Source organism: Silanimonas sp., assembly GCF_027531545.1.
Lineage (GTDB): Bacteria > Pseudomonadota > Gammaproteobacteria > Xanthomonadales > Xanthomonadaceae > Silanimonas.
Genome location: NZ_JAPZSC010000059.1, coordinates 1 through 56374 on the forward strand (window position 1 = coordinate 1; position 56374 = coordinate 56374).

At 68.6% G+C, this 56374-nt stretch carries 53 protein-coding genes, 2 pseudogenes and 1 other annotated feature (1 of these 56 cut by a window edge); of the genes and pseudogenes, 28 read left to right on the top strand and 27 right to left on the bottom strand.

All coding sequences use genetic code 11. The features are described 5' to 3' along the window. Positions 1-322: 322 nt before the first annotated feature. Positions 323-1536: pseudogene (locus O9280_RS16760) on the bottom strand (IS3 family transposase). Continuing rightward, positions 1145-1258 (bottom strand) — a sequence feature (AL1L pseudoknot). It overlaps the preceding pseudogene by 114 nt. 123 nt (positions 1537-1659) lie before the next feature. On the opposite strand from O9280_RS16760, the gene O9280_RS16765 reads away from it, so the two are divergent. From O9280_RS16765 to O9280_RS16775, 3 genes are all read left to right on the top strand, one after another. Beyond that, the gene (locus O9280_RS16765; RefSeq protein WP_298345489.1) at positions 1660-2049 is read left to right on the top strand and encodes a DUF2237 domain-containing protein; all 390 of its coding nucleotides are present in this window, start codon (positions 1660-1662) and stop codon (positions 2047-2049) included. A gap of 59 nt (positions 2050-2108) precedes the next feature. Continuing rightward, a complete protein-coding gene (locus O9280_RS16770; protein ID WP_298345491.1) occupies positions 2109-2945 on the top strand; it encodes an alpha/beta hydrolase in 837 nt (278 codons plus the stop codon). Between the two features lie 75 nt (positions 2946-3020). Next, on the top strand, positions 3021-4826 hold the full coding sequence (locus O9280_RS16775; RefSeq protein ID WP_298345494.1) for a serine hydrolase: 1806 nt from the start codon (positions 3021-3023) through the stop codon (positions 4824-4826). A 19-nt stretch (positions 4827-4845) separates the two neighbouring features. Here the strand turns inward: O9280_RS16775 and O9280_RS16780 are convergent, their stop codons facing one another. Then, positions 4846-5433, bottom strand: coding sequence for an NAD(P)H-dependent oxidoreductase (locus O9280_RS16780; RefSeq protein WP_298345497.1), 588 nt, complete (start codon positions 5431-5433; stop codon positions 4846-4848). 17 nt (positions 5434-5450) lie between these two features. Continuing rightward, the gene (locus tag O9280_RS16785; RefSeq protein WP_298345500.1) at positions 5451-6332 is read right to left on the bottom strand and encodes an SDR family NAD(P)-dependent oxidoreductase; all 882 of its coding nucleotides are present in this window, start codon (positions 6330-6332) and stop codon (positions 5451-5453) included. Between the two features lie 142 nt (positions 6333-6474). Here O9280_RS16785 and O9280_RS16790 point away from each other — a divergent pair, with 142 nt between their 5' ends. Continuing rightward, positions 6475-7413 (top strand): LysR family transcriptional regulator, encoded by a 939-nt coding sequence (locus O9280_RS16790; RefSeq protein ID WP_298345503.1) that lies wholly within the window; start codon positions 6475-6477, stop codon positions 7411-7413. Positions 7414-7432: 19 nt separating this feature from the next. On the opposite strand, the gene O9280_RS16795 is transcribed toward O9280_RS16790, so the two are convergent. From O9280_RS16795 to O9280_RS16820, 6 genes are all read right to left on the bottom strand, one after another. Next, positions 7433-8587 carry an efflux RND transporter periplasmic adaptor subunit gene (locus O9280_RS16795; RefSeq protein ID WP_298345505.1) on the bottom strand — a complete coding sequence of 385 codons (1155 nt, stop codon included), beginning with the start codon at positions 8585-8587 and terminating at the stop codon, positions 7433-7435. A gap of 3 nt (positions 8588-8590) precedes the next feature. Further along, the gene (locus tag O9280_RS16800) at positions 8591-10963 is read right to left on the bottom strand and encodes an ABC transporter permease (RefSeq protein WP_298345508.1); all 2373 of its coding nucleotides are present in this window, start codon (positions 10961-10963) and stop codon (positions 8591-8593) included. Next, complete coding sequence (locus O9280_RS16805; protein ID WP_298345511.1) at positions 10960-11718, bottom strand: ABC transporter ATP-binding protein; 759 nt, start codon at positions 11716-11718, stop codon at positions 10960-10962. Before O9280_RS16805 ends, O9280_RS16800 begins: the two co-directional genes overlap by 4 nt. Positions 11719-11803: 85 nt before the next feature. Further along, positions 11804-12787, bottom strand: coding sequence for a nitroreductase family protein (locus tag O9280_RS16810; RefSeq protein WP_298345513.1), 984 nt, complete (start codon positions 12785-12787; stop codon positions 11804-11806). After that, positions 12784-13137, bottom strand: a complete 354-nt coding sequence (locus O9280_RS16815; RefSeq protein WP_298345516.1) for a host attachment protein — start codon at positions 13135-13137, stop codon at positions 12784-12786. Before O9280_RS16815 ends, O9280_RS16810 begins: the two co-directional genes overlap by 4 nt. A 201-nt stretch (positions 13138-13338) precedes the next feature. Further along, positions 13339-15879 carry a cation-translocating P-type ATPase gene (locus O9280_RS16820; RefSeq protein ID WP_298345519.1) on the bottom strand — a complete coding sequence of 847 codons (2541 nt, stop codon included), beginning with the start codon at positions 15877-15879 and terminating at the stop codon, positions 13339-13341. A 171-nt stretch (positions 15880-16050) separates the two neighbouring features. Between O9280_RS16820 and O9280_RS16825 the strand changes: the two genes are divergently transcribed. Next, entirely contained in the window at positions 16051-16605 is a 555-nt protein-coding gene (locus O9280_RS16825; protein ID WP_298345522.1) for a DUF2058 family protein, read from the top strand. A 36-nt stretch (positions 16606-16641) separates the two neighbouring features. On the opposite strand, the gene O9280_RS16830 is transcribed toward O9280_RS16825, so the two are convergent. From O9280_RS16830 to O9280_RS16845, 4 genes are all read right to left on the bottom strand, one after another. Beyond that, entirely contained in the window at positions 16642-17286 is a 645-nt protein-coding gene (locus O9280_RS16830) for a response regulator transcription factor (RefSeq protein ID WP_298345525.1), read from the bottom strand. A gap of 61 nt (positions 17287-17347) precedes the next feature. Further along, positions 17348-17752 carry a hypothetical protein gene (locus O9280_RS16835; RefSeq protein ID WP_298345528.1) on the bottom strand — a complete coding sequence of 135 codons (405 nt, stop codon included), beginning with the start codon at positions 17750-17752 and terminating at the stop codon, positions 17348-17350. Between the two features lie 208 nt (positions 17753-17960). After that, positions 17961-19868, bottom strand: coding sequence for a patatin-like phospholipase family protein (locus O9280_RS16840; protein WP_298345532.1), 1908 nt, complete (start codon positions 19866-19868; stop codon positions 17961-17963). 43 nt (positions 19869-19911) lie between these two features. Beyond that, positions 19912-22044: an alkaline phosphatase D family protein gene (locus O9280_RS16845; protein WP_298345535.1), complete on the bottom strand. Its 2133-nt coding sequence runs from the start codon at positions 22042-22044 to the stop codon at positions 19912-19914. A 142-nt stretch (positions 22045-22186) separates the two neighbouring features. On the opposite strand from O9280_RS16845, the gene O9280_RS16850 reads away from it, so the two are divergent. The 3 genes from O9280_RS16850 to O9280_RS16860 all read left to right on the top strand — a co-directional run bounded on the left by O9280_RS16850 (position 22187) and on the right by O9280_RS16860 (position 26009). Next, complete coding sequence (locus tag O9280_RS16850; RefSeq protein WP_298345538.1) at positions 22187-24571, top strand: TonB-dependent receptor; 2385 nt, start codon at positions 22187-22189, stop codon at positions 24569-24571. 132 nt (positions 24572-24703) lie between these two features. Then, entirely contained in the window at positions 24704-25579 is an 876-nt protein-coding gene (locus O9280_RS16855) for an alpha/beta hydrolase (RefSeq protein WP_298345541.1), read from the top strand. 58 nt (positions 25580-25637) lie between these two features. Next, the gene (locus O9280_RS16860; protein WP_298345544.1) at positions 25638-26009 is read left to right on the top strand and encodes a 6-carboxytetrahydropterin synthase; all 372 of its coding nucleotides are present in this window, start codon (positions 25638-25640) and stop codon (positions 26007-26009) included. Here the strand turns inward: O9280_RS16860 and bioD are convergent. Further along, positions 25997-26686, bottom strand: a complete 690-nt coding sequence (gene bioD / locus O9280_RS16865) for a dethiobiotin synthase (protein WP_298345547.1) — start codon at positions 26684-26686, stop codon at positions 25997-25999. The two genes, O9280_RS16860 and bioD, sit on opposite strands and share 13 nt — an antisense overlap. 116 nt (positions 26687-26802) lie before the next feature. Between bioD and O9280_RS16870 the strand changes: the two genes are divergently transcribed. From O9280_RS16870 to O9280_RS16885, 4 genes are all read left to right on the top strand, one after another. Beyond that, entirely contained in the window at positions 26803-27288 is a 486-nt protein-coding gene (locus tag O9280_RS16870; protein WP_298345550.1) for a GAF domain-containing protein, read from the top strand. Between the two features lie 5 nt (positions 27289-27293). Next, positions 27294-27692, top strand: coding sequence for a TfoX/Sxy family protein (locus O9280_RS16875; protein ID WP_298345553.1), 399 nt, complete (start codon positions 27294-27296; stop codon positions 27690-27692). A gap of 73 nt (positions 27693-27765) precedes the next feature. Continuing rightward, a complete protein-coding gene (locus O9280_RS16880; RefSeq protein WP_298345555.1) occupies positions 27766-27984 on the top strand; it encodes a hypothetical protein in 219 nt (72 codons plus the stop codon). A gap of 243 nt (positions 27985-28227) precedes the next feature. Continuing rightward, on the top strand, positions 28228-28422 hold the full coding sequence (locus tag O9280_RS16885) for a hypothetical protein (RefSeq protein ID WP_298345558.1): 195 nt from the start codon (positions 28228-28230) through the stop codon (positions 28420-28422). A gap of 10 nt (positions 28423-28432) precedes the next feature. Here the strand turns inward: O9280_RS16885 and O9280_RS16890 are convergent, their stop codons facing one another. Beyond that, complete coding sequence (locus tag O9280_RS16890; RefSeq protein ID WP_298345561.1) at positions 28433-29011, bottom strand: TIGR00730 family Rossman fold protein; 579 nt, start codon at positions 29009-29011, stop codon at positions 28433-28435. Between the two features lie 206 nt (positions 29012-29217). Here O9280_RS16890 and O9280_RS16895 point away from each other — a divergent pair, with 206 nt between their 5' ends. After that, a complete protein-coding gene (locus tag O9280_RS16895) occupies positions 29218-29616 on the top strand; it encodes an HU family DNA-binding protein (RefSeq protein WP_298345564.1) in 399 nt (132 codons plus the stop codon). A gap of 89 nt (positions 29617-29705) precedes the next feature. Here the strand turns inward: O9280_RS16895 and O9280_RS16900 are convergent, their stop codons facing one another. Together O9280_RS16900 and O9280_RS16905 are read right to left on the bottom strand one after the other, a co-directional pair. Beyond that, positions 29706-30320, bottom strand: a complete 615-nt coding sequence (locus O9280_RS16900) for a DUF2238 domain-containing protein (protein WP_298345568.1) — start codon at positions 30318-30320, stop codon at positions 29706-29708. 243 nt (positions 30321-30563) lie between these two features. Continuing rightward, positions 30564-31484: a LysR family transcriptional regulator gene (locus tag O9280_RS16905; RefSeq protein WP_298345571.1), complete on the bottom strand. Its 921-nt coding sequence runs from the start codon at positions 31482-31484 to the stop codon at positions 30564-30566. Between the two features lie 118 nt (positions 31485-31602). On the opposite strand from O9280_RS16905, the gene O9280_RS16910 reads away from it, so the two are divergent. The 8 genes and pseudogenes from O9280_RS16910 to O9280_RS16945 all read left to right on the top strand — a co-directional run bounded on the left by O9280_RS16910 (position 31603) and on the right by O9280_RS16945 (position 38031). Beyond that, on the top strand, positions 31603-32457 hold the full coding sequence (locus O9280_RS16910) for a type 1 glutamine amidotransferase domain-containing protein (protein ID WP_298345574.1): 855 nt from the start codon (positions 31603-31605) through the stop codon (positions 32455-32457). Between the two features lie 48 nt (positions 32458-32505). Further along, positions 32506-33663 carry an iron-containing alcohol dehydrogenase gene (locus O9280_RS16915; protein WP_298345577.1) on the top strand — a complete coding sequence of 386 codons (1158 nt, stop codon included), beginning with the start codon at positions 32506-32508 and terminating at the stop codon, positions 33661-33663. Between the two features lie 35 nt (positions 33664-33698). Further along, positions 33699-34391 carry a type 1 glutamine amidotransferase domain-containing protein gene (locus tag O9280_RS16920; RefSeq protein ID WP_298345580.1) on the top strand — a complete coding sequence of 231 codons (693 nt, stop codon included), beginning with the start codon at positions 33699-33701 and terminating at the stop codon, positions 34389-34391. Further along, complete coding sequence (locus O9280_RS16925; protein ID WP_298345583.1) at positions 34388-34888, top strand: DNA starvation/stationary phase protection protein; 501 nt, start codon at positions 34388-34390, stop codon at positions 34886-34888. Before O9280_RS16920 ends, O9280_RS16925 begins: the two co-directional genes overlap by 4 nt. A 9-nt stretch (positions 34889-34897) precedes the next feature. Next, on the top strand, positions 34898-36004 hold the full coding sequence (locus O9280_RS16930; RefSeq protein ID WP_298345586.1) for an NADH:flavin oxidoreductase/NADH oxidase: 1107 nt from the start codon (positions 34898-34900) through the stop codon (positions 36002-36004). A 15-nt stretch (positions 36005-36019) separates the two neighbouring features. Next, positions 36020-36241, top strand: a pseudogene (locus O9280_RS16935) (antibiotic biosynthesis monooxygenase); the annotation flags it as partial. A gap of 186 nt (positions 36242-36427) precedes the next feature. Then, a complete protein-coding gene (locus tag O9280_RS16940) occupies positions 36428-36832 on the top strand; it encodes a VOC family protein (protein ID WP_298345645.1) in 405 nt (134 codons plus the stop codon). Positions 36833-36861: 29 nt separating this feature from the next. Beyond that, positions 36862-38031 carry an L-dopachrome tautomerase-related protein gene (locus tag O9280_RS16945; RefSeq protein WP_298345588.1) on the top strand — a complete coding sequence of 390 codons (1170 nt, stop codon included), beginning with the start codon at positions 36862-36864 and terminating at the stop codon, positions 38029-38031. Between the two features lie 132 nt (positions 38032-38163). Here O9280_RS16945 and glmS read toward each other — a convergent pair whose 3' ends face one another. Continuing rightward, positions 38164-39990: a glutamine--fructose-6-phosphate transaminase (isomerizing) gene (gene glmS / locus O9280_RS16950; RefSeq protein WP_298345591.1), complete on the bottom strand. Its 1827-nt coding sequence runs from the start codon at positions 39988-39990 to the stop codon at positions 38164-38166. A 233-nt stretch (positions 39991-40223) separates the two neighbouring features. On the opposite strand from glmS, the gene O9280_RS16955 reads away from it, so the two are divergent. The 6 genes from O9280_RS16955 (at position 40224) to O9280_RS16980 (ending at position 47491) form a co-directional block, all read left to right on the top strand. Then, positions 40224-41477, top strand: a complete 1254-nt coding sequence (locus O9280_RS16955; protein ID WP_298345594.1) for an efflux RND transporter periplasmic adaptor subunit — start codon at positions 40224-40226, stop codon at positions 41475-41477. A gap of 61 nt (positions 41478-41538) precedes the next feature. Next, the gene (locus O9280_RS16960; protein WP_298345598.1) at positions 41539-42222 is read left to right on the top strand and encodes an ABC transporter ATP-binding protein; all 684 of its coding nucleotides are present in this window, start codon (positions 41539-41541) and stop codon (positions 42220-42222) included. A 13-nt stretch (positions 42223-42235) separates the two neighbouring features. After that, on the top strand, positions 42236-43543 hold the full coding sequence (locus O9280_RS16965) for an ABC transporter permease (RefSeq protein WP_298345601.1): 1308 nt from the start codon (positions 42236-42238) through the stop codon (positions 43541-43543). A gap of 8 nt (positions 43544-43551) precedes the next feature. Beyond that, on the top strand, positions 43552-44769 hold the full coding sequence (locus O9280_RS16970; RefSeq protein WP_298345604.1) for an FtsX-like permease family protein: 1218 nt from the start codon (positions 43552-43554) through the stop codon (positions 44767-44769). 9 nt (positions 44770-44778) lie between these two features. Beyond that, a complete protein-coding gene (locus O9280_RS16975) occupies positions 44779-46149 on the top strand; it encodes a sigma-54 dependent transcriptional regulator (protein ID WP_298345607.1) in 1371 nt (456 codons plus the stop codon). 31 nt (positions 46150-46180) lie between these two features. Further along, on the top strand, positions 46181-47491 hold the full coding sequence (locus O9280_RS16980) for an ATP-binding protein (RefSeq protein ID WP_298345610.1): 1311 nt from the start codon (positions 46181-46183) through the stop codon (positions 47489-47491). Here the strand turns inward: O9280_RS16980 and glmU are convergent, their stop codons facing one another. After that, entirely contained in the window at positions 47492-48859 is a 1368-nt protein-coding gene (gene glmU, locus O9280_RS16985) for a bifunctional UDP-N-acetylglucosamine diphosphorylase/glucosamine-1-phosphate N-acetyltransferase GlmU (protein ID WP_298345613.1), read from the bottom strand. Between the two features lie 131 nt (positions 48860-48990). Between glmU and O9280_RS16990 the strand changes: the two genes are divergently transcribed. Beyond that, positions 48991-49698, top strand: a complete 708-nt coding sequence (locus O9280_RS16990; RefSeq protein WP_298345617.1) for a hypothetical protein — start codon at positions 48991-48993, stop codon at positions 49696-49698. A gap of 89 nt (positions 49699-49787) precedes the next feature. Here the strand turns inward: O9280_RS16990 and O9280_RS16995 are convergent, their stop codons facing one another. From O9280_RS16995 to atpB, 8 genes are all read right to left on the bottom strand, one after another. Continuing rightward, the gene (locus tag O9280_RS16995; RefSeq protein WP_298345620.1) at positions 49788-50213 is read right to left on the bottom strand and encodes a F0F1 ATP synthase subunit epsilon; all 426 of its coding nucleotides are present in this window, start codon (positions 50211-50213) and stop codon (positions 49788-49790) included. A 27-nt stretch (positions 50214-50240) separates the two neighbouring features. After that, a complete protein-coding gene (gene atpD / locus O9280_RS17000; RefSeq protein WP_298345623.1) occupies positions 50241-51644 on the bottom strand; it encodes a F0F1 ATP synthase subunit beta in 1404 nt (467 codons plus the stop codon). Positions 51645-51684: 40 nt separating this feature from the next. After that, a complete protein-coding gene (gene atpG / locus O9280_RS17005; protein WP_298345626.1) occupies positions 51685-52548 on the bottom strand; it encodes a F0F1 ATP synthase subunit gamma in 864 nt (287 codons plus the stop codon). Positions 52549-52601: 53 nt separating this feature from the next. Next, on the bottom strand, positions 52602-54146 hold the full coding sequence (gene atpA, locus O9280_RS17010; protein ID WP_298345629.1) for a F0F1 ATP synthase subunit alpha: 1545 nt from the start codon (positions 54144-54146) through the stop codon (positions 52602-52604). Between the two features lie 48 nt (positions 54147-54194). Beyond that, positions 54195-54722, bottom strand: coding sequence for a F0F1 ATP synthase subunit delta (locus tag O9280_RS17015; protein ID WP_298345632.1), 528 nt, complete (start codon positions 54720-54722; stop codon positions 54195-54197). A 10-nt stretch (positions 54723-54732) separates the two neighbouring features. Then, complete coding sequence (locus O9280_RS17020; protein ID WP_298345635.1) at positions 54733-55203, bottom strand: F0F1 ATP synthase subunit B; 471 nt, start codon at positions 55201-55203, stop codon at positions 54733-54735. 107 nt (positions 55204-55310) lie between these two features. Continuing rightward, entirely contained in the window at positions 55311-55589 is a 279-nt protein-coding gene (gene atpE, locus O9280_RS17025) for a F0F1 ATP synthase subunit C (protein ID WP_297877542.1), read from the bottom strand. A gap of 76 nt (positions 55590-55665) precedes the next feature. Continuing rightward, a protein-coding gene (gene atpB / locus O9280_RS17030) for a F0F1 ATP synthase subunit A (RefSeq protein ID WP_298345639.1) crosses the window boundary here: on the bottom strand, positions 55666-56374 show its 3' portion. 89 nt of this gene lie beyond the right edge of the window; 709 of the gene's 798 nt are visible here — the last part of the coding sequence; its start codon lies off the right edge, out of view — the gene reads right to left on this strand; the stop codon is at positions 55666-55668.

Consider the following 56374-nt stretch of genomic DNA (forward strand, 5'->3'; position numbering starts at 1 on the left):
ATGACGATCCAAGTCGGCGTTCCAATTGGAAGGTTTGTCTTACTTGATTCAGTCACCTTTGAAGCGCGCTTTATAGGACGGGGTTGACACGGAATTTTCGCCATTGCTCACACGGCGATCATCACTAGAGTGAGTTCGACGCCCCCCCCCCCCGCCGATCTCGAGTAGTTCCCACGCCCCCCTCCGACGCCCCCCTCGATCTTGAGTAGGCGGGCGACTCACAAACTGCATGCCGGGGAACCGCTGCTAAGGGTCGTGACCTGAGACACACAATCGTCAGGCCTGAACCGCCCCGGCTTTTCCGGAGGCTGTTTTCATTGAGTCACGCCGCTTTGGCGTAACTGCTGGTTTCGGCGTAGAACGCCGCTTCTGCTTCCGCCGGGGGAATGTAGCCGATCGGCCCCAGCAGTCGCTTTGTGTTGTACCACTGCACCCAATCGGCGACCGCCCATTCGACGTCCTCGCGGCCCCGCCAGGTCCGCCGGTAGATCACCTCGGTCTTGAACAGGCCGATCACCGTCTCGGCCAGCGCGTTGTCGTAGGAGTGGCCCACGCTGCCCACCGAGGGCTCGATCCCGGCGTCCAACAGGCGGTCGGTGTAGCGGATCAACACATATTGGCTGCCGCGATCGCTGTGGTGCACTAGCTTCTCCCCCGGTCGACGGCTCCACACCGCCTGCTCCAGCGCGTCCAGCACGAACTGCGTCTGCGCCGAGCCCGACACCCGCCAGCCGACGATCCGCCGCGCGAAGACGTCGATGACGAAGGCCGCGTAGACGAAGCCCTGCCACGTGGCGATATACGTGAAGTCCGAGACCCACAGCGCATTCGGCCGATCGGCCTTGAACTGGCGGTTGACCTTGTCCAGCGGCTTCTCCTCGACCTCGGCGATGGGCCGCCAACGCTTCGGATCGCCGCGCCGAACGCCCTTCAGACCGGCCCGCCGCATCAGCCGCTCGACCGTGCAGCGGGCCGCCGCCACCCCCTCGCGGTGAAGCTACTTCCAGACCTTGTCCGCGCCGTACACCGACTTGTTCTCGCGCCAGACGCGTTCGATCGTCGCCGACAGCGCCTCGTCACGATGCCAGCGGGCCGGCCGCGTCTCCGGCGCGGCCTCGCGGGCCTTGTCCAGGTGGTAGGTCGAAGGGGCGATCTTCAGTTCCCTGCAGATCGGCTCGATCCCCAGTCCGCGATGCGCGTCGATGAACGCGATCACCGTTTGGCGCGGCGGTCGAGCTCCGCCTGGGCAAAAAACGCCGACGCCTTGCGCAGGATCTCGTTCGCCTGCCGCAGCTCGCGGTTCTCCTTCTCGAGCTGCTTCAGCCGCGCCTTGTCGTCGGTCGTCGGACCCGGCCGCAAGCCCTGGTTGCGCTCGGCCTGCCGCACCCAGATCCGCAGGGTCTCGGGCTGGCAGCCAATCTTCGCCGCCACCGCACCGATCGCCGCCCACTGCGACGAATACTCGGACTGGTGCTCCAGCACCATCCGAACCGCCCGCTCACGCACCTCGGGTGCGTACCTCGCCAATCTGTTCATGCTCCAATCCTCTCAAGGTTCGGAGCCTCCGAGAAAGCCGGGGCGGTTCAATGTGTCGACTGCGGTGCTAATTGAGCCTAGATGGATGCATACGAGATCGCCGTTCAGTAGACACTGCGCCCCATGACTCAGTCCCGACGTCCCCTCAACGTCCTCGGTACCCCGCTCGAGGACTGCAGCCACGACCCGAAGACCGGCTGGTTCCGCGACGGCTGCTGCCGCACCGACGAGAATGACCGCGGCAGCCACACGGTCTGTGCCAAGCTCACCGCGGAGTTCCTCGAGTTCTCGGTGCGCGCCGGCAACGATCTCGTGACGCCGCGGCCCGAGTTCGGCTTCCCCGGCCTGAAGCCCGGCGATTCGTGGTGCGTCTGCGCCTCGCGCTGGATGCAGGCCTTCGAAGCCGGTGTCGCGCCGCCGATCCGTCTCGAAGCGACGCACGAGAAGGCCATGCAGATCGTCCCGCTGGCCGCGCTGCGCTACCACGCGATCGAAGACGACGCGGCGGACTGAGCCCGCACGGGACCGGCAGCCCCGTGGGGCCATACCGACGATGCATGACAGGAGGCCCGATGGCCACGACGACGGACGGTTTCCTCACCAGCAACGATGGCACGCGACTGTTCTTTCGGCGCCATACAGCGACGACACCCGGGGCGCGGGTGCTGGTGATCCACGGCTTCGCCGAGCACAGCGGCCGCTACCTCGAACTGCTCGACGCGCTGGCCGACGCGGGCTTCGACGCGCTCGCGTTCGATCTGCGCGGGCATGGGCGTTCGGAGGGGCGTCGGGCGCACCTCCGTCGCTTCGAGGACTATCTGGATGACACCCGCGCCGCCTTCTCGGCTCTCACGGCGGGCACGGACGGCACCGCGCTGGTGTTCGGCCATTCGATGGGCGGGCTGATCGCCACGCATTTCGCCGCCTCGGTACCCCAGCGCTGCCGCGCCTTGGCGCTCAGCAGCCCGATGTTCGCCCGCGCGCTCGCGGTGAACCCGCTGAAGCTGCTGGCCGCGCACGTTCTGGGCCGACTGCTGCCTGTGTTCTCGATGCCCAGCGGCATCACCGGCGCGCATCTGACGAGTGATCCGGACGAGATCGCACTTCACGATGCCGACCCGCTGATCCTCCACCAGGCGCGCGCAGGCTGGTTCATCGCGCTCGAAACGGCGATGGCGGCAGCACCCGCGGCCGTGGCCCGCCTGACGATGCCGCTCTACCTGATGCACGGCGAGGCCGACCCACTGACCGCCTTCGACGCGAGCCGTGCGCTGTTCCCCTTGGCGCCCAGCACCGATAAGACCTTCGTGGCCCTGCCCGGCATGCGCCACGAGACCCTGCACGAAATCGGTCGGGAGAAAGTGCGGTCCGACCTCGTGGCCTGGCTGGCGGCGCACGCGGCCCCCTGATCCCCGCGGCAGGCGGTCAACCGAAGGCGCCTCCGCGCGTTTGCCGCCTCAAACCGTCTGAAGAGGCACCTCGCCATGGGCATCACACGCACCCTCCTCCCGCGGGTCCAGCACGGGCTGGCGCTGCTCGGCACGCTGGCCGCCGGCATGCTCTGGGCCGCCCCGCCCCCGACCGCCGACCAGATCGCCGCCGCGCGCGCCTACCACGAGTCGGCGGGGGGCCAGGGGCTCGTCATCCTGCACGACGGCCAACTGATCCATGAGTCGTATGCCAACGGCGGCAACGCGAACACGCAGGTGCTGCTGGCCAGCGGCACGAAGGGCTTCACCGGCCTATTCGGGGCCATGGCCGCCGAGGACGGGCTGTACCGGCTGGACGACCCGGTGGCCGAGGTGGTGCCCGAGTGGAGCAGCGATCCCCGGCGCTCGCGCATCACCTGGCGCCACCTGCTCACGATGACGAGCGGCCTTGATGACGTGAAGGAGCAGAGCAGCTGGGAAAGCTTCCTGCAGGCCAAGGCCGTCGCCGACCCGGGCACGCTCTTCGATTACGGCAGCGCGCCGAACGTGTTCGGCGCTGCCCTGCAGCGCAAGCTCGGCAGTGAGAAGGTGGCGGACTACATGCAGCGTCGCCTGTTCGGTCCACTGGGCATCCAGGTGAGCTGGCGCGGCAATTTCAGCGACGGCAACCCGCAGCTCAGCGGCGGCGCCTACGTGCGGACGCGCGAATGGGCCAACCTCGGCGAAATGGTGCGGCTTGGCGGGCGCTGGAAAGGCCAAACCCTGATTTCGCAGGACCGGCTCGAACAGGCGTTGACGGGAACGACGCCCAACCCCGCCTATGGCCTGTATTGGTGGCTGAATCGCGAGGTCCCCGATTCGCTCGCACAAACGGCACCGCAGTTCGAACGCCACATCCTCGGCCTGATCGAAGCCGCGTTCCTTCCCGACGACTTCGCCATGGCGGCCGGCGCCTACGAGCAACGGCTGTACGTCATTCCTTCACTTCAACTGGTGGTCGCGCGCAACGGGCCGAAGTCGGCGGGCGGTCGCTTCGACGACGTGGCCTTCCTGTCACGTCTCCTGCCGCCCGTGCCGCCGCGCAACCACACGGCTTTGTACTGGGCTCCGCTCGAGCCGGGCTGGACGCTGGCCGTCTCCCATGTCGGCGAACAGGTGTTCCCGGTCTGGATGACCTACGGCGAAGACGGCAGTCCGGAGTGGTTTTCCCTCGAGTCGCTGAAGCCCGACGCACAGGGCGTGCTCCGGGGGGACATCGTGCGCTGGACGGGCAGCCCCTTCGCGCCCGGCACCGGGCCCGTACCGCCCCAGCGGACCCCTGCAGTCCTCGGCACGGTGACGCTTCTCTTCGCGAGCAACGGCGATCTCGAGTTCGGCGTGAAGTTGGGCAGCGAGCCCGTCCGCACGCGCAAGCTGGTGCCCTTCGCGATCGATGCCAAGCCCCCCACCTGCGTGTTCACCGTCGGCTCCCGTGCTGGCTCGGGCAACCTCAGCGGCCTGTGGTGGAACCCCGAGGCCCCGGGTTGGGGCGTGAACGTGGTGCACCAAGGCAGCCGCATGTTCCTCGCCGGCTACACCTACGACGGCGACGGCACGCCCGGCTGGTCCGTGGTGCTGCTCGAGCGCCAAGCCGATGGCAGCTACCGGGGCGACATGGGGCGGCCGGTGGCCGGCACGCCGTTCAATCGAACGGAAGGACTCGCCGTGACCAACTTCCCTCTGCCCCTGGTCGGCACCATGACGCTGCGGCCCGAGAACGGCGAGCGGGTCACCCTGGAGATCGATGCGGCCGGTGTGCTCACGAGCACGCCGATCCGGCGGTTCTCCGGCGCCCTGCCCCAGACGGAGTGCACGGACTGAGCGCGAGCGCGGACGTTCCCTAAAGCACGACGCTCGTCTCTTCCATCCGTCTCAGCAGGCGGGCCAGTCGCACCCCGGGGTCCAACTCCGGGTCGAGGAGGTGCCGCAGCAGCGCGTCGGCCGACGCCTCCAGCGCGTCGTCGGCGAGCTCTACCGCGCCATGCAGCACGTAGGCGGGCAGGAAGGTCATGCCCAGCAGGTTGGCCGTCTGCTGCAGGGGCTTCAGCAGTTCGCTCATCGCATAGTGGTTGTAGCCCCCCGCCTGGTAGGACGTCGCCGGCCCGCCCGTCGAGATGGCGGAGACCCATGCCTTGCCCCTCAGGGCGTGCCCCCCGGGCCCATAGGCCCAGCCGTAGGTCAACACATCGTCCAGCCACTTCTTCATCAGCGGCGGCGTGGAGTACCACAAGAACGGATGCTGGAAGACGATGCGGTCATGCGTGAGGAGCAGCGACTTTTCATGTTCGACGTCGATCCGCCAGTCGGGATAGCGCTCGTACACGCGATGGACGGTCACTTCGGGCCGCTCGGCCAGCGCACTCGCCCATCGCCGGTTGACGCGCGAGGCGGCGAGGTTGGGATGGAAGACATTGACGAGGATCTTCATTGGCGGCTCCGGGTCGCTCAGGTTCTGGGGTTGCGGTCGAGCAGCGCCCCGATCCCCATGCCGTCGTACAGGCCGCGGTGGAGGGATTCGAGCTGCTGGTTGTAGGGGGCGATGGCGTTGGTCATGCCGAGGAAGTCCACCGGCGTGCGGAAAGGGCGCTGGCCTGCCGGACGGTCGACCAGATCCGCGATCGCCTCGGCGACGCACCGGGGGTCCTGCGCCGGCGTGGCGTCCACCATGGCGATGAAGCCCTTGAGCGCGAGTTCCCGCTGGCGGGCGAACTCGCCATAGGCCGCTTCTCGACCGGCATCGGACGGGGGCATCAGGTGGCTGCTGAACGCCGTGTTGAAGCCGCCGGGCTCGACGATGACGCTGTCGATGCCCACCGGCGCGAGTTCGACCCGGTAGTTCTCGGCCAGTGCCTCGAGCGCCCACTTGCTCGCGTTGTAAGGGCCGTAGAAGGGCATGACCACGCGACCCAGCAGGCTCGACACGTGGATCAGCAGGCCCGATCGCTGGGCGTGCATCGTCGGCAACGCGGCCCGGTTGACCCGGGCGACGCCGAACACGTTGATATCGAAGAGCCGCTGCCAGTCGGCGCTGGTGAACGCCTCCTGCAGGCCATGCACGCCGACGCCGGCGTTGTTGACCACGACATCGAGGCGGCCGCCCAGGGCGTGCACCGCCTGGCGGACACCCCGCTCGACGCTGTCATCGTCGCTGACGTCCATCTCGACGACCGTCGCGCCTTCGGCCTCGAGGGCTTTCGCCTGCGTGGCATTGCGTCCGGCCGGATCGCGAACGGTCGCGACCACGCGATGGCCGCGCGCCAACAGGGCGGTGGTGGCGAGACGACCGAATCCGCCCGAGGCGCCGGTCAACAGGATGGTTTGCTTCATGGAAACTCTCCGTGGGTGGGTGCCCGATCGCCGGCGGCGAAGGGCCTGTTGCCACGGTAAGGCCCGCACCATTCCTGATTAATCGGGGGAAAATGGAATTACTATTCGCACGATACGAATAATCAATCCGGGAGCGGCGCGCATGGACCTGATCAAGGCGATGCAGACCTTCGCCAAGGTGGCCGAACTCGGCAGCTTCTCGCGGGCCGCCGAGGCTCTGGACCTGCCCAACGCGACGGTGTCCCAACGGGTGTCGCAGCTGGAGGAGCACCTCGGCGTCAAGCTGCTTGTCCGGACGACACGACGCGTCTCCCTCAGCGACGAGGGCACGGCGTATCTCGACTGGTCGCAGCGACTCCTCGGCGAGATCACCGAGGTCGAGGACCGGCTGCGCGGACGCGTCGGATCGCCTCGCGGACGCATCCGGGTGGACGTCCCGGCCTCGGCCGGACGGCACGTCATCGCACCGGCACTGCCCGGCTTCCTGGAGCGCTACCCCGGCATCACCGTGGAATTGGGCAGCAGCGACCGGCCCGTCGACCTGATCCTCGAGAGCGTCGACTGCGTCATCCGCGGCGGCAACGTGCTGGATGAATCGCTGGTGGCGCGGAAGCTCGGAGAGTTTCCGGTCATCACCTGCGCCTCGCCGGCCTATCTCGGCCGATTCGGCACCCCCGCATCACCTCAGGCTCTGGAGGGGCACCGGGCCGTCAACTTCTTCTCGGCGAAGACCGGGAAGGCGATGCCCCTGGATTTCACGATCGACGGCCGCGTCGAGGAGACCCCGCTGCCCCACCGCGTGGGCACCAACGATGCCGACACCTACCGCGCCTTGGTCGTCGAGGGGCTGGGGATCGGCCAGTTCCCGAGCAGCGGCGTCGTCTTGGATGCACTCGCCGATGGACGCCTCGTGCGCATCCTCGAGGCCTGGGACCCGGAGCCCTTCCCGCTGTTCGTGATGTATCCCCGCAACCGGCATCTGAGTGCGCGCGTCCGTGCCTTCGTCGACTGGGCGATCGCGCTCTATGCCGAGGTGTTCCGGGGCGGTCCGCCGTCGGCGTCGGTCGTCGCCGGGCGATGAGGGAAAGAGGACCCGGGCCTCAATCCCGCGCGACGTCCCGCGGCGACACGCGCAGGCCTTCGGCGAGTTGGCGGTCCGGCGCCGCGACGATCACGTCGCCCGCGGCGAGCCCGGAGCGCACCTCGCGCCAGCGGCCATCGGTGAGGCCGACGGTCACCGGCACGGCGTTCACTCGCCCGGCGTCGATGCGCCATGCGCGCCATCCTTCGCCATCGCGCACCAGCGATTCCACCGGCACGCGCACCACGCCTTCCACGCGAGCAATCTCGACACGGGCCTCCACCTGGAAGCCGTGCCCGGCACCGGGCATCGGCTCGGCCGGGTCCAGCCAGACGTCGACGCGACGCTCCTCGACGCCGAGGGCGGATACCTTCAGGCGTCCGCTTGGGGCGATGCGCCGCACCCGCGCCGGCACCGCTGCGCCGCCCCAGCCTTCGATCCAGGCCGGCGCGCCTTCGCGCATCAGGGCGGCGTCCTGCGAGAGGAACTCCGCCACGACTTCGAGCGCGTCGGGACGCCCGACCTCCATCAAGGCCTCGCCAACCAGCACGGGCTTCGCGCTCTCGACCTGGCGTGCCAGCACGCGGCCCTCGATCGGCGACAGCACCGCGACCGCCGCGCTCCCGCCCGCCTGCGACTCGGCGAGTTCGGCTTCGATGCGGGCCACACCGGCATCGGCCGCCGCACGCTCGGCCTCGGCCTCGCGTCGCATCAACTGCGCGGCCCGGTGCGTCTGCTCGGACACCAGGCGCTGCGCCCACAGCCGGGCCGTGCGTTCGGCCTCGTCCGCCGCGAGTTGCGCATGGGCGCCGGCACGATCGCGCGTGGACCGCGCCTGCCGCAGGGCGGCTTCGAGGCTGGCGCGCGTGCGCCCATCGAGCGGCGTGCTCGACGCCGGATCGATCCAGGCCAGCACCGCGTCCTGGGCGACGGGATCGCCGACGTCCAGCGTGATGCGACGAAGCCGCCCGGCCACCGGCGCGGTGATCACGTAGGGCTCGCGGACGCGGGTCTCGCCGAGGTCCACCACGCTGCTCGCCAGATCGCCGCGCGCGACCGTGACGGCCTCGACGGGCAGCGCCCGTGGCCACCACCACGCGAGCACCAGAAGAACAACGACGGCCGCCGTTGCGAGAGCCAGCCACCGGGTACGTTGGCGAAGGGGATTCGGCACGGCTTACTCCCGGGATTTCAGCGATTCGACGAGATCGATGCGATCTATGCCCCGACGCACGACCAGCAGGGCCGCCAGCACGGACGCGACGACGATGAGCGCCGCGCGGGCATCGGCGGCGGCATCGTGGATGTCGGGGAAGGTGAACAGGTCGGTGCCCATCGCGGCGAGGAAGGCGTTCGCCGCATGCTGCCCCAGCCACACGCCGAGCGGCAGGGCGACCACGGTGAGCACGAGCACTTCGACCACCAGCAGGGCCGACACCTCGACCGGCGTGAAGCCGAGCACCTTCAGCGTGGCGAGATCGCGCCGCTGCTCGGCCAGCGTCACCGAGGCGGTGGCGTAGGCGATGCCGGCGGCCATGACGATGGCGAAGGCGGCGAACAGGGCGTCCATGGTTCCCGCGCCCTCGTCGAAGATGCGCCGCATCGAGGCCTCGGCCAAGCCGACGTAAGAGACGCCCGCGAGCCCCGGTGTGCGGTTCACCGCGGCGTTGAACGCGGGCAGCGCGGCCGGATCGAGCCGCGCGTTGGCACCCGACACGCGCCCCGGCTCGCCGGCGAGGCGCTGCAGGGCGGCGAGGTCGAGGTAGGCACCCATGCCACTGGCGACGGTCACGACGGCGACGACCGGCAGGTCGACGGTGCGCCGCAACCCCTCCGTGAAGCGCACCGCGACACGATCCCCGGGCACCACCGCCAGCGCGCGGGCGAGGCCCGCCGTCACCACCAAGCCATCGTCGCGCAGGGCCTGCGCGCGTCCGTCCACGTCGACGAGTCGCTCCAGCCGCCCATCGGCGGGCAGGCCAGTGAGGACCTCCTCGACGCGGCGACCGTGCGCGCTGAACTCGACGCTGGCATAGCGGAAGGCCTCCACCTCGGACACGCCGGGCAGCCGCGACAGGGCGAGAACGTCCGCCCGGCCCTGCGGTTCGATCAGCGTGAGGGCGACGTCCTGCCGCTTGGATTCCGAAAAGGTCAGCGAGAGCAGGCGGTCGATGGCCAGCGGGAAGCGGCTCGACACCACGAGCAGCATGACCGCGCAAGCGAGCCCGGCCACCGTCGTCAGCGAGCGGCGCGGGGCGCCCGTGAGCCGCCGCAGCACGATCCGCGCGGGCACTTCGAGCTGGTGGTACAGGCGCTCCAGGCCGCCGGCCGCGGCCCGATAGCGCGGCGGCGGCGGCGGCGCGAGGGCCTGCGCCGGCGGCAGCAGGATCACGCGACGCAGCGGGGCCGCGGTACCGATCGCCGCGGCGACGAAGGCGGTGGCGATCGACAGCGCGATGGCGGCGGCATCGTGGCGGAACGGCAGCGCGGGAAGTCGGTAGATCTCGAGGTAGAGATCCGCCATCCAGCGGCCGATCCCGGTGCCCAGCACGAGCCCACCGGCAAGGCCCATCAGCACGAGAACGAGAGGAAAGCCGGCGTAGCGCCAGCCCACTTCGCCCGCGTGGTAGCCGAAGGCCTTCATCAGGCCGATGTTCGAGCGCTCGGCGTCGATCAACCGGCCGAGGATGATCGCGAGCAGGAAGGCGGCGACGGCGAGGAAGATCGGCGGCAGGATCTTCGCCATCGTCGCCAATTGCTGCACCTCCTGATCGAGGAATCGGGCCGAGGGGATGCGATCGCGGCCCTGCGCCCGCTGCGCGCCATACCGCGCCAGCAGGCCGTCGAGCGCCTCCGCCACCGGCGCCACCGCCTGCCCGGGCGCCAGCCGCAGGACGAGGTCGTTGAAGGCCCCGGCCATCTGCGCGGCCTGCTCCAGCGCGCGCTGCGGCATCCACAGCACGGCGAAGCGATCGGGCTGCGGGAACAGCTCGCCGGGCGGGCTGACGAAGACGAACTCCGGCGAATTGGCGATGCCGACGATGATGACCTCGGCGCGCTGGCCGCGCAGCAGCAAGGGCAGGCGCGATCCGGGCTGCAGGCCGCGGGCGGTGGCGAAGGCCTCGTTCACCAGCACTTCGTCGCTGCGCGCAGCAACGGGCCACCGCCCGGCCACGAGCCAGGGCTGGTTCACCGCTTCCTCGCCGTCCGGCGCCAGCGACACTACGCGGGCACTGACCGGCGGCTCGGCCACGCCCAGCTCGATGATGGCGCCAGCCACCACGCGTGCCGACAAGGCCTGCACGCCGGGAAGCGCGGCGACGCGTGCCGCCAGGGGGCGCGGGGCGCGCACCAGGGCCACTTGGAGGTCGGCCAACCGGTTGTCGGCGTAGTAGGCGTCCCGCGCGTCGATGAGCGAATGCCGAACGCCAAGCGAGGCGACCATCAAACCGACGCCGATCGCCAGCACCACCACCACGGTGAACCCCTGCGCGCGCGTCCGCCACAGGTCGCGCCAGAGCTTGCGGCGGAGCGGCGAGGCGGTCTTCACCAGTGCAGCTCCGCGGGCGACACGCGGCGCTCGTTGCGGATCACTTCGCGGATGGCGCCGTCGGCGAAGTGGATGACCCGGTCGGCGACGCGGGCGATGTCGGCGTTGTGCGTCACCATCATCAGCAGCGTGCCGGTGCTGCGGTTCGCCGCCACCAGGGCCTCGAGCGTGGTGATGCCGGTGCGCAGGTCGAGCGCGCCGGTGGGCTCGTCGCAGAGCAGCACGCGCGGGCGCTTCGCCAGGGCGCGGGCGATGGCCACCCGCTGCTGCTCGCCGCCGGAGAGTTCGGACGGGAAGTGCGTTGCCCGCGCCGACAGGCCGACGAGCGCCAGCGCTTCGGCGGGCGGCATCGGATCGCGCGCGATGTCGGTCGCGAGCTGGACGTTCTCCTCGGCCGTCAGGCTGGGGATCAGGTTGTAGAACTGGAAGATGAAGCCCACGGCGTCGCGGCGGTAAGCCGTCAGCGCCCGATCACTCTTCGCCGCGAGCGAATCGCCTTCGAAACAGACGTCGCCGGCCGTCGGCCGGTCGAGCCCGCCGAGGATGTTCAGCAGCGTCGACTTGCCGGAGCCGGACGGGCCGAGCAGCACGACGATCTCGCCCTGCATCAGCTCGAGATCGACGCCGCGCAACGCGTGCACGGCGCCGGGGCCGGCGCCGAACACGCGCTCGAGGCCGCGGACGCTCAGGGCCGCCGGCGCGGGCGAGGGGACCTCGTGTTCGCCGCCCGTGTGCGGCGCTCCGGACTCTGGCATGCCCTCCTCCTCGTCCACCCGCGACCCGTCTACCGGGGCACTCCCGTCCATGGGGCCAGCATGGCACCGATGCCCATGGCCGTCCTCAGGCGACGGCGGATTCGATCACCGCATCGATCGGGCGCCGGGGCGTCGGGGCCACGGGCCCGGCCGGATGGCCCCAGCGCAGCAGCACCTGCGGATGGCCGGGCGTGCCGAGTGCTTCACGCAGGCGTTGGCGCAAGGCCGGCACCTCGATGGGCTGGTTCAGGTAGGACGCCTGCAAGCCCCGGCGACAACCTTCGAGGAGGGCCCGCTGCAGCGCCTGACCGGCATGCAGCCAAGCGCGCGGGTCGTCTTCCTCGGTGGCCAGCACGGTCAAGGACGGCGATCCGAGGAGCAGCTGCTGGTCCTTCGCCGCCAGGCCATCGCCCATGTCGAAGGTGCGCACGACGGCCTGCGCGACCGGCGCCGCGAGCGCAGGGACGGCCAGACCATCCCCGTCGCGGCGCGGATGCATCCACATCGCCAGTTCGCGACGCCAGCGCGGGTCGTTCCACAGGTGGTGATCGCCTTCGGCGACGAGTTCACCGGCCAGCTTCCGCTGATCGCCGTCGAGCACCCGCAGGTCGCCGCCCTCGAGGGCGGCCGCGGCGCCGAGGGCCGCCATCGTCTCGTCGGGCACGGCTTGGGGATCGAAGGCCTTGCGATAGGTGCATCGCGCCAGGAGGTGCGCGGCGAGGTCCGCGAGACCCGGCTCGACCACACCGCGCCCGACGACCACGCGCGCGAGAACGTCGTGATCCGCGGGGTCCGGCAGGAGCCGGACGTCCGCGGCGAGACCCTTCGCGGCCGCCGCGACCCGCAGGGCCATCAGGGCCGCCCCGCAGCTGATGACGAGTTCCCGGTCGAAAGGATCGTTCACCGGCAGCGCGCGGGTGCGGTCCGCCAGCAGGTCGATCGACGCCGGCGCCAGCCGGAATCGCCATGGCTGGGTGTTGTGGCTCGAAGGCGCATACACGGCCAACGCGACCAGATCGCGCAGCGTGTCCAAGGTGAGAACGGGATCGGCCACGAGGCGCGCGCTCACGTGCGGGGGATCGGCGGGACCGCCTGACGAATGGCCACGGGGGACGCACTGCACAGGTCCTCGTCGACCTCCGCCACCGCGAGGCGCAGCACCTGCGCGGCGAGCGCGGCGGCGAACCGGTGGGCCACCTTGTCCTCGGGGGTCGTGTGCGGCTCGATGGCATGCCGGCCGTGCCCCATGCGGTCATGGGTGCTCGGCGACCGCTCCTCGCCCAGCTCCCAACCCGAGAGGCGGCCGTCCGAGCTGGGAGAGTCCACGATCTCGAGGAAACCCGCCTCCGCATCGCTCGGATCGAAGGAAAAGAACCAAGCCTTGGCCCGGTCGGCGACGACCACCCAAGTAGCAGCCATGGGACACTCCGTGGAAAGGCGACAGGACCCCATTACACGCCCGTGACGCGCCCCGGCGCTTGACCCGGATCAAGCCGCACGCGGCCCCGACGTCGGACAACGACGGTCGTTCCCTTCCGTGCGCGAGGTCCGACATGAACGCGCTGCCCTTCCTCGACCGCGAGTCGGTCGCGCTGCTGGCGCGCCGCTGAGGGGCGGGACTCAGCCGCCGAGCGCCCGCCGCATCGGGGGCCAGCCCTTCAGCGGCTCGAACAAGGCTGCGGCGCCGAGACCGACCCCGAGCGCCACGAGGGTGGCGGGCATCCCCGGAGCTGCGAAACCGAACAACGCCGCGGCCGTCGGCCAAAGCACGCAGGTGGCGACGATGGCGCCCGCCACCGCCATGACGATCCAGTAGGCCCGGTGGCCGGCTTCGAACAAGCGCGGCAGCGCCGCACCGCGAGCACCGTTGATGCGCACCAGCGCGAAGTTGCCCGCGGTCAGCGCGATGAAGGCCAGGGTGCGCGCTTCATCCTCCGCCACGCCTTTGGCCACCGCCCCGATGTGCAGGCCGATGACGCCGGCAAGAAGGAGAAGACCCTGCACGGCGCCCAGGAGCAGTTGCGGAACACCAAGCAGCGGTTCCGCCGCCAGACGCGGCGGACGCGCCATCAGGTCGCGTTCGCCCGGCTCGCTCTCGAAGGCGATGGCGCAGATGGGGTCGACCACCATCTGGATCAGCACCACGTGCATGGGTAGCAGCAGCGGCGACCAGCCAAGCAGTACCGGAAGCAGGGCCAATCCAGCAATCGGCACGTGGATCGCCACGATGTAGAGCAGCACCTTGCGCAGGTTGTCGAAGATGCGCCGCCCCATGCGCACGCCGTCGACGATGTGGCCGATGTCGTCTTCGAGCAAGGAGATCGCCGCCGCCTCGCGCGCCACGTCCGTGCCACTGCGGGCCATTGCGAGGCCGATATGCGCAGCCTTCAGGGCGGGCGCGTCATTGACGCCGTCACCGGTCATCGCAACGACCTCGCCACGCCGCTTGAACGCTTCGACCAGGCGCAATTTCTGCTCGGGGCGGATGCGCGCGAACACCGAGACGCGCGCCACGGCGGCGTCGAGCGCCGGATCATCGAGTGCCGCAAGCTCGGTGCCGGACAGCGCACCGGCGGCCGTCTCGATGCCGGCCTGGGCCGCGATGGCGAGCGCCGTGCCGGGGAAATCGCCGGTGATCATCACCACGCGGATGCCGGCCGAGCGCGCCTCGGCGATCGCTTGCGGTGCGGACGGCCGCAGCGGGTCCTGGAAGCCCACGAGGCCATCGAAGATGAAGGCCACGCTCCGCGGATCGTCGGGTGCCGATTCGAAAGGCCCGGCATGCGCCACGGCGAGCACGCGCAATCCGCCTGCCGCGAGCCGGGCCACGTCGGCCAGCATCGCGGACGTGGCCGCGGCGTCGAGCCCGCACAGACCCGCGATGGTCTCCGGCGCGCCCTTGGTCGCCACGATGATGCCGCCCTCGTCACGCACCCACGCCTGCGAGTAGGCGAGCAACGCCGCGCTCAAACCGTACTGCCGCGCCAACGGCCAGTCGGCATGAAGGTGCTCGGTGTCGGCCAGCGTCGCATCACCGGCGTGGCGCACCGCACGGTCCATCGGGTCGACCGCGTCCGGGCGGCTGGCCAACACCGCGTGTTCGAGCAGCCGATGCACGTGCTCAGGCACCTCGCGCGTTGACGCATCGATCCACGCCTCGCCCTCGGGTGAGAGCAAGGCACGCACGCGCATCCGGTTCTCGGTCAAGGTGCCGGTCTTGTCGACACACAGCACGCTGGCAGCGCCCAGCGTCTCGATGACCGCTGGACGCCGCGCGAGGATGCGCATCTGGGCGAGGCGCCACGCGCCGAAGGCCATGAATACCGCGAAGGCCATCGGGAACTCTTCCGGCAGCAAGGCCATCGCCACGGCGATGCCGGAGAGCGCGCCCTCCATCCATTCGCCGCGCCGCAGGCCGTAGAGCACGAACACCGCCACGCTGACGACGCCCGCCATCAGCCCCAGCACGCGGACCAGCCGGCCCATCGACTGCTGCAGCAAGGTCTTCTCGACCACGATGCCCGCGAGCGACGCGCCGATCCGACCGGCCTGCGTGCCGAGCCCCGTGCACACGACCTCCGCGAGACCGTGCCCGGAGACCACCAGCGTGCCCGCGAACACCCCCGCGCCGCCCTCGCCACCGGGCAGGCCGGGATCCGCCACGCCCATGGGTGCGACCTGTTTGGCGACGGGCACCGACTCGCCGGTGAGCAGGGATTCGTCGACGCGCAGCGCGCTGCCCTCGCGCAGCACGGCGTCGGCAGGAATGCGCTCGCCCTCGCCCACGAGGATCCAGTCGCCGGGCACCAGGTCGGCCGCGGGGATGGCCTGCACCCGGCCGTCGCGCCGAACCCTCGCCACCGGGGCGGCCATCGCCCGCAGGGCCTCGAGCGCCCGCTCGCTGCGGACTTCCTGCACGACGACGAGGCCCACCGAAAGCGCGGCGAACAAGCCCAACAGCGCGCCCTCGGCCGCATCGCCGAGCACCACGTAGAGCGCGGCTGCGAGCACCAGCAGCAGGAACATCGGCTCCCGCAACACCTCGAGGAGCAAGGCGCCCGCCCGCTTCCTCGCGGGCTCGGGCAGGCGGTTCGGACCGAAGCGACGGAGGCGCTCGCGCGCCTCTTCGCTGCTCAGGCCACCGCTTTGCGTGGGGGACACGGGAGGAGGCATGGGCCCTCGCAGGGGGACGCGCCCCGACGGGAGCATGCACGAAGCCTGATCCCATCGCGCTGCCGCGGCTTGATCGCCGTCAACGCCCCCACGTTCGCCGACGGCACCAACCGTCGGCGGTATCCTTGCCGCCCCGAAACCCTTACCGCCCGTCGCCCCATGGCCAAGCTCAACGCCCTGCAGGAACAGCTGCTCAAGGCCGGACTCGCGAAGAAGTCGAAGGCCGCCGAGGCCGCGCGCGAGCAGGAGAAGGCCCGTCGCGGCGAGGCGCCTTCCGCCGCCGCCGAGATCCAGCGCGAAGCGGAGCGCGCCCGCGAGGAGAAAATCGAACGCGACCGCGCGCTGGCCGCGGCCCAGAAGGCCGAGGCGCAGGCCAAGGCGCTGCGCGCGCAGGCCCGGCAGATCACCCTCGACAAGCGCGTGGTGGTGAAGGGCGACATCGAGTACCGCTACCCGATCGACGGCGCCATCCGCAGCCTGCTCGTCGATGAGGCCACGCGCCGCCAGCTCGCCAACGGGCAACTGGTGATCGTGCGCTTCGACGAGGGCGTGGCGCTGTTGCCGCGAATCGCCGCGGAGAAGGTGCGCGAGCGCGCCCCCGATCTGATCGTGCTCGACAACCGCAGCGCGGCCGACACCGCGCCCACCGCGGGCAGCAGCGAGGACGACGCCTACTACGCCCAGTTCACGGTGCCGGACGATCTGATCTGGTGACACGCCGCCTCGGGCCTCCCCGAGGAAACCGCGGCTTCAGTGCAGGGTTTCGCGCCCCTCGTCCGCCGCACGCAGTCGGTACTCGACCGCGCAGCGCATCAGGGAACCCGCGGTATGCAGTTCGAGCTTCGCCATCAGGTGGTGGCGATGCGTCTCCACCGTCTTGATGCTGAGGCCCAATCGATCAGCGACCTGCTTGTTCATCAAGCCCTCGCCCAAGGCCACCAGGACCTCCGACTCGCGTGCGGTCAACAGGGCGAACCGGGCGCTCTGCCGCTCCCGTTCCTCGCGGCGACGGTGCTCCTGCTCGGCCACGGCGGCGGCTTCGCCGACTTCGCGGGCATAGGCTTCGAGGTCGACCGGCTTGGTCAACACGGTGAGCATGCCCTGCTGCATCGCTTCGACCACATGGGGCAGGTCGACGACGCCGGACAGCATCAGCGCCGGGCCGTCGAAGCCTACTCGCCTCGCCAGACGCAGCGCGGCGATGCCGTCGGTGCCGGGCATCGAGTAGTCGATCGACAGCACCTGTGGGCGGCTTCGCCCCACTTCCGCGAACGCGATCAGGAAGGCGTCGGCACCGGACGCGCCTCGGGCGTCCAGTCCGAACGCCTTCAGCACGTCGACGAGCAGAGTACGAAGGTGGTCGTCATCGTCGACCACCCACACGATCACCGGCATGCGCGCCTCCCGATCCCTGGTCCCCACGCCCAAGGCTACCCTACCGCTGCGCGAGCGATCTTCATGGACGGGCCTCGGTGGCGAACCGGCGCGGAACCGGCATCTCTCGCCCGGCGATGCCTACGGCGATATCGCCGAGGTTGGCGAGCGTGTACTCCAACTGCGCTTCGATGTCGGCAAGGCTGGCACGCAACTCATTGCCGTTCCAACGGCTGGCGACGGATTCGATGCGGCTGTACGCATGGCCCAGCGCCAAAGCACCGACGGTGAAGCACGAAGCCTTCAGGCGTCGGGCGCACCGGGCCGCCTCCTCGAAGTGGCCTTGCGAGGCCTCGCGGCACAGTGCCTCGTGTTGCCATCGGCACACGGCCTGGAACATGAGGTAGAAGCGGCGCAACTGCCGGGGATCGTCCCCGGTCAGGGCTTCCAGCGTACTGGCGTCGAAATCGGGGCAGCGGATGCTCATGGCGTCCTCGTCGATCGGGGCCGGCGGCCCGGATGTGATGACGGTAAGGCGCGACCCTCCTCCCGGCGCATCTGCAACGACTTCTGTTTGGATCCTGGACGGGCGTCACGGACGCGCGTTTGCATTCGGAAAAACGGCGCGCTGGCCTGCGAACGTGGTCACGTTTGCTGATCGGGCTTTTCCCGAATCACGAAACGCATTGCGCGGACTAGTCTCGATCTCCCGGCCGAGAACGCTTGAAGTCCTCGCGCGTCGCAAGCACGGCGCGTGCGTGGTCGAGCCCGATCGCGCCCACGCGATCGAACGCACGCCACTGCAGCAGGCCAACATCCGACACATCGGGTTGGAACGCGAGGTCGACGAGCTCGCGCATGCGCTTCTGGTGCGAGGTGCTGGCCATCAACGCGACGTTGACCACCGTCGTCCCGAGGCTCGGGAAATCCTTGTAGCGCCGTCCGTCGCGACGACGGAACAGACGGTCGAGCAGGAACGCCCAAGGCGACGGCACGTCGGCGTGGTCGAGCGCGCGGTAGGCGTCCTGGCTCAGGTCCACGCCGATCACCCGCGCCGCGCCCGCCGCGCGCATCAGGTCGACGGGGTAGTTGTTGAAGGTGCCGCCATCGACGAGCAACTCGCCGTCGCGCAGCACCGGCGGCAGCGCGGCCGGGATCGACACGCTGGCGCGCAGCGCCTCCGACAGGCGGCCGCGCCGCAGCACGTCGGCGCGCTGCCGCGAGCAGTTCGACGCCACGCAGAAGAACGGCCTCCACAGGTCCTCGATGTCCGCTGCGCCGTCGAACGCCTCGGCGACGGCGTCGTCGATGACGCGCTTCAGGCGTCGGCCACGCAGCAGCGACATCACCGGCACCCAGTTCACGTCGCCGGTCGGGTTACGGCGGAACGCCTCGCCGGCCAGCGCACGCATGCGCGAAGCCGGCAGGCCGGTGGCGGCGTAGAAGCCCATCACCGCGCCGATGCTGGTGCCGCCGACGACATCCCATTCGATGCCCTGCTCTTCGAGCGCCTGCATCACGCCCACGTGGGCGAAGCCGCGCGCTCCACCGCCGGCCAGCACGAGGCCGATGGCGCGGCCCGCGACGATGCGCGCAACACGCCGCCAATCACCGGGATGCCCACGCCGCAGGTGCAGGTGCGACAGGCCATCGACCGCGAGGTGCGGGCGCGCCGCCAACCAGGCCGCGGTATCGCGGGGCCGTCGCCGGTCGTCGGGATGCACCAGCCACAGCGACTGGTGCGCGGCGATGCGCCGCGCGTCGCCAACGAGGTGGGCGAGCTCCACGCCCTGCGGCGCGGGGTCGGCATCGGCATCGGTCGCCAGCAACACCAGGTCGGCCTGCCGAAGGCACAGGCGCGTCCAGGCGGTGTCGGCCGCATCGGCCACGAACACCTGCAGCGCATGCGCGGCTTCCTGCTGGTCGAGCCAGTCGAGCAGGCGTCGATGCTCGCCGAGCGCCTCGGCTTCCACGGACTCGATATCCAGGCCGAGTGCCGCTTCCACGCTGCGGCGATCGTGCAGGGCGAACGCGCCGGCCGACGTCTCGTCCGCCGACAGCGCGGAGAGCTCGGCGTGCAGGCGCGACGCGAGGGCATCGCCGTCGAGTGCCGCCTGCAAAGGCAGCACGCAGACGTTGATGAAGCCCTGTCGCCGCGCACCGCCACGCTTCCTCGACAGGCGTTCGATCAGCTTGCGCGCGAGCGGCAGCCCGGCACGTGGCCAGCGCTGCAAGACGTCGATGAAGTCGACCCCATCGAGCCGCACCAGCACGCTGTCGCGCAGCGCGCGCACGGTGGCAGTGCGCGGCGCGCCGGTGATCACCCCCATTTCGCCGATCGGTTCGCCGCGGCCGATTTCGCCGAGCACCGCATCCGCACCCCGGCTGGCGACGAGCCGCCCCGAGAGCACGAGATAGAGCGCATCGGAAGGCTCACCCTCGCGCATCAGGACCGTGCCACCCGCCAGCTCGAGCGTGGTGAGCCGCGGCTGGAGGCTGGCGAAAAGGCCCGGCTCGAGCTCGCCAAACACCTCGGCGAGGGTATCCTCGAGCAGGCGCTGGTGGAAGCCGGCGGCGTCCGATGGCGGTGCGGGCGTGGGCATCGCCGCATGGTAGGCGATGCCGGCCCCGCGCCGTCACGACGGCTCAGTCCGGATCGGCCACCAGCGTCAGCGACCCGTCCTCGCGACGCACGCGGAAGCGGCGTTCATGCCGCGCCGTCGCCAGGGCCAGCGGATCCGCGTAGTGGCGCTCGGCGACTCGCTCCGCCTCCAGCTCGAGATAGCGGACCCGCAATTCGTCGCGACCGATCGCCAGCAGCATCGCGCCGTTGCGCCGTGTCTGCGCATAACGCAGGCCGCCATAGCCGGCGAGCAGGAGGGCGTCGAGGTTCGCGGCGAGGCGAGCCCCCGCCTCGCGCGTCGCGGCGTCGCCACCGGCATTGCGTTCGAGGATGGCGCCGAGGCTCTTCGACGACACCGCCGGCGTCGTGAACTCGACGACACGCGGGCGGTGCTGGCTGGCGAAGCTGGCGTGGATATCGCCACTGAGCAGGACCGCACCCTCGCCGTCGAAGTGGTCGAGCCAGGCGTCGCGCTCCACGGGAAAGCCATCCCAGTGGTCGACGTTGAGCAGCACCTCGTGCGCCCAGCCGGCGGGGGCCTGGATCTCGGGCCGGCGCAGGTCGAGGCGCAACGGGGTGAAGGACACCGAACTGGCGACAAGGCGCCAGCGCGCATCGCGGTGGCGCTCGGCGGCGCCGGCCAGCCACGCGGCCTGCGGGGCGCCCAATGCGCTGCCGAGCGGACCGCCGACGCCGGCGGCACGCAAGCGGGCCAACAGGCCGAAGCCCTCGGCCAGCACGAAATAGCGGCTGCCGACAGGATCGAACAATCGCGACTTGCCCACCCCGGCCCAGCTCAGGCCGCGCGGCAGGTCGGGGGTTTCGGGGATGGCGCCCGCATCGAGGGAGAACGGCGCGGCCGCGTCGTGGCGGGCGAGGATGGCGTTGACCACCGGCAAGGCCATCGGCGCGGCGAGAACGGCATCGACCCTCGCCCGGACGTCCGCCTTCGCGAGGCCCTCGGCGGCATAGGCTTTGTGCAGCGCGCGGGCCAAGGGCCGGCGCCAGCGCCGGTACTCGGGCGTGTTGATGTCGATGTAGGGCTGAAGCCGCGAACGCCACCCGTCAAAGGATTCGCCGATGCGCGGAAGGGCGTCCTGCAGCGTCGGCTCGTCGAACACCATGGCGCCGGGGAACGCATCTTCGGGAACGAGGTGGTCGGGACGGGCACTGCGGTAGTCGGTCATGCACAGCGACGCTCGACGGCCGAAACGGAACTCGCGCCAAATGCGCGTCGCGGGGTGCAGCGCGCCAGCGTCCACGGCCGCGCCTTCGAACGCGCCGCCGACATCGACCGGCATGTACTCGAACCACGCCTGCTCCGACGCCCGCCGCCGCGCCGCATCGCGTTCGTCCTGGCGGCCGTCGTGGAAGGTCGCCACGTCCTGCCAGGCGTCGTCGGCGAACTCATGGTCGTCCCAGATGGCGATCAGCGGCGCCTTCGCCAGCAAGGCCTGCAGCACCGGGTCCGTGCGGTATTCGCGGTGCAGCTGGCGGTAGTTGTCGAGGCTGCGCGCCGACTGGAACCCGCCATCGCCGAGCGTCAGCGCGCCCGCCGCGTCGTCGAACACCACCCGCCGCCCGTCGCCGCTCTGGAAGGACGGATCGCCCGTGGTCTCGTAGATGAAGTCGCCGAGATGCACGATGGCATCGAGCGGCTCCTCCAGCAGCGGCAGCAGCGTGTTGTACCAGCGGCCGTTGTAGTCCTGGCAGCTGAGCACGGCGAGGCGCAGGTCGCGCTCCTCGTCATCGCCCGGGAGGGTGAGGGTGCGGCCCACGGGCGACGCGGCCGCGGGCTCGCCCTCGATGACGAAGCGGTAATGCCAGGCGGTGCCGGGATCGAGATCATCGACGCGGACCTTCAGGCAGCCATCGGTCTCGGCGCCCACGGCGAACGGGCGCTCGACGCGAAGGCGTTCGAAGCCCGCGTCCTCGGCAACCTGCAGCACGACCTCGCGGCCCCATGCCGACGGCGCGAGGCGTGTCCACAGGACCACGCTGCGCGCCGACGGGTCGCCGGAAGCGACCGCCTGCGGGAACAGGGATGCATCGATGGGCAGCGTGGCCGCGAAGCGGCGGGCATGCAGCGGCAACACCACGGCGGCGGCGGTCACGGAAAGCAGGCGCAGCACGGCGCGGCGGCTGATGGGGGGCATCGGGTGGCCAACAGAGGGGGGAAGGCAGCCGGCTATTCCAGCCCCCGCATCTTTCAGGACCGTGACCGGTTGTCGCTTTTAACGGCATTGCAACGCCGCGCGACGACGCTGGCGCCTCCAACACCCCATGGAGTTCCCCTCGATGCGTCGCGCCACCCTGCTCGCCTCGGCGATCCACGCCGCCCTCGTCCTCGTCGCCGCCCCCGCGTTCGCCCAGGACGCCCCCGCCGCCGGGGCCGCCAGCGTCGACGCCACGATGATCGACACCATCGTGGTGACGGCGCAGAAGCGCGAGCAGCAGGTTCAGGATGTGCCGATCGCGATCAGCGCCTACTCGGGCGAGTTCCTCGAGGGCTTCGGCATCACCGGCATGGACGACATCGGCAACCTCGTGCCCGGCCTCGAAGTGCAGGAGCAGAGCCCGAACAACCCCGGCTTCGTGATCCGCGGCATCACCTCGGACAGCGGCGCCTCGTTCTCGCCGCCGCGCGTCTCCGTGTTTCAGGACGGCATCGCCATCTCGCGCGCCCGCGGCGCCGTGGTGCAGCCCTTCGACCTCGAGCGCGTCGAGGTGCTGCGCGGTCCGCAGGGCACGCTGTTCGGCCGCGGTGCGCAGGTCGGCGCGGTGCACCTGGTGCAGAAGAAGGCCTTCCAGGGCTACGAGAGCGGCTTCACCGTCGGCCTGGGCAGCGACGCTTGGCGCCGCGCCAGCGGCTACGCGAACGCCCCGCTGTCGGAATCGCTGGCGATGCGCCTCGCGGTCTACCACGAGAAGAACGAGGGCTTCGTCGAGAACCTCTCGGGCGGCCACCTCAACGGCAAGGACACCAGCGCGCTGCGCCTGTCCTTCGGCCTCGACCTCGGTGACACGAACCGCGTCGATGTGATCTTCAACCACCAGGTCGACACCCCGCCGGGCACTGCCTTCCGCACCAATGTGCTGCGGACGCGCGCGGGCAGCCGCGACCTGTTCGATGGCACCGCCGACCTCAACCGCGGCGAGCAGCTCGGCCTCGACCGCCACGTCACCGGCTTCACCGTGCTGGGCCAGTTCGCCATCAACGAGTCGTGGAGCCTCTCGACGATCAGCGGCTGGCGCGAGTTCGCTTCGCTGGAAGAGTTCGACGCCGACGGCTCGCAGCTCAACGCGCTGGAATTCGCCGAGGACGCCGAGGGCGAGCAGTGGAGCCACGAGTTCCGCTTCAACTACGACAACGGCGGCGCCTTCCGCGGCTTCGGCGGCGTCAGCTGGTTCAAGGAGGAGGGCTTCCAGCGCGTTCCGTTCAGCACCGACGAGCGCCAGCTCGGCGCCCTGCTGTCGCCGGCCCTGCGCGCGGGTGTGGCCGGCGCGACCGGCGGGTTGATCCAGCTGCCCGTGGTGAGCCCGCTGAACCCCAACCTCACCCCCTTTCTTGGCTACACCAGCTTCCCGGCGCTGGGCATCCCGGGCATTCCGCTCGGCACGCTGCTGCCGCTGCGCGCCAGCCATCGGGAGGAGTACACGAACTTCGGCGAGGTCGATGCCATGGACGTGTTCGCCGACGGGACCTGGTCGGTGACCGACCGCTTCGACCTGACGCTCGGCCTGCGCGGCACGCGAGAAGACGTGCGCTCGGGCTACGAAGCCCTGACCTTCGGCGGCCTCTCGCCGCTCGGCCAGGTGCTGCCGGCGGCGCCGACCAACGTCGCCATCCCGAACATCCTGTTCCGCCCGGTCACGCGCCGCTACGCCGAGGACACCTACTCGTCGGCCGTGGGTCGCGTCGTGGCCGCCTACCGCTTCAGCGACACGCTCAACGGCTACGCCAGCGTTTCGCGCGGCCGTCGCCCGGACGTCATCGAGTTCCCGACCGGCGGCAACGGCACGCCGAACTTCATCCCGGCCGAAGTGGTGTTGAGCTACGAGATCGGCCTGAAGGGCACGGCCTTCAGCGAAGCGCTGACCTACGACGTGGCGGTGTTCGATTACGACTACAGCGATTTCCAGGCCAGCGTGCTGAACCCGAACGGCATCGGCACGATCACCGCGAACGGCGGCAACGCCAGCGCCACCGGCGCCGAGCTCTCGCTGATCCTGCGCGCCAGCGAGGGCCTGCAGGGCTTCTTCACCTACGGCTACGTGGACGCCAGCTTCGACGAGCGCGACGACGCCGGCCGCCGCCAGTCGCTCGCCGGCAACCGCTTCCGCCTCACGCCGGAGCACTCGGCCTCGGCTGGCCTCGACTGGCGCTTCGGCGTGGGCGACGGCCTCGAAGCCTATGTGCGCCCGAGCTGGAACTGGCGCTCGCAGGTGTTCTTCGAGGACCAGAACCAGCGCGGCATCGAGCAGGCCGGATACGGCCTGGTCGACGTCCGCGTCGGCGTGGCGTTCGGCGATGGCCGCTGGGACCTCGGCGCTTTCGTGAAGAACGCCGGTGACCGCGAGTACCTGATCGACGCCGGCAACACCGGCCTCAACTTCGGCCTGCCGACGTTCATTGTTGGGTCGCCACGGACGTGGGGCGTGGAGCTGACCGGCCGCTTCTGATCCACGAGCCTCGATACGCTCTTTGCAGGTCCCACGACGTCCGCCCCGCTCCCCGGGGCGGATTTCGTTTGGGCTGGCCGAGGGCCTCGGCCGACGCCATAGTGCGCGCCAGCCCAACGCAAGCCATCGCCCTTGGATCTCGAACGCTGGCAGCACGCCGACCCGGAACACGGCCTCACCCTGCGCGGCTGGCACACGCCACCCCGCGGTCTGCCGCTGCTGCATGTGCTGCACGGCAACGGCCTGTGCGCGCGCACCTACACGCCGATGCTCGCGCCTTTGGTCGAGCGCTTCGACCTTTGGCTCTGTGATTCCCAAGGCCACGGCGACAGTGACGCCGGCGAGCGCTTCCTCGGCTGGAACGCCAACGCGGCGATGGTTGCTCGCGCCTTCCGAGCCCATCACCCGAACCCGCGCGTGCCGGTGTTCGCCGTGGGCCACAGCTTCGGCGGGGTGACCACCGCCCTGATGGCCGCGGCCGATCCCTCGTTGTTCCAACGCCTCGTCCTGCTCGATCCGGTGATCTACACCCCGCTGGTGGCAGCCAGCGTCGCCCTGCTCGAACGCACCGGGCTGCAGGGCCTCCTGCCGCTCGTGCGCGCCACGCGTCGTCGACGCACGCGCTGGCCGTCGCGCGACGACGCCTTCGCCCGCTTCCGCGGCCGCGGTGTGTTCGCCGACTGGCAGGACGACGCCCTGCGCGCCTACGTCGAGCACGGCCTCCGCGAGGACGGTGAGGGCGTCACCCTCAAGTGCCCGACGAGCATCGAGGCCACGATCTTCAGCTCCGGTCCCGTCGGTCTGTGGCGGCAACTCGACCGGCTCGCCACGCCGACCCTGCTCATCCATGGGGACCGCACGCTGCCCTTCGTCGGCCCGTCCGCGCGCCGACTGGCGGCCCGCCACCCGCACGTGCGGGTCGAGCCGGTCGCCGGCTCGCACTGCTTCATGCTGGCCGAACCCGAAGCCACCGCCGGCCGCGTGGCGGCCTACCTCGGGAAGGGCTGAGCGGCGGCCCCCCGGGCGCCCCGTGGCAGAATGCGCGCCTGCCCCACCCGCCATTCCCATGCCCACCGAGCTCAGCCAAGCCTTCTACTTCGAAGCCGCGCACACGCTGCGCCGCTACGTCGAGGGCGAGATCGAATCGAGCAAGCGGATCCACGGCCACACGTACCACGCCGAGATCACGCTGCGCGGTGACCCCGACCGCGAGACCGGCATGGTGATGGACCTCGGCTTCGTGCGCCGCGAGCTGGCAGCGTTGCGCGAACGCCTCGACCACCGATTCCTCGATGAAGTGGAGGGCATCGGCCCGGCCACGCTCGAGAACCTCTGCGCCTTCATCGCCCGCGAGCTGCAGCCGTCGATGCCGCTGCTGGTCCGCGTGTCGGTGTTCCGCCCGGCGTCGGGCGACCGCGCGACGCTTCAGCTCGGCTGAGGAAAGCCCTCGGGCAAGACGAGGTGCGCCGTGAGCGTCGCCGGGTCCACACCCGGCGAGTGCGGCAGGCGTCCGAAGCACGGCACCGGCAGCGCGGCCTTCAGGGCGTCGAAGTAGTCGTCGGGGAAGAGCATCGTCGGCTCGACATCGGAAGCGATCCAGCCCAGCACGCGGAAGCCCCGCGCGTGCACCGCCTCGACGGTCATCCGCGCGTGGTTGATGCATCCCAGCTTCAAGCCGACCACGACCAGCACCGGCAAGCCCAGCGCGCGCGGCAGGTCGCACTGGTCGATCACCGCGTTCACCGGCGCGAGGAAACCGCCGACGCCTTCCACCAGCACCACGTCGGCCTGGGCCTTCAACTGCGCGAACGCCGCTTCGATCGGCGGCAGGGTCACCTCGACGCCATCGAGGCGCGCGGCGATCTCCGGAGCCGTCGGCTCGCGCAATGACCAAGGATTCACCAGCACATAGTCGGGGCGCGGATCGCTGGCCGCCTGAAGCGCGAGGGCGTCCTCATTGCGCAGGCCTTCCGGCGTTTCGTCACTGCCGCTGGCGATGGGCTTCATGCCCACGGCGCGCAGTCCGCGCTGGCGCAAGGCGTGCAGGAGGACGGTGCTGGTGAAGGTCTTGCCGGCGCCGGTGTCGGTGCCGGTCACGAAGAAGGCGGTCGTCATCCCGCCATTGTTGGCGAATCCGCCGTGAAGGCCGCGCTTGCCTTCGTCGCCGGGCGTCCCCATCGTTGCCCTCCCCGGCCGCGGAACGCGGCCCGCTGAACCGGATTCCAGAGCGCATGTCCTTCACCTCCGTCGCCCTCGAGGGCAGCAAAGCCGAGCAGTACGCCCAACTCGTCGACCAGGCCCGCGGCCTGATGCACGGCGAGCCCAACCGCACCGCCAACGCGGCGAACCTGTCCTCGCTCGTCTTCCACGCCCTGCCCGACCTCAACTGGGTGGGCTTCTACTTCTTCGACGGCAAGGAGCTCGTGGTCGGGCCCTTCCAGGGCTTGCCGGCCTGCGTGCGCATCGCCATCGGCAAGGGGGTCTGCGGCACGGCCGCGGCCACGCGCCAGACGCAGCTCGTCCCCGATGTGGAAGCCTTCCCGGGCCACATCGCCTGCGATTCGGCCTCGCGCTCGGAAGTGGTGGTGCCCTTGTTCAAGGGCGACACGCTGGTGGGCGTGTTCGACATCGACAGCCCGGTGCTCGACCGCTTCGACGCCGACGACCAGCGCGGGCTGGAAGCGCTCGCCGCCGCCTTCCTCGACACCCTGGCCTGATCGCGATGGCCACGCCGCCCAAGCTGCGCAATATCGGCCCGAAGTCGGCCGCGCAATTGCGGCAGGTCGGCGTTCGCACGATCGACGACCTGCGCGCCGTGGGCAGCCTCGAGGCCTTCGTCAAGCTCAAGCGCGCGGGCTTCAAGCCCTCGCTCAACCTGCTTTACTCGCTCGAAGGCGCGCTGCTCGACTGCCATTGGCAGCAGGTGCCCGACGAACGCCGCAGCGAACTGATCCTCGCCGCCGATGCCGCGAGCGCGGCGCTGCCGAAGACACAGCCGCGCTGGTTCAGTGGCGGCAATGCACCGGCGAGCGTCGTGGCCGGAGGCGACGGCGACGGTGAACCGAATGCCGACGCGGACGAGAGCCCAGCGGACGACGGCGGTGGCGACAGCGGCGACTGAGATCCGCCGTCCGGCTGCCCCGGATCGGGACGGCACGTTGGTGCTCGCGATCACGCCGAGCCATGGTGAACCCGTGACCGTGCCGATCGAGGTGGCCTCCGGCACGCGCGAGAACAGGGTCGCGAAGCGCGTCGTCGACGTGCTGCGCGAGGCCATCGGTGCCGACTACAAGATCGAGCGCGACGACGGCGAGGATGTGCTGGTGAAGCGTCGCCTCGGCCGCGATCGCTTCAACGTCACCGTCGTCAGCAACGCCATCCGCGGGGTGCGACTCAACCTCGACCAGGAGTGATCGGCACGGGGCTTGCCGTCGCGCTCGGATTGGCGACGATGACAGCCCCAGCCATCACGGACTCCTCGCCATGCCCTGGACCCTCGGACTGCTGATCGCTTTCAGCTTCTCCAGCGCCGGTGACCGCTTCGAGACGCGCCGGCACTCGCGGGTTCGCTGGCAGCCACCGAAGCGCAGCAGGCGCGCATCTGAGCGGCCGTCAACGCGGCACTCGAGCAGAAGGGCCAACCGGCCCTCGTAGCGATGCTCGCGACCTTCCTCGCGGGCCACGGCCGCGGCCTGAGCGGCCGGCGCAGTCCGTTGCATACCGTGGTCTTCGTCCTCGTCATCAGCGGGACGATCTACAGCATCGTCGAGCTGGAGTACCCGCGCCTCGGCTTCGTGACGATCAAGGATGCGGACGTCGTGTTGGCCGAGGTGCGCGGGATGATGCGCTGAGCCGCGGTGCTCAGCGCACGACGGCGTAATCGCGCGCGTTCTCGCTCCAACGCGGCGTCTCGCGGATGCGCGGCAGCACCTCGTCGACGCGCTCCACCATCGACCACATGGCGGCATGCTCGGGGTTCATGAAGCGCTCGTCGATGACCTTCCGCATGAAGGCCTGCAACCCTTCGTAGAAGCCGTTGACGCTGAGCAGCACGATCGGATTGAAGTAGAGGCCGAGGCGCTTCAGGGTGATGGCCTCGAACAACTCCTCGAGCGTGCCGCAGCCCCCGGGAAGGGCGATCACCGCATCGCTGCCGGTCAGCAGCCGATGCTTGCGCTCGCGCATGTCCTCGACGAGCTCCAGCGTCGTGACGCCCGGGTGGCCCCATTCCAGGTCGACCATGAACTTCGGGATGATGCCGATGACCTCGCCACCCTCGGCGATGGCGCCATCGGCGAGTGCGCCCATCAGGCCCTGGCCGCCGCCGCCGTACACCGTGGTGCAGCCGGCCCGGGCCAGCGTGGCGCCGAGTTCGCGGGCCGCGGCGAGGTAGACGGGATCGACTTTGCCGCTCGAGGCGGCGTAGACACAGATGCGCATGGCGGTATGGCAACAGGCCGATTCGCGCGCGTCAACGGCTGCAGACGGGGGCATTCGGCGGCCGGCGCAAAAAAAAGTGCGGTTTTTTTCGCGCGGGGGCTCACTTTTTGCGGCGTTTCAGGCGAGGATTGGCAAGTCCGAGCCGACCTGCGGGTCGCCGGGCCGGTCCCATTGCCGATCCACGGAACCTCACGAGAACCCATCACATGGCAACGAAGAAAGCAGTCAAGAAAGCTCCGGCCAAGAAGGCCGCCCCGAAGAAGGCCGCCAAGGCCGCCCCGGCAGCGCCGAAGGCCATCAAGGACACGCTGAACAAGACCGGCCTCGTCGCGCACATCGCCGAAGCCGCTGGCGTCGCCGCCAAGGACGTCCGTGGCGTGCTCGCCGCGCTCGAAGGCGCCATCGTCGGTTCGCTCAACAAGAAGGGCGCCGGCCAGTTCGTGCTGCCGGGCCTGCTGAAGATCACCTCGGTGAGCGTGCCGGCCAAGCCGAAGCGCAAGGGCATCAACCCGTTCACCAAGGAAGAGCAGTGGTTCGCCGCCAAGCCGGCCTCGACCAAGGTCAAGGTGCGTCCGCTGCGCAAGCTGAAGGCCGCTGCGGAGTAATCCCGCGCGCGCCGCGGCTCGGCGCCGATCGCGGCGCAGTCGCCAGAAAGCCGAACGGCCGGTCCCTCGCGGGGCCGGCCGTTCTCGTTTCAGCAGGTTCGAGGAGGGGCTTCCCACCCGGCCCGCTGGAAGGACAACGCGGTTGCGGCGATCACGCTGCCGAGCAAGGCCAGCGCCATGTCCTTCTGCGCGTCCCAGACGTCACCCTGGGTGCCGAGGAAGGCCATGCGCAGGTCGCCACCGAACACCAGGGCCGCGCCCCACTCGATCAGTTCGTAGAGCAGGGAATGCGAGGTGACGAAGCCCACGGCCAGCAGCCATCGCCAGAGGCGCGTGGTGGGCGCCCGCGCATCGACGATGTCGAAGACCGCCGGAGTGGCGAGCAGGCCGTAGAGGAAGTGCACGAGCCGGTCGTAGTGATTCCGTTCGACGCCGAACGCTGCCCCGGGCGAGAACCCGAGCCACGCCTCGCACCAGTCATCGATCGGCACCTCCGAATAGGTGTGGTGCGATCCAATGGCATGGAACACGAAGAAGACGAACAGCGCGATGTAGCTGCTGTCCCGCAGGCGCAGGCGCGAGGACGCCCACACCAGCAGCGGGATCGCGACGAAGACCAGCACGTTCTCCAGCCACCAGTCCGCACGGTGCTTCGGGGCGACGGCCAGGGCACCCCAGATGAGCCCGTAAACGGCGAGGAGCACCGCCGGAACGGTGCGCGTCGATGCAGGGGAAGGATGATTGGCCAAGAGAAGATCCGCCGATCGTGAGGTGGATGACCAGGCTCGTCAGAAGCCGGGTGGCAAGGAGCTATAGAACGATGTTCTTGGTTTTCTGACGCCGGGCTAGAAGCATCCCCGCCCGCTGGCCATTTGAATGCCGAGAAGCAGGCCTGTCCAGAATCAAGCGCTTTATCGTTTTGGGAGCGAGTTCAACAATGCCGGGCGCTATCGCCCCCTTCGGATGGCATCGGCGAGATAGTCTGCGAGCACCCTGACCCGCGCAGAGAGGTGGCGGTTCTGCGGATACAGCACGTGGAAGGAGCGCGAGCGGCCACCGGCACCTTGCAGCACTTCCACCAGCTGTCCGTTGCGCACCGCTTCCCTCGCCACGAAGTGGTAGATCTGAAATAGCCCCCCTCCCGCGATGGCCCACCCGACGCCGGCCAGCACATCCTCATGCACGCGCTGTCGGCTCTTGAAGGTGAGGTCGATGTCTTCGCCCGCCGCATTGCGGAAGATCCAAGGCATGGGTCTGCCCGTGCTGGGCAGTACGAACTGAATGAGATCGTGCGTTGCGAGGTCCTCCAGCGTGCGCGGCTTGCCCTTGCGTCGCAGGTAGTCGGGCGCGCCGAATACGCCGACGCTCGCCTCTTCCAGCTTGCGCGCCACGAGGCGTGAATCCCGCGGCTCGCCCAGGCGTATCGCCAGGTCGTAGCCGTCCTCCACGAAGTCGATGTTCCTGTTGGAGACGTTGAGCTCGACTTCCACGCCCGGATAAGCCGCCATGAAACCGGGCAACAAGGGCACAATTCGGTGGTGGCCGTAGAGCGTGCCCACGCTGACGCGAACCAGCCCCTTCGGCTCGCTTTGCTGGCCAGTGATGGCGCGCTCCGCCTCCGCAATCTGCTCCAACGCTTGCTGACACTCCGCGCGGTAAAGCTCGCCGTCGCTGGTCAAGCGCACGCTGCGGGTGGTGCGAGTGAAAAGCCTTACCCCGAGCCGCGCTTCCAGTCGGCTGATCGAGCGGCTCACCGAGGCCGGCGTGACGCCCAGCATCTCGGCGGCCGCGGTGAAGCTGCCCATCTCGGCCGCCTTGCAGAACAGCTCGATGCTGCCGAGTTGTACGGGGTCGAACTGCCGGGCCATTTATTCACCGATGTAAGTAAAGAAGTTCCTATGATCCAGTTTATCGGCACAAATGGACTCAATGAAGTCGCCGCCCAAGGGCAAAACGCCCCTTCACCCGAGTCTGCTTTCCCTCTGAATGACCATGAAAAACCTCTTCAAAAAGGCCCTCCTTTCCGCCGCCGCATTGGGCCTATCCACACTGTCCTGGGCAGCGCCGGCGCCCAAAGGCGAAGTCCTCGTGGTGCTGTCCAGCGAGACGGCCTTGCCGTTGCGTGATGGAAAGACCTTTCCCTCCGGCTACTACCTCAACGAGTTCGGCGTGCCTGCCGATGCACTGCAGCGCGCCGGCTACCGGCTGACGGTCGTCACGCCGCGCGGGAACCGGCCGCAGGCCGACCAGCGCTCGGTCGATCCCCAGTACTTCCGGGGCGACGCGCGGGAGATGGAGCGAATCGCTGGCGTGGTGGAACAACTCACCCAGGCCGACCAGATCAAATCGCTACCCGAGGTACTTGAGTCAGGGCTCGATCGTTATGCGGCCGTGTTCATCCCCGGCGGCCACGCGCCCATGATCGATCTGGCCAACAATCCGCTGGTCGGCCACGTGCTTCGCCACTTCAATGCGAATGGCAAGCCCACCGCCGCGATCTGCCATGGCCCTATCACTCTGTTGGCCGCCCAGGACGATCCGCAGGGCTACGAGCGCAGCTTGGGCAATGCCGACGCGGGCCGCGCCCAGAATTGGATCTACAGCGGCTATCGCATGACCATCTTCGCGGATGCGGAAGAGGCGGCCTTCGAGGCATCGCTCAACGGCGACAGACTGCGCTATTACCCGGCACGCGCCATGGCAACCGCCGGTGGCGACCTGCGGTTCGCAAAGGCTTGGGAGCCCCACGTTGTCGTGGACCGCGAACTCATCACTGGACAGAACCCCTTCTCCGACCACGCACTGGCCCAAGCGCTGATCGCGGCGTTGGCTGAGCGCTGAAACCCCGCATTCCGCCAACAACGCCGCCCACACGTCGAGCTTTTCACCATGCAGAACTTCAGCTTCCACAACCCCACCGCCATCCACTTCGGCACCGGGGCGATCGCGCAACTGAGTCAGCGCGTGCCGATCAACGCGCGCGTACTGGTGCTTTACGGGGGCAGCAGCGCCGAACGCAACGGGACCTTGGCCGAGGTGCGCGAGGCGCTTCACGGTTACCAGTTCCAAGAGTTCGGCGGCATCGAGCCCAATCCCAGCTACGAAACCTTGATGCGAGCGGTCGAGCAGGTGCGCTCGGAAGACCTCGACTTCCTGCTGGCCGTGGGCGGCGGCTCGGTCATCGACGGAACCAAGTTCGTGGCCGCCGCCGTGCCCTATACGCAAGACCCTTGGCACATCTTGGAAACGGGCGGCGCCGAGGTGAGGCAGGCACTGCCCTTTGGCTGCGTGCTGACGCTGCCGGCTACCGGTTCGGAAATGAATGCCGGCTCCGTGATCACCCGACGCGCCACCCAGGCTAAGCGCGTGTTCCACAGCGCCCATGTCTTCCCTCGCTTCAGCATCCTTGACCCGTCCAAGATGGATACGTTGCCGGCCCGCCAACTCGCCAACGGGGTGGCGGACGCCTTCACCCATGTCATTGAGCAATACCTGACCTACCCGGTCCAGGCACATGTGCAGGACCGATTGGCTGAAGCCCTCCTGCAAACGCTGGTGGACGTCGGACCCCAAGTGCTGGCCGCCGAGAATGACGCCGCAGCGCGGGCCAGCCTGATGTGGACCGCCACGCTGGCCCTCAATGGCCTCATCGGTGCGGGCGTGCCGCAGGACTGGTCGACCCACATGATCGGTCATGAACTCACGGCGCTGCACGACATTGACCACGCCCGAACCCTGGCCGTAGTGCTGCCCGCCAATCTCAAAGTGCGCCGCAGTGCCAAGCGCGAGAAGTTGCTGCAGTACGCCGAACGCGTGTGGCATCTGCGCGAGGGCACCGAAGAGGCCCGCATCGATGCGGCCATCCAGCGCACTGAGGACTTCTTCGAGTGCCTGGGCATCCCCACCCGGCTATCGGCCTACGCGCTGGGAGCCGAAGCGGTGGAACCCATCGTCAAGCAACTCGAGGCCCATGGCCTGACCACCCTGGGCGAGCGGCGCGACGTCACGCTGGCGCTGAGCCGCCAGATCCTGCAGGCCGCGCTCTGACGCCGGTCGCATCACACCTTTCCAAAGGAAATTCCATGACTTCCCGCATCCTGATGATCGTCACCTCCAATGCCCGCATGGGCGACACCGGCAAGCCGACGGGCTTGTGGGCCGAAGAGTTGGCGGTGCCCTACTACGCGCTGGCCGATGCCGGCGTCGAGGTCACGCTGGCCTCGCCGGCTGGCGGTCCCGCACCCATTGATCCGGGCAGCCTGAAGCCCGTCGGGCAGAACGACCCGGTCGTCGAGCGCTTCCTCGCTGATGAAGCCCTGCAAGCCCGGATTGCCGCCACCTCCAGGGCCTCGGAGTTCGACGGCGCCAGCTTTGATGCCGTGTTCTTCCCGGGCGGCCACGGCACCATGTGGGACCTGCCCGTAGACGCCGGCGTGACACGTGCCGTCGAGCGCGCCTTCGCAGCCCACAAGCTGATCGCCTCGGTCTGCCACGGCGCGGCAGGCCTTGTCACGGCCAAGCGACCCGATGGGCAGCCCATCGTGAAGGACCTGCGAGTCAACTCCTTCACCGACGCCGAAGAAGTAGCCGTGGGCCTCGAAAAGGTGGTTCCTTTCATGCTGGAAACGCGCCTGCGCGAACTCGGTGGCCACTTCGAGGGTTCGGCCAACTGGCAAGCCTTCGCCATCCGCGACGGCCAGTTGATCACCGGGCAGAACCCGCAGTCGTCGCACCTGGTGGCACAACAGCTGCTCAACGCGCTAAAGACCGCATGAGCATGAAGGGCGCCACCCCAATCCACAGCGTGCAGATCGGCATCAGCGAGCACGACCGCGTCGCCATCGCAGTGGGCTTGTCACACCTTCTCGCGGACACGTACACGCTGTACCTGACCACCCACAACTTCCACTGGAACGTAACGGGACCCATGTTCATCAGCTTGCATGGGATGTTCCAGACCCAGTACTCGGAGCTGTGGAGCGCCGTCGACCCCATCGCAGAGCGGATTCGCGCGCTTGGGGCCAAGGCGCCCGGCAGCTACGCGCAGTTCCAGACACTGACGTCGGTACCCGATGTGCCGAGCCAACCCCCCACAGCACTCGAGATGGTTCGCATCCTCATGCAAGGCCATGAGACGGCGGCCCGCACCGCGCGCGGCCTTTTCTCCGTGGTCGAACAAGCGGGCGACCAACCGAGCGCAGACCTTCTGACTCAGCGCATGGACAACCACGAGAAGAACGCCTGGATGTTGCGCAGCCTTCTGGAAACCTGACCAATTGACATGGCATCCCTCTTCGAACCCCTGCGCTTGAAAGACGCGGTCCTGCGCAACCGCATCGGTGTGCCTCCGATGTGTCAGTACATGGCCCAAGACGGTCTGGCCAACGACTGGCACCACGCGCACTACACCGCGCTGGCGCGCGGCGGAGCCGGACTGATCACCGTCGAGGCGACCGCGGTGTCGCCCGAGGGCCGGATCACACCAGCCTGCCTTGGCTTGTGGAACGACGCCCAGGCCGAACCGCTGGCACAGATCGCACAGTCGATCCGGAACGCCGGCGCGGCTCCCGGTATCCAGATTGGACACGCCGGCAGGAAGGCTTCCGCCCACCGCCCTTGGGAAGGCGACGACCACATCCCCGAGGGCGATGCCACCGGCTGGCAACCGATCTCGCCCTCAGCCCTCGCCTTCGGCGGCCAACTGGGCCGGGTGCCGCGTCCCATGAGCCTCGATGACATCCAGCGCGTACAGCAGGATTTCATCGCCGCGGCCAGCCGGGCGCGGGATGCCGGATTCGAGTGGCTTGAACTGCACTTCGCTCACGGCTACTTGGGCCAGAGCTTCTTCTCCACGCATTCAAATGCGCGTACCGATGCCTACGGGGGCAGCCTTGAGAACCGCGGCCGCTTCCTCGTCGACACGCTGCGCGCAGTGCGCCGCATTTGGCCCGAGCGACTTCCGCTGACGGCCCGCTTTGGGGTCATCGAGTACGACGGCGACGACGAGCGCACGCTGGCCGACTCGATATCGCTGACTCGCCGGTTCAAGGCGGAAGGCCTGGACCTTCTGAGCGTCAGCGTCGGCTTCTCCGCACCAGACGTTCAGGTGCCCTGGGGCCCAGGCTTCCTCGGCCCGGTCGCGGCTCGTGTACGCAGAGAAACAGGCATCCCGGTGTCCTCGGCTTGGGGCTTCGAGAACCCCGCGGTGGCGGAGGCCGCCATCGCCAAGGGGCAACTCGACGTCGCCCTTGTAGGGCGTGCGCACCTCGCCAATCCGCATTGGCCCTATGCCGCGGCGCGAGCGTTGGGCATCGACCATGCGGCACGTGTCCTTCCTGCGCCTTACGCGCATTGGCTCGAACGTTACCAACCCCGCCTTGCCGATTGATCGGTTGCCTCCGTCATGACCATCCATGTCTTTGCCACGTTGCGCGCTTTGCCCGGATTCGAACACGAGCTTCACGACGCGCTCCGAGCACTCGCAGCGGCCAGCCGAGGCGAAACAGGCAACGAACGCTATGAACTGTTCCTCGAGGAGGGCCAAGCAGGAGTGTTCCACCTCATCGAGGCCTATCGCGACGACGATGCCCTGGCCGAGCATCGAAAGACGGTGCACTACACGGCCTACCGCGAGCGAACCCGCAAATGGTTGATCGCGCCGCCAACAGTCCGGATCCTCCGAGAGGAAGGAATTGAGGAAGGGGCGCCTCTCGCAAGCGCAGGCTTCGCTCCAATTGCCGCCGAAGCGGGCGCTGCGATCCCGCCGGCGCGTGCCGTGAAAAACGGTGCCAATCCGCGATCCGGCCTTTCGATGCTCCCGCTGTTGCGGATCGACCACGTAGCGATCATCTGCAGCAACTTGGAGGCGTCGCGGGCGTTCTACGCCGACATCCTCGGGTTTCCGGTCGTGTCGGAACTCGACCGACCGAGCCGCCAATCCAGAAAGCTCGATCTCCTAGTGCCCGGCGGCGGCAGGCTGGAGTTGTTCTCGTTCCCCGAGACGCCCCCGCGGCCGTCATACCCGGAGGCCTGTGGCCTTCGCCATCTCGCATTCGCCGTCGCCGACATCGACGCAGCCATTGCTTGGCTTGCTCGGCATGGTGTCGACGTCGAAGTGCTCCGAATCGACGAAGGAACGGGAACGCGATTTACGTTCTTCGCCGATCCCGACGGACTGCCTCTGGAGCTTCACGAACGGACAGAGGCCGCTTTTTGAAATCCTTTAATCCTCCAAGAGTCCTCGACATGCATCTAAAGCAGCAACTCATTCTTCCAAGCCTCATCGCACTCATGTTCGCGCCCACCGTCGCGCTGGCACAGGACGACGGCGAGCTTCCCAGCGCCCGAACGATCGGAAACATCGAGGCTGTCGCCACCTTCCATGACGCCATGCCGACGGGCGTCACCGTGTCCGAGGGCGGCCGGATATTCGTCAACTTCCCGCGCTGGGGCGACGACGTGCCGTTCACCGTGGCAGAACTTCGCGACGGACGCGCGGTCGCCTATCCGAACGCATCGATCAATCATGGCGACACAACCCAACCCGAAAAGACCTTCCTCAGCGTCCAGAGCGTCGTGGCCGATGGACGCGGCCGCCTGTGGATCCTCGACACCGCAGCACCAAACTTCTCTGCGCCGGTGCGACGCGGTGCCAAGCTGGTCGCCATCGACCTCGCAAGCAACCGAATCGAACGCACGTACATTTTCCCCGAGAACGTCATCGACGAGACAACATACGTCAATGACATGCGGTTCGACTTCAGAGTCGGCAAGCAGGGCGTTGCCTACGTGACCGATTCCTCGCCAACCGGGACGGGCGGCATCATCGTGCTCGACCTGGACAGCGGGCAGGCGATCAAGCGGCTCGTCGGCCATCACTCCACGTCGGCGGATCGGTCGTTCACGCCCATCGTCGAGGGCCAGCGACTCATGAACCGCGCCCCCGACGGCACAGCGACACCGTTCACAATCGCGTCCGATGGGATTGCGCTCTCACCGGACGGAAAAACGCTCTACTTCTCGCCGTTGTCCAGCCGGCGCCTCTACAGCGTTCCGACAGAGCTCCTGCGCAATGCCTCGATCGATGACGCCACGCTCGCCAAAGCCGTCGAGGACCTTGGCGACAAAGGGGCATCCGACGGGCTCGAATCAGATGCACTCGGCAACGTCTATGCCGGCGACTACGAACACAATGCGATCCACCGCCGAACCCCCGCAGGACAATGGTCGACGCTTGCCGCGGATCCACGCATCCTCTGGCCGGACACTCTTTCGGTCGGACCGGATGGTTTCCTGTACTTCACTGCGAATCAACTGCATCGCCAAGCAGGATTCAACGGAGGCGAAGACAAACGGCACAAGCCCTACGTTCTCTTCCGTACTCGCGTGGATGCCTTGCCGGCACCTACCCGTTAGTGGGACCGATCGGCGCAAGCGGGGCTAGGCAAGGCGCTCGCCCGTCGCCGGGGCGGCGCCTCCTCGAGCAGGGTTCTTGCCTTCAACCGCCTTCGTTCATCAACGACCTTTCGGCTTCGGACCTCCCGGACACTACTCCACCGTCACTGACTTCGCGAGGTTGCGCGGCTTGTCCACATCGGTGCCGCGCGCCAGCGCGGTGTGGTAAGCCAGCATCTGCACCGGGATCGCGTGCACGACCGGCGAAAGCGGCCCGACGTGGCGCGGCGTGCGGATCACATGGACGCCGTCCTCCTCGCCGAATTGGCTGTCGGCGTCGGCGAAGACGAACATCTCGCCGCCGCGGGCGCGCACTTCATGGATGTTCGACTTCACCTTCTCGAGCAACGCGTCGTTCGGCGCAATCACCACCACCGGCATCTCGGCGTCGACCAGCGCCAGCGGGCCGTGCTTCAGCTCACCGGCCGCGTAAGCCTCGGCGTGGATGTAGGTGATTTCCTTGAGCTTGAGCGCGCCTTCCAGCGCGATCGGGAAGTGCAGGCCACGACCGAGGAACAGCGCGTGGTCCTTGGTGGCGAACGCTTCCGCCCACGCCGCGATCTGCGGCTCGAGGTTGAGCGCATGCTGCACGCTGCCCGGCAGGTGGCGCAGGGCGTCGACGTACCCCGCTTCCGCCGAGGCATCGAGGCGGCCGCGGGCCTTGGCGATCACCAGCGCGAGCGCGAACAGCGCCACCAGCTGGGTGGTGAAGGCCTTCGTCGAGGCCACGCCGATCTCGGCGCCGGCGCGGGTGAGGAACTGCATCGCCGACATGCGCGGCAGCGCGCTCTCGGCCACGTTGCAGATCGAGAGCGTGCGGTGGTGGCCTTCGCCGATGGCGTACTTCAGGGCCTCGAAGGTGTCGAGCGTCTCGCCCGACTGCGAAATGGTGACGACGAGGTTGCCCGGATTCGGCACGATCGGGCGGTAGCGGTACTCGCTGGCGATGTCGACGGCGCAAGGCACGCCGGCGATCGCTTCGATCCAGTAGCGCGCCACGAGGCCCGAGTAGTAGCTGGTGCCGCACGCGAGGATCTGCACGCCGGTGACGCCGTCCATAAGCACGGCGCCACGCGGCCCGAACAGCGCCGGGACGAAACCGGTTTCGAGGATCGGCTCGAGCGTGTCGGCGATGGCGCGCGGCTGCTCGTGGATCTCCTTCTGCATGAAGTGGCGGTACGGGCCCAGCTCCAGTGAGGCCAACGAGACGCCGGACACCTGCTCCTTGCGCTGCACAGCGGAGCCTTCGGAGTTGAACACGCGCACGCCGTCGCGCTTCACTTCCGCCACGTCGCCTTCGTCGAGGTAGATCACGCGGCGCGTCTGTGCGACGACGGCGGACACATCCGAAGCGACGAAGGCCTCGCCCTGGCCCACGCCGATCAGCAGCGGGCAGCCCATGCGCGCGGCGACCAGGCGCGAGGGATCGGACTTGGCGATGATCGCCAGCGCGTAGGCGCCGCGCAGCTCCTTCACCGCGGCCTGCGTGGCCGCGAGCAGGTCGCCGCTGGCGCGCAGGTGGTGGCGGATGAGATGCGCGACCACTTCTGTGTCGGTCTGCGAGGTGAACACGTAGCCCAGCGCCTTCAGGCGCTCGCGCTGCTCCTCGTGGTTCTCGATGATGCCGTTGTGCACCAGCGCGAGTTCGCCGTCGCTGATGTGCGGGTGGGCATTGGCTTCGGTCACGCCACCGTGCGTGGCCCAACGCGTGTGGCCGATGCCGATGTGCGCGGCCAGCCCTTCGGCGGCGGCGGCGGCTTCCATCTCGGCCACGCGGCCGGTGCGGCGCACGCGCTTCAGTTCGCCGTCCAGCACGGCCACGCCGGCCGAGTCGTAGCCGCGGTACTCGAGACGCTTCAATCCATCGACCAGCACCGGCACGACATCACGACCGGCGATCGCTCCAACGATTCCGCACATTGAGTAGCGCTCCACAGAAATCCGAAGGCGCACAGTGTAGCGGCCGTGAAGGCAGCGGCATGGCGCGACGACGGTGGAATTCTGTCCACGCGCAGGCGCCCCCAACCTTCCGCGGACACCGGCCGGACGGCCGCGGACACCCCATGAGCACCGCAAAGCACTGATTTATCGAATAATTGTGCTTGGCACGCGGCGTGCTAAGGAAGAGCCATTCCCTCACGACGTCCGCGCCGATGATCCCCGACACGTCCGCCCAAGACCGTACCGTCGCCGCGCCGAAGCGCCGCCTGCCGTGGCCCGCCATCGGCGCCACCGTCGGACTCGTGGCGGTGCTGGTGGCGGTTTGGGCCTGGGCCGGCGCCGGCCGCTCGGTGAGCGCCGACCGCCTGCGTATCGCCACGGTCGAGCGCGGCTTGCTGGTGCGCGACGCGCAGGTCAACGGCCGGGTGGTGGCGTCGGTGAGCCCGACGCTGTACGCGCCGGCGGCGTCGACGGTGAACCTGAGGACGCGCGCCGGCGCCACCGTGAGGAAGGGCGATGTGCTGGCCACGCTCGACTCGCCGGAGCTTCGCGCCGAGCGCGACCGCGAGCTCGCGACGCTGCGCGGCTTCGAGGCCGACGTGGCACGCCAGCGCATCCTCGCGCAGAAAGCGCGACTGCTCGCCGCGCGCACCGCCGACGAGGGACGCCTCGCCCTGCAGACGGCCCAGCGCGACGCCGAGCGCACGGCCCGAGCCTGCGAGCTGCAGGCCATCCCCCGCGCCGACTGCCTGCGCTATGCCGATGCGGTGGAAGCGGCGCAGGTGCGCGCTCGCCACAGCGAGGCCGATGCCGGTCTCGAAGGGCAGAACGCCGCGTTGGAATTGAAGAGCCGCGAGGAGGCCTTGGCCCGCCAGCGCGCCGTGGTCGCCGACCTCGAGCGCCGCGTCAGTGACCTCGATCTGCGCTCCCCGGTCAACGGCATCGTCGGCAGCATCGCCGTCGCCGATCGCGCGGTCGTCCCCGCGAATGCGCCGCTGATGACCGTGGTCGATCTCTCGCAACTCGAAGTGGAACTCGAAGTGCCGGAGACCTACGCCGACGACCTCGGTCTCGGCATGCGCGTCGAAGTGCGCATCGGCGCCCAGAACGTCGGCGGCGAGCTCATGACCATCGCGCCCGAAGTCCTGAACCGCCAAGTCCTTGCGCGCGTCCGCCTCGACGCACCGCCGGAGGGCCTTCGCCAGAGCCAGCGCGTCAGTGCCCGCGTGCTGATCGAGGAGAAACCCGATGTGCTGAAGCTGGCACGCGGCCCTTTCCTCGAAACCCAAGGCGGCCGCTTCGCCTACGTGATGGACGGCGGCGATGCCGTGCGCCGGCCCATCAGCGTCGGCGCCACCGCCGTCGGCGCCATCGAAATCGTCGAAGGGCTGCGGGAAGGCGAGCGCGTGGTCATAGCCGGCACCGACCTTTTCGAAAACGCTGAACGCGTGCAAGTCAACGAGTAGCGCCACGCGGCCTTGCGGCCTCGGCACCCCTTCCCCTCTCTACCTTCCGACGGAACCCCACATGCTTACGATGAAACAGCTCTCCAAGGTCTACCAGACCCACATGATCGAGACCCACGCTCTGCGCGGCATCGACATGGCCGTTCGCGAAGGCGAGTTCGTCGCCGTCACCGGGCCCTCGGGCTCGGGCAAGACCACCTTCCTCAACATCGCCGGCCTGCTCGAGGAGTTCACCGGCGGCGAGTACCACCTCGATGGCGTCGATGTCCGCGGGCTCGACGACAACCAGCGCTCGCGCCTGCGCAACGAGAAGCTCGGCTTCATCTTCCAGGGCTTCAACCTGATCCCCGATCTCAACCTGTTCGACAACGTCGACGTGCCGCTGCGCTATCGCGGCTTCAAGGGGCCTGAGCGCAAGCAGCGCATCGAGGAGGCACTGGCCAAGGTGGGCCTCGCCTCGCGCATGAAGCACTATCCGGCCGAACTCTCCGGCGGCCAGCAGCAGCGCGTCGCCATCGCCCGCGCGCTCGCCGGCAGCCCGCGCCTGCTGCTCGCCGACGAACCGACCGGCAACCTCGACACGCAGATGGCCCGCGGCGTGATGGAGCTGCTCGAGCAGATCAACGCCGAGGGCACCACCATCGTGATGGTGACGCACGACCCGGAGCTCGCCGCGCGCGCGCAGCGCAACATCCACATCGTCGATGGCCAGGTCGTCGACCTGCAGCGCCTCGCCGCGGCCTGAGGAGTCCGACGCAATGTTCCGCTACCACCTCAAGCTTGGCCTCAAGAGCCTGCGCCGCGCGCCGGTGCTCACCGCACTGATGGTGCTCATCCTCGCCGTCGGCATCGGCACCAGCATGACCAGCCTGACCCTGCTGCTGGCGCTCTCGGGCGACCCTGTGCCACAGATGAGCGGCAAGCTGTTCGTGCCACGCCTGGATGCGCGGCCGCTGGAAAGTTACACCGCCGGTGACGAGCCCGACTTCCAACTGGGCTACATCGATGCCCGCAATCTGCTGCGCGACGCCAAGGGCACGCGGCAGACCGTGCTGTTCGGCATCGCCCCCGCGGTCGACAGCGGCCGTGATGATCTTCAGCCCTTCTTCGAGGACGGCATGACGGCCACGCGCGATGCCTTCGCCATGTTCGACGTACCTTTCGTCGAAGGCGGCCCTTGGAGCGCCGAGGACGACGCCAACGCCGCGAAGGTCGCCGTGATCGGGCAAGACCTTGCGCAACGCCTGTTCCCTGGCGGCAAGGCGGTGGGCCAGCGCATCCGTCTTGACGCGCGCTACTACACCATCACCGGCGTCATGGGCCTTTGGCAGCCGGTGCCGAACTACATCCGCGTGTATGGCAGCAGCGCCACCGGCCGCCCCCAGCAGCTGTGGATTCCGTTCAGCACTGCCGTGCAGTTCGAGTACAGCAACAACGGCACGACCAACTGCCAAAGTGTCCCCGAGCCGGGCTACCAGGGCTTTCTGGACTCCGAGTGCACCTGGTTGCAGTACTGGGTGCAACTGGACGATACCGACCAGGTGCGGGCCTACCGCGACTACCTCTCGGCCTACGTGGCCGAGCAGAAGAAACTCGGCCGCATGCCGCGCCCACCCAACGTCGCATTGCTGCCCCTGATGGCGCATCTGGAGAAAGCCGGCGTCGTCGGCAACGACCAGCGCCTGTCGAGCTGGTTGGCCTTCGGCTTCCTCGGCGTCTGCCTGGTGAACCTGATGACCCTGATGCTGGCCAAGTTCACCGCGCGCCACGGCGACATCGGCGTGCGTCGCGCACTCGGCGCCACCCGCGCCCAGATCTTCCAGCAGTACCTCACCGAAGCCGGGGTGGTCGGCGCCGTGGGGGCCGTGCTGGGCGCGGCACTGGCCTGGTATGGGGTGCATCTGGTGGGCCGGGCGACCGCAAGCGCCGAAGACTTCTACCGGATGGACCCTGGCCTGCTGGCAAGCAGCGTCGTGCTGTCGGTGCTGGCCGCGCTCGTGGCCGGCCTGTTGCCCACCTGGCGCGCCTGCACGGTGCGCCCCGCCCTGCAATTGAAGAGCCAGTGAGGCCCGCCATGGAACTCCGCCCCATTCTTTCGGCCATGCTGCGCAGCAAGACCGGCGTCCTGCTGATCGCGCTGCAGATCGCCCTCACCCTCGCCATCCTGACCAACGCCCTGAGCGTCATCGACGACCGCCTGCGCGAAGCCAAGCGCCCCAGCGGGTTGGACGAGGCCAACACCTTCCACCTCGCAGTGATCGATCGCGAGGCCAAGCTGGGGGATGGCGTGGTCGACAACGATCTCGGCCACCTGCGCGCCCTGCCCGGGGTCGAGGCCGCCGCCTGGGTGAGCCAGGTGCCACTGATGCAGTCCGGCAGCAACAACGGCTACCAGCGCCAGCCGGACCCGTCGGGTGACTATGTCATCGCGACGAACTACATGGTCGATGCCGAGGCCTTCAAGGCTTGGCCGCTTCGTCTGACCGAGGGTCGGTCCTTCGGTGCCGATGCGATGATCGAGGTCGACCGTACGCTGCCGGGCCAGCCCGCACCGAGGGTCGCCGTGATCACGCAGGGCCTCGCGCGCGCGCTCTGGCCGGATGCAAGCGCTGTGGTCGGGAAGAGCTTCTACGAGGGCTCGGCAAGCGTGCCGATCGAGGTCATCGGCGTGGTCGAGACGCTGGTGTCCCCCTGGGGTCGCGGATGGAACGATGGCAGCAATGCCGTGCTGTTCCCCGTCGTCGAACGCCAGCGCTACAACATCTACGCGGTGCGTACGGCGCCCGGGCAACTTGACCGGGTGATGAAGGAGGCCGAAGCCACGCTTCTGGCCCAGGTGCCGGGGCGGATGGTGTCCTACAACGAGGCAATGGCCGAGACCCGCGCCGACCGCTACGGCGGCGAGCACACGCTGGTCAACGGCCTGCTGGTGGTCGTCGCCCTGCTGCTGGTGATGACGGCGAGCGGCATCGTCGGCCTGGCCTCGCTGTGGGTGAACCAGCGCCGCAAGCAGATCGGCGTGCGTCGCGCGCTCGGCGCGCGCCGCGTCGACATCCTGCGCCTGTTCGTGACCGAGAACGTGATGATCACGGGCATCGGCATCGTGGTGGGCTGCGGGTTCGCACTGGGCCTCAATGCCTTGATGATGGACCAGCTCGAGTTGCCGAAGCTGCCCTTGGGGTATCTCGGGCTGGGCTCGGCGGTGCTGCTCGTGCTCGGCATCGCCGCCGTGCTCGGCCCCGCCTTGCGCGCCGCCTCGGTGCCGCCGGCGGTGGCCACGCGGAGCGCCTAAACTCCGCCCATGCCCACCCTTCTCGTCATCGACGACAACGCCGGCGTGCGCACGGCACTCGATGTGCTGTTCGACCTGCACGGCCTCACCGTCCTCGGCGCCGAAAGCCCCGAGGACGGACTTGCCCTGCTCGACGCGCACCCTATCGACCTCGTGCTGCAGGACATGAACTTCACCGCCGACACCACGTCGGGCGAGGAAGGCATCGCGCTGTTCCACGAGATCCGTCGTCGCCACCCGGACATGCCGGTGATCCTGCTCACCGCGTGGACGCAGGTGGAAACCGCCGTGAGCCTGATGAAATCCGGCGCGGCCGACTACCTCGGCAAGCCGTGGGACGACCACAAGCTGCTGGCCAGCGTGCGCAACCTGCTGGAGCTTTCCGACACGCGCCGCGCGCTGCAACAGCTCGCCGGCGCCGATCGCCGCCGCCGCGCCGGGCTCGACGGCCGCTTCGAGCTGCGCGGCATCGTCTACGCCGACCCGGCGATGGAGCGCGTGCTGCAGGTCGCCACGCAGGTGGCGGGTGCGGACGTGCCGGTGTTGATCACCGGCCCGAATGGCAGCGGCAAGGAAAAGATCGCCGACGTGCTGCAGGCGAATTCCGCGGTGCGCAGCGGACCCTTCGTGACGCTCAATTGCGGCGCCCTGCCCTCCGAGCTGATCGAAGCCGAGCTGTTCGGCGCCGATGCCGGTGCCTATACCGGCGCCACCAAGGCCCGCGAGGGCAAGTTCGAAGCCGCGGACGGCGGCACGCTGTTCCTCGATGAAATCGGCAACCTGCCGGCGGCAGGCCAGATGAAACTGCTGCGCGTGCTGGAGACGGGTCGTTTCGAACGCCTCGGCAGCAACCGCGAGCGGCAGGTCAAGGTGCGCGTCATCAGCGCGACCAATGCGGACCTCGCCGCGATGATCCGCGACGGCCGCTTCCGCGAGGACCTCTACTACCGATTGAATCTCATCGAGCTGCGCGTGCCGCCGCTGGCGGAACGGCCGCTCGACGTGATTCCGCTGGCGGAGCACTTCCTCGCCGGCAGCGGCAAGACGCTTGACGACGGCGCACGCCGCGCGCTGCGTGCGCACGCCTGGCCGGGCAACGTGCGCGAGTTGAAGAACACGATTGCACGCGCGGCCTTGCTGTCGTCCTCGCCGACGATCACCTCCAACGACCTTGGGCTGCCGGCCTTCGCCACCGGCGCAGCCGCTCGTGGCAACGACGCCCCGATGGATGCCGACGAACCGGATCGCGCCAGCATCGAAGCCGCGCTGAAGCGGCATCGCGGCGTGCTCGCGCAAGCGGCGGCCGAGCTCGGTCTCTCGCGCCAGGCGCTGTATCGGCGGCTCGAGCGGCTCGGCATCGACCGCGAGTCGGCGTCGTGAGCGGCTCGCCCGCGTCCGAGGCGGCGCCGTCGTGACGCGCTGGCGGTGCTCGCTCGCGGGCCAGTTCGCGCTTCGCGTGCTGCCCGTGCTCGCGGGCGGCATCGCGCTGGCACTGGCGCTGCAAGCGTGGCTCGGCGACGCCCTGCTGGCCGGCGCCATCGCCGTGATCACGAGCGGCCTCGTGCTGCTTTGGCTGCTCGGCGCCTGGCTGTCGCCGGTGCGCTCGCTGATCCGGGCCCTCACCGGCACCGCGCTCAGCTACCGCGACGGCGACTACAGCTTCGGCCTGCGGTGGCCGCGCAACGACGAGCTCGGCGACCTCGTCGCCGGCCACAACGCGATCGGCGAGGCGCTTCGCGAGAAGCAACTCCAGCTGGTACAGCGCGAGTTGCTGCTCGACACCATGGTGCAGAACACGCCGGTGGCCATGCTGTTGCTCGACGCACAGCAGCACGTGGTCTTCGCCAACGTCGCGGCGCGCAAGCTGCTGGCGGAGGGCCGCCGCCTCGATGGGCACGCACTGCACGGCCTGCTCGACGCACGCGACGATGCCTTGTCGGAAGCTCTCCGCCACGGCGCGGCGGGCGTGTTCAGCACCGGTGATGGCGAAGACGACGACGTTTATCACCTCGCCACGTCCGCCTTTCGCCTGAACGGCCGGGCGCACACCCTGCTGCTGGTTCGGCAGATCACCACCGAACTGCGCCGGCAGGAAGTGCAGACCTGGAAGAAGGTCATCCGCGTCATCAGCCACGAGCTCAACAACTCACTGGCACCGATGGCCTCGCTCGCGCACAGCGGCGCGGAGCTAGCGCGCCGCGGCCAGATCGAGAAGCTGCCCACGGTGTTCGCCACCATCGAGGAACGCGCCCGACATCTCGATGGCTTCCTGCGTGACTACGCGCGCTTCGCCAAGCTGCCGCAGCCGCGCATCGAAGCCCACGACCCCGCGGTGCTCGTCGAGCGCCTGCAGAGCCAGATCGCGTTCGTCCTCGACGGCGAGGTGCCGCAGGAGCCGCTGCGCGTCGACGGCGCGCAGTTCGAGCAGGCCCTGCTGAACCTGCTGAAGAACGCGCACGAGGCTTGCCCACCCGAAGCCGATGTGCGGATGCGCCTGCGCCACCTCGGCGGCGACTGGCGCATCGAGGTGCTCGATCGCGGCACCGGCATGAGCGAAGCCGTGATGGCCAATGCGCTGGTGCCGTTCTATTCGACGAAGCGCAGCGGCACCGGCCTCGGGCTCGCGCTGGTGCGCGAGATCATCGAGGCGCACGGCGGACGCATCGGCCTCGCCAACCGCGAGGGCGGCGGGCTGTGCGTCAGCCTGGTGCTGCCGGGCTGATCAGGCCTTCTTCAACGGTCGCTGCCACGCGGCGATGCTCACCTGCTTCCCGCGCGCCACGGTGAGCTGCCCTTCCGGTGCGTCCTTGGTCACCACCGAACCTGCGCCGATCGTCGCCATCGCGCCAATCGTCACCGGCGCCACCAGCGAGCTGTTGCTGCCGATGAAGGCGCCGTCGCCGATCGTCGTGGCCCACTTGTTCACGCCGTCGTAGTTGCAGGTGATGGTGCCGGCGCCGACGTTCACCTTGGCGCCGATCACCGCGTCGCCGAGGTACGTGAGGTGGTTCGCCTTGCTGCCCTTGCCCATCGTGGTCTTCTTCGTCTCGACGAAGTTGCCGATGTGCACGCCCTCGCTGAGCTGCGTGCCGGGGCGCAGGCGCGCAAAGGGGCCGATGGTGCAGTTCGGCTCGGTCACCGCGCCTTCGAGGTCGCTGTGTGCGGCGACGACGGTGCCGGCACCGAGGGTGACGTCCTTCAGGCGGCAGAACGGGCCGACCACCACGCCATCCCCAAGCACGACACGGCCTTCGAGGATCACGTCGACATCGATGCGCACGCCCTGTCCCACCACGACCGTGCCGCGCTGGTCGAAACGCGAGGGATCGGCGAACTGGACGCCTTGCTCAGAGAGCGTCTTCGCGCAGCGACGCTGGTAGGCGCGCTCGAGCTGAGCCAGCTGCCACGGATCGTTGGCACCCTCCACCTCGCCCGCGTCGTCCACGCGCACGGCCGCAGCGGGACGCCCTTCCGCAGCCGCCATGGCGAACACATCCGTCAGGTAGTACTCGCGCTGCGCGTTTTCGTTGCGCAGATTCGCCAACCACCGCTTCAGGGCCGAGCCCTCGGCGGCAATCAGGCCGGTGTTGATCGTGCGCACGGCGCGCTGCTCCGGCGTGGCGTCCTTCTGCTCGACGATCGCCTGCACGCGACCTTCCGCGTCGATGAGCACGCGCCCATAGCCCGTCGGATCGACGAGCTCGGCCACCAGCACCGCTAGCGCACCGTCGGCGGCCACGAGCGGACGCAGCGACTCGGCGCGGACGAGGGGGACGTCCCCATACAAAACGAGCACGCGCGCGTCGTCGGGAAGGCCGGGGACCGCCTGCTGCACCGCATGGCCGGTGCCGAGGCGCTCCGCCTGTTCCACCCACGCCAGGTCGGCGTCGGCCTTGAAGGCCTCGCGCACCGCTTCACCTCCATGACCGTAGACCACGTGGATGCGTGCCGCGCCGAGCGCGCGCGCCGTGTCGATGACGTGGCCGAGCATGGAGCGCGTCGCGATCGGCTGTAGAACCTTGGGCAGCGGCGACTTCATGCGCTTGCCTTCGCCGGCGGCGAGGATCACAACGTGGAGTGAGGGGCTCATGCAGATCAGTCCTCCTGAGACGCCGTGATTGTACTCGCCTCAACACTTGGGCGACCCCGGCGTGGGGGAAGCTAGCAAAGCTCGACCATCGAATAAACTCTGCAGTATCCAGTCGACAAAGAGGGTTGCTCATGCCGGGAAAGTCCATCAAAGAGTGGCTTCTTGTCCTCGGCTCCTTCCGGCAGGATTCGGAGGGCGAGACCATTTCGAAGCGCTCAATCGTGAGTTGGCTCCGGGAGTTCGCCGTCATCGTGGTCGGTGTTTTCGTTGCCTTGGCAGCGGAGTCGTGGTGGTCTGCTCGTGAGGAGCGGCGGGTTGAACGCGAGATCCAAGAGGACATCGCTGCGGAGTTCGAGTCAAACATCCGGATTCTGCGAGCGGACCTCGCGACAAACCAAGCGTCGCGCAGGCAGCTCGCGGTGCTGGAGAGTCTCACTGTCGAGGAACTGATGGCATTGACCGATGCCCAGATGACTGAGTCGCTGCGGAGCGTCGATTGGGCTGGATTCGACCCCGAGATGGGGAACGCGCAGGCGATGGTGCGAAGCGGCAACGCCATCATCGTCAGCGATCGGGAGTTGCGTCTCGCCTTGGCCAGGTGGGCCGGCTTGCTTGAGCTCAATGACCGGTTCACCTTTCTGGCAACCGAGTACGAGAGGGAAGTACGCCCGATGTACGTCAGAGCCGCTGCCGATGGCCGGTGGTCCGAGAATGAACGTCGGGAGATGCAGCTCCATCGCCGCGAACTGCTGGGGTTCTTCGACCGCACGATCGAGAATCAGCGGCAGTTGCTGGCGGCGGCGGAAACGATCCGCTCGCTCCAACTAGCCAGTGATTGATGGCGCGGGCTTCATAAACGAGAACGCCGGCCTCGGGGGCCGGCGTTTCGTGCGTGCTGTCTTCCCGCGGAAAGGCGGCGGACGGCGCGTCAGTGCTTGAGGTTCTTCCGCAGACGCTCCAGCGCCTGCAGCTGCGCCATGGCTTCGGCGAGCTTGGCCTGCGCCTCGGCGATTTCCATCGCCTCGCTGCGGTTGGCCAGGATGCGCTCGGCTTCTTCCTTGGCCTTCTTCACCACGGCCTCGTCGAGGTCGTCGGCGCGCACGACGGTGTCGGCGAGCACGGTGACGACCTGCGGCTGCACCTCGAGGATGCCGCCCGACACATAGAAGTCGAGCTTCTCGCCGTTCGGCTGGGTCACGACGACCTTGCCCTGCTTGATGCGCGTGATCAGCGGCGCATGGCGCGGAGCGATGCCGAGCTCGCCCAGTTCGCCAGTGGCCACGACCAGAGTCGCGTCGCCGTGGAAGATTTCCTTCTCGGCGCTGACGATGTCGCAGCGGATGGTGGTGCTCATGCCAATGCTCCCTTGAGGACGGCGGCCTTAGGCCGCCATCTTCTTGGCCTTCTCGAAGGCTTCGTCGATGCCGCCGACCATGTAGAAGGCCTGCTCCGGCAGGTGGTCGCACTCGCCCTCGACGATCATGCGGAAGCCGCGGATCGTTTCCTTGAGCGTGACGTACTTGCCCGGCGAGCCGGTGAACACTTCGGCCACGTGGAAGGGCTGCGAGAAGAAGCGCTCGGCCTTACGGGCGCGCGACACGACCTGCTTGTCTTCTTCCGAGAGCTCGTCCATGCCGAGGATCGCGATGATGTCCTTCAGCTCCTTGTACTTCTGGAGCGTTGCCTGCACCTTGCGCGCGGTCTCGTAGTGCTCGACGCCGATGACGTTCGGGTCCAGCTGGCGCGAGGTCGAGTCCAGCGGGTCGACGGCCGGGTAGATGCCGAGCGAGGCGATGTTTCGCGACAGCACGACGGTGGCGTCGAGGTGGGCAAAGGTGGTCGCCGGCGACGGGTCGGTCAGGTCGTCCGCGGGAACGTAGACGGCCTGGATCGAGGTGATCGAGCCGGTCTTCGTCGAGGTGATGCGCTCCTGCAGGACGCCCATTTCCTCGGCCAGCGTCGGCTGGTAACCCACGGCCGACGGCATGCGGCCCAGCAGCGCCGACACTTCGGTACCAGCCAGCGTGTAGCGGTAGATGTTGTCGACGAAGAACAGGATGTCGCGGCCCTTGCCGGTCGCCGGGTCGATGTCGTCGCGGAAGTACTCGGCCATGGTCAGGCCGGTCAGCGCGACGCGCAGGCGGTTGCCCGGCGGCTCGTTCATCTGGCCGTACACCATCGCGACCTTGTCGAGGACGTTCGAGTCCTTCATCTCGTGGTAGAAGTCGTTGCCCTCGCGGGTACGCTCACCCACGCCGGCGAACACCGACAGACCCGAGTGTTCCTTCGCGATGTTGTTGATGAGTTCCATCATGTTGACGGTCTTGCCGACGCCGGCGCCGCCGAACAGGCCGACCTTGCCGCCCTTCGCGAAGGGGCACATCAGGTCGATGACCTTGATGCCGGTTTCGAGCAGCTCGTTGCCACCCGCCTGGTCGGCGTAGGCCGGCGCAGCGCGGTGGATTTCCCACGAGGTGTCGGCGGCGATCGGGCCGGCTTCGTCGATCGGGCGACCGAGCACGTCCATGATGCGGCCCAGCGTGCCCTTGCCCACCGGCACCGAGATCGCGTGGCCGGTGTTGTCGGCGACGAGGTTGCGCTTCAGGCCGTCGGTCGAACCGAGGGCGATGGTGCGCACGATGCCGTCGCCGAGCTGCTGCTGCACCTCGAGCGTGATTTCCGTGCCCTGCACCTTCAGCGCGTCGTAGACCTTCGGCACCTGGTCACGCGGGAACTCGACGTCGACGACGGCGCCGATGATCTGAACAACTTTGCCCTGGCTCATGGTGGGTTCCTCAAAAGAAAGCTGGTGGAGGGCGCGCCGCTTAGACCGCTGCGGCGCCGCCGACGATTTCCGAAATTTCCTGCGTGATCGCAGCCTGACGTGCCTTGTTGTAGATCAGGTTCAGGGTGCCGATCAGCTTGGTGGCGTTGTCCGAGGCTGCCTTCATCGCGACCATGCGGGCCGCGTGTTCGGAGGCGAGGTTCTCGAGCACCGCCTGGTAGACGAGCGATTCCACGTAGCGGGTCATCACGTCGTCGAGCACGGTCTTTGCGTCCGGCTCGTAGAGGTAGTCCCAGTCGTGCGTCGCTTCCAGCGACTCCGACACCGGCAACGGCAGCAGCGGCGACAGGGTCGGCTTCTGCGTCATCGTGTTGATGAAGTCGTTGAAGCACAGCGTGACGCGGTCGATGTTGCCTTCCGTGTAGCCATCCAGCATCACTTTTACGACGCCGATCAGCTGCTCGACCTGCGGGTTCTCGCCGAGGTGCGTGACCGAAGCCAGCATCTCGACCTTCAGACGGCGGAAGAAGGTGGACGCCTTCTGGCCGACACAGACCACGTCGATGCCCACGCCCTTGCCCTGCCACTCGCGCATGTCGGCCAGGATGCGGCGGAACAGCTGCGAGTTCAGGCCGCCGCAGAGGCCGCGGTCGGTGGAGACGATGATGTAGCCCACGCGCTTGACGTCGGCGCGCTCGGCCATGAACGGATGCACGTAGTCGGCGTTCGCCTTGGCGACGTGGCCGACCACCTGCTTCATGAGACGCGCGTACGGGCGCGAGGACTTCATCTTGTCCTGCGCCTTGCGGATCTTGGATGCCGAGACCATTTCGAGCGCGCGCGTCACCTTGCGGGTGTTCTGCACGCTCTTGATCTTGGTTTTGATTTCGCGACCGCCTGCCATGGTGTCCTCCGGTCAGGGCGCGCTGGCCGCGCGCCCTACCCCGTTGTCGTTGCTCAGAAGCTGCCGGTGGCCTTGAACTCGGCGATCAGGGCCTTGAACTGGCCTTCGATCTCCTTGTCCCACGCGCCCGAGCTGACGATCTTGTCCATCAGCGCGCCCTGCGTGTTGGCGGCGTGCGCATGCAGGCCGGCCTCGAAGGCACCGATCTTGGCGAGCGGCACGTCGTCCATGTAGCCCTCGTTGACGGCGTAGATGGACAGGGCCATCTGCGCGATCGACATCGGGGCGTACTGCTTCTGCTTCATCAGCTCGGTGACGCGCTGGCCGCGCTCGAGCTGCTTGCGGGTGGTTTCGTCGAGGTCCGAAGCGAACTGCGCGAAGGCCGCCAGCTCGCGGTACTGCGCGAGCGAGATACGGATGCCGCCCGACAGCTTCTTCATGATCGTCGTCTGCGCGGCGCCACCGACGCGCGACACCGAGATACCGGCGTTCACGGCCGGGCGGATGCCGGCGTTGAAAAGGTCGGTTTCGAGGAAGATCTGGCCGTCGGTGATCGAGATCACGTTGGTCGGCACGAAGGCCGAGACGTCACCGGCCTGGGTCTCGATGATCGGCAGAGCGGTCAGCGAGCCGGTCTGGCCCTTGACGGCGCCGTTGGTGAACTTCTCGACGTAGTCGGCCGACACGCGGGCCGCGCGCTCGAGCAGGCGCGAGTGCAAATAGAACACGTCGCCCGGGTAGGCTTCGCGACCCGGCGGGCGGCGCAGCAGCAGCGAGATCTGGCGGTAGGCAACGGCCTGCTTCGACAGGTCGTCGTAAACGATCAGGGCATCCTGGCCGCGGTCCATGAAGTACTCACCCATCGCGCAACCGGCGTACGGGGCGATGTACTGCATCGCCGCCGACTCCGAGGCCGAAGCCGCGACGACGGTCGTGTAGGCCATCGCGCCGTTCTCTTCGAGCTTGCGCACGATCGAGGCGATGGTCGAGTTCTTCTGGCCGATCGCGACGTAAACGCACTTCACGCCCGACGACTTCTGGTTGATGATCGCGTCGATCGCCATCGCGGTCTTGCCGGTCTGGCGGTCGCCGATGATCAGCTCGCGCTGGCCGCGGCCGATCGGGATCATGCTGTCGACCGACTTGTAACCGGTCTGCACCGGCTGGGCCACCGACTGGCGCCAGATCACGCCCGGGGCCACGCGCTCGACCGGCGAGCTCAGCGAGGCGTTGATCGGACCCTTGCCATCGATCGGCTCGCCCAGCGCGTTTACGACGCGGCCGAGCAGCTCCGGACCCACCGGCACTTCAAGGATGCGGGCGGTGGTCTTGGCGACCGCGCCTTCGCGCAGGTGCTCGTAGTCACCGAGGACCACGGCGCCGACCGAGTCGCGCTCGAGGTTCAGGGCCAGGGCGAAGGTGTTGCCCGGCAGCTCGATCATTTCGCCCTGCATCACGTCGGCCAGGCCGTGGATGCGGACGATGCCGTCCGACACCGAGGTGACGGTGCCTTCGTTGCGCGCTTCGGCCGACAGCTTGGCCTTCTCGACGCGCTGCTTGATGAGTTCGCTGATTTCCGACGGGTTGAGCGTCTGCATTGGGGTGCCTCGTTGCCGGCCGGAGCCGGTTAGCGGAAAGGGAAAGTCTTAATGCGTGAGAGCGGTTTCGAGGCGCGCCAGCTTGCTGCGCAGCGACCCGTCGATGACCACGTCGCCAGCGTCGATGACGGCACCGCCAATCAGCGCCGGGTCGACGGCCGTTTCCAGCGCGACATCGGCGTTGAAGCGGCGACGCAGCGCCTGCTCGATCTTGGACTGCTCGTCGGCCGACAGCGGCGTGGCCGACGTGACCTTCGCGCGCACGACGCGCTCGGCTTCGGCACGGAGCTGCTCGTACTGGCCGGCGATTTCCGGCAACAGGGCGAGACGATCGTTCGATGCGAGCACGTCGAGGAACTGCAGGAAGACGGCGTCGCACGACGGCGGCGCCACCAGTCCCGCGGCTTCGGCGCGATCAAGCGCCGGGTGCGCGACAAGACCGGCGATACGCGGATCGGCGGCGAGCTGCGCCGACACCGAAAGCGCGGCCGACCAGCCCGGCAGGGCGCCGGATTGACGGGCCAGCGCGAACGCGGCGCGGGCGTAGGGACGGGCGAGGGTCAGGGCCAGGCTCATGGGCGTGTCGTCAGATCTGCGCGGCGAGTTCGTCGATCAGGGCCGCATGGGCCTTGGCGTCGATTTCGCGACGGATCAGCTTCTCGGCGCCGGCGACGGCCAGCGAACCGACCTCGCGACGCAGGGTTTCCTTCGCGCGGAAGGTCGAGGCTTCGATCTCCGATTCGGCCAACGCCTTCTGGCGCTGCCCTTCGGCGATCGCTTCCTGCTTGGCGGCATCGACGATCTGGGCCGCACGGGCTTCCGCCTGCGCGATGATCTCGTTGGCCTTGACGCGGGCTTCCTTCAGCGCCTCGCTGACCTTGTCCTGCGCCTGCGCGAGGTCCTTCTGGCTGCGCTCTGCAGCGGCCAGACCCTCGGCGATCTTCTTCTGGCGCTCTTCGATGGCCTGAAGCAGCGGCGGCCACACCTTGGTAGCGATCAGCCAGATCAGCATCGCGAAGGCCAGCGCCTGCGCGAACAGCGTGAGATTGATATTCATGGGTTCGCTCTGGAAGAACAGTCGCGCGCCCCATCCGGGGCGCCCGCAAACATCACCGGCTCAGGGCCGGCATGCGCGGGGGCGAGCCCCCGCGCGAACAACGCCGCTTAGGCCGCCGCGAAAGCGGTGGCGAGCGGGTTGATGAAGGCGAACATCAGGGCAACACCGACCGTGATGATGAACGCGGCGTCGATCAGGCCGGCGGTCAGGAACATACGGACCTGCAGCACCGGGATCAGTTCCGGCTGGCGAGCAGCCGACTCGAGGAACTTGCCGGCCATCATGGCCATGCCGAGACCGGCGCCGAGCGCGGCCAGGCCGATCATGATGCCGATGGCCAGCGCGGTCGAGGCCTGGACGTTCGCGAGAAGGGCGAGAGTTTCCATGGTGTTACTCCGATGACAAAGGTTGAAGGGAAAAGGGTGGAACGAAAACGATTCGGCAGAATCGGGTGCAGCGAAATCAGTGACCTTCTTCCATGAGGCTCAGGTACACCACCGAGAGCATCATGAAGATGAAGGCCTGCAGCGGGATCACGAGCAGGTGGAAGAGCATCCAGCCGAGGCCGAGCAGACTCGAGGCCGCGACGCCCACGAGACCAACGCCGCCCAAGGCCCAGATCAGCAGGAAGAGCACTTCGCCGGCGAACATGTTGCCGAACAGACGCATGGCCAGCGACACCGGCTTGCTCAGCAGTTCGACGGCATTGAGCAGCAGGTTGGCCGGGAACATCCACTTGCCGAACGGCGCGGTGAAGAGCTCATGGATGAAGCCACCCAGGCCCTTGGCGCGCAGCGCGAAGAAGATCATCAGGAAGAAGACGCTGAACGACAGGCCGAAGGTCGCATTCAGGTCGGCGGTCGGAACCGGCTTCCAGTATTCGAGGCCGAGCGCATGGAGCGGCATGGCGATGAAGTCGGCGGGGATCATCTTGATGCTGTTGAGCACCAGGATCCAGCAGAACAGGGTGATCGCGATGGGCGTCACGAGGCGGCTCGGGCCGTGGTACGCGTCCTTGGCCTGCTTGTCGACGAATTCGAGCACGATCTCGACGAAGGCCTGCCACTTGCCCGGCACGCCGGCCGTGGCCTTGCGCGTCGCGAGCCAGAAGGCGAAGACCATCAGCAGGCCGACGACAATCGACGTGGCCAGCGTATCGACGTGCAGCGTC

Coding starts and splice junctions, on each gene's coding strand:
- O9280_RS16780 (WP_298345497.1), bottom strand. CDS start 5,433: ATGAAGATCCTCGTCAATGTCTTCCATCCCAACCTCGCCGCCTCGCGC.
- O9280_RS16960 (WP_298345598.1), top strand. CDS start 41,539: ATGCTTACGATGAAACAGCTCTCCAAGGTCTACCAGACCCACATGATC.
- O9280_RS16885 (WP_298345558.1), top strand. CDS start 28,228: ATGCTCGCGACCTTCCTCGCGGGCCACGGCCGCGGCCTGAGCGGCCGG.
- O9280_RS16785 (WP_298345500.1), bottom strand. CDS start 6,332: ATGAAGCAAACCATCCTGTTGACCGGCGCCTCGGGCGGATTCGGTCGT.
- O9280_RS16965 (WP_298345601.1), top strand. CDS start 42,236: ATGTTCCGCTACCACCTCAAGCTTGGCCTCAAGAGCCTGCGCCGCGCG.
- O9280_RS16970 (WP_298345604.1), top strand. CDS start 43,552: ATGGAACTCCGCCCCATTCTTTCGGCCATGCTGCGCAGCAAGACCGGC.
- O9280_RS16825 (WP_298345522.1), top strand. CDS start 16,051: ATGGCCAAGCTCAACGCCCTGCAGGAACAGCTGCTCAAGGCCGGACTC.
- atpE (WP_297877542.1), bottom strand. CDS start 55,589: ATGGAAACTCTCGCCCTTCTCGCGAACGTCCAGGCCTCGACCGCGCTG.
- O9280_RS16850 (WP_298345538.1), top strand. CDS start 22,187: ATGCGTCGCGCCACCCTGCTCGCCTCGGCGATCCACGCCGCCCTCGTC.
- O9280_RS17020 (WP_298345635.1), bottom strand. CDS start 55,203: ATGAATATCAATCTCACGCTGTTCGCGCAGGCGCTGGCCTTCGCGATG.
- O9280_RS16875 (WP_298345553.1), top strand. CDS start 27,294: ATGGCCACGCCGCCCAAGCTGCGCAATATCGGCCCGAAGTCGGCCGCG.
- glmS (WP_298345591.1), bottom strand. CDS start 39,990: ATGTGCGGAATCGTTGGAGCGATCGCCGGTCGTGATGTCGTGCCGGTG.
- O9280_RS16945 (WP_298345588.1), top strand. CDS start 36,862: ATGCATCTAAAGCAGCAACTCATTCTTCCAAGCCTCATCGCACTCATG.
- glmU (WP_298345613.1), bottom strand. CDS start 48,859: ATGAGCCCCTCACTCCACGTTGTGATCCTCGCCGCCGGCGAAGGCAAG.
- O9280_RS16930 (WP_298345586.1), top strand. CDS start 34,898: ATGGCATCCCTCTTCGAACCCCTGCGCTTGAAAGACGCGGTCCTGCGC.
- O9280_RS16940 (WP_298345645.1), top strand. CDS start 36,428: ATGCTCCCGCTGTTGCGGATCGACCACGTAGCGATCATCTGCAGCAAC.
- O9280_RS16815 (WP_298345516.1), bottom strand. CDS start 13,137: ATGGCTGCTACTTGGGTGGTCGTCGCCGACCGGGCCAAGGCTTGGTTC.
- O9280_RS16845 (WP_298345535.1), bottom strand. CDS start 22,044: ATGCCCCCCATCAGCCGCCGCGCCGTGCTGCGCCTGCTTTCCGTGACC.
- O9280_RS16835 (WP_298345528.1), bottom strand. CDS start 17,752: ATGAGCATCCGCTGCCCCGATTTCGACGCCAGTACGCTGGAAGCCCTG.
- O9280_RS17015 (WP_298345632.1), bottom strand. CDS start 54,722: ATGAGCCTGGCCCTGACCCTCGCCCGTCCCTACGCCCGCGCCGCGTTC.
- O9280_RS16895 (WP_298345564.1), top strand. CDS start 29,218: ATGGCAACGAAGAAAGCAGTCAAGAAAGCTCCGGCCAAGAAGGCCGCC.
- O9280_RS16920 (WP_298345580.1), top strand. CDS start 33,699: ATGACTTCCCGCATCCTGATGATCGTCACCTCCAATGCCCGCATGGGC.
- O9280_RS16990 (WP_298345617.1), top strand. CDS start 48,991: ATGCCGGGAAAGTCCATCAAAGAGTGGCTTCTTGTCCTCGGCTCCTTC.
- O9280_RS16870 (WP_298345550.1), top strand. CDS start 26,803: ATGTCCTTCACCTCCGTCGCCCTCGAGGGCAGCAAAGCCGAGCAGTAC.
- atpG (WP_298345626.1), bottom strand. CDS start 52,548: ATGGCAGGCGGTCGCGAAATCAAAACCAAGATCAAGAGCGTGCAGAAC.
- O9280_RS16805 (WP_298345511.1), bottom strand. CDS start 11,718: ATGCCAGAGTCCGGAGCGCCGCACACGGGCGGCGAACACGAGGTCCCC.
- atpD (WP_298345623.1), bottom strand. CDS start 51,644: ATGAGCCAGGGCAAAGTTGTTCAGATCATCGGCGCCGTCGTCGACGTC.
- O9280_RS16890 (WP_298345561.1), bottom strand. CDS start 29,011: ATGCGCATCTGTGTCTACGCCGCCTCGAGCGGCAAAGTCGATCCCGTC.
- O9280_RS16830 (WP_298345525.1), bottom strand. CDS start 17,286: ATGCCGGTGATCGTGTGGGTGGTCGACGATGACGACCACCTTCGTACT.
- O9280_RS16975 (WP_298345607.1), top strand. CDS start 44,779: ATGCCCACCCTTCTCGTCATCGACGACAACGCCGGCGTGCGCACGGCA.
- O9280_RS16910 (WP_298345574.1), top strand. CDS start 31,603: ATGACCATGAAAAACCTCTTCAAAAAGGCCCTCCTTTCCGCCGCCGCA.
- O9280_RS16775 (WP_298345494.1), top strand. CDS start 3,021: ATGGGCATCACACGCACCCTCCTCCCGCGGGTCCAGCACGGGCTGGCG.
- O9280_RS16905 (WP_298345571.1), bottom strand. CDS start 31,484: ATGGCCCGGCAGTTCGACCCCGTACAACTCGGCAGCATCGAGCTGTTC.
- O9280_RS16915 (WP_298345577.1), top strand. CDS start 32,506: ATGCAGAACTTCAGCTTCCACAACCCCACCGCCATCCACTTCGGCACC.
- O9280_RS16790 (WP_298345503.1), top strand. CDS start 6,475: ATGGACCTGATCAAGGCGATGCAGACCTTCGCCAAGGTGGCCGAACTC.
- O9280_RS16840 (WP_298345532.1), bottom strand. CDS start 19,868: ATGCCCACGCCCGCACCGCCATCGGACGCCGCCGGCTTCCACCAGCGC.
- O9280_RS16860 (WP_298345544.1), top strand. CDS start 25,638: ATGCCCACCGAGCTCAGCCAAGCCTTCTACTTCGAAGCCGCGCACACG.
- O9280_RS16955 (WP_298345594.1), top strand. CDS start 40,224: ATGATCCCCGACACGTCCGCCCAAGACCGTACCGTCGCCGCGCCGAAG.
- O9280_RS16765 (WP_298345489.1), top strand. CDS start 1,660: ATGACTCAGTCCCGACGTCCCCTCAACGTCCTCGGTACCCCGCTCGAG.
- atpA (WP_298345629.1), bottom strand. CDS start 54,146: ATGCAGACGCTCAACCCGTCGGAAATCAGCGAACTCATCAAGCAGCGC.
- bioD (WP_298345547.1), bottom strand. CDS start 26,686: ATGACGACCGCCTTCTTCGTGACCGGCACCGACACCGGCGCCGGCAAG.
- O9280_RS16995 (WP_298345620.1), bottom strand. CDS start 50,213: ATGAGCACCACCATCCGCTGCGACATCGTCAGCGCCGAGAAGGAAATC.
- O9280_RS16925 (WP_298345583.1), top strand. CDS start 34,388: ATGAGCATGAAGGGCGCCACCCCAATCCACAGCGTGCAGATCGGCATC.
- O9280_RS16770 (WP_298345491.1), top strand. CDS start 2,109: ATGGCCACGACGACGGACGGTTTCCTCACCAGCAACGATGGCACGCGA.